The sequence below is a fragment of the Streptomyces zinciresistens K42 genome (assembly GCF_000225525.1).
Classification (GTDB): Bacteria; Actinomycetota; Actinomycetes; order Streptomycetales; family Streptomycetaceae; genus Streptomyces; species Streptomyces zinciresistens.
In genome coordinates, this window is the sequence record NZ_AGBF01000017.1 from 1 (window position 1) to 57,671 (window position 57,671).

At 72.9% G+C, this 57,671-nt stretch carries 51 protein-coding genes (1 of these 51 running past the window's edge); 14 read left to right on the forward strand and 37 right to left on the reverse strand.

All coding sequences use genetic code 11. From position 1 onward, the window contains the following. Positions 1–141 precede the first annotated feature (141 nt). The 3 genes from SZN_RS08385 to SZN_RS08395 all read left to right on the forward strand — a co-directional run bounded on the left by SZN_RS08385 (position 142) and on the right by SZN_RS08395 (position 3,505). Complete coding sequence (locus tag SZN_RS08385) at positions 142–1,203, forward strand: adenosine deaminase (RefSeq protein WP_007493287.1); 1,062 nt, start codon at positions 142–144, stop codon at positions 1,201–1,203. A 44-nt stretch (positions 1,204–1,247) separates the two neighbouring features. Then, entirely contained in the window at positions 1,248–1,937 is a 690-nt protein-coding gene (locus SZN_RS08390; RefSeq protein ID WP_043729303.1) for a glycerophosphodiester phosphodiesterase, read from the forward strand. 209 nt (positions 1,938–2,146) lie between these two features. Continuing rightward, a complete protein-coding gene (locus SZN_RS08395) occupies positions 2,147–3,505 on the forward strand; it encodes a diacylglycerol/lipid kinase family protein (RefSeq protein WP_007493290.1) in 1,359 nt (452 codons plus the stop codon). Between the two features lie 38 nt (positions 3,506–3,543). Here SZN_RS08395 and SZN_RS08400 read toward each other — a convergent pair whose 3' ends face one another. Together SZN_RS08400 and SZN_RS08405 are read right to left on the reverse strand one after the other, a co-directional pair. After that, on the reverse strand, positions 3,544–4,734 hold the full coding sequence (locus tag SZN_RS08400; protein ID WP_007493292.1) for a polyamine ABC transporter substrate-binding protein: 1,191 nt from the start codon (positions 4,732–4,734) through the stop codon (positions 3,544–3,546). A 259-nt stretch (positions 4,735–4,993) separates the two neighbouring features. Next, positions 4,994–6,433 carry a gamma-aminobutyraldehyde dehydrogenase gene (locus SZN_RS08405; protein WP_007493295.1) on the reverse strand — a complete coding sequence of 480 codons (1,440 nt, stop codon included), beginning with the start codon at positions 6,431–6,433 and terminating at the stop codon, positions 4,994–4,996. A 191-nt stretch (positions 6,434–6,624) separates the two neighbouring features. On the opposite strand from SZN_RS08405, the gene SZN_RS08410 reads away from it, so the two are divergent. The 7 genes from SZN_RS08410 (at position 6,625) to SZN_RS08440 (ending at position 13,490) form a co-directional block, all read left to right on the forward strand. Further along, entirely contained in the window at positions 6,625–7,140 is a 516-nt protein-coding gene (locus SZN_RS08410; RefSeq protein ID WP_007493296.1) for an Lrp/AsnC family transcriptional regulator, read from the forward strand. Positions 7,141–7,159: 19 nt separating this feature from the next. Further along, positions 7,160–8,533 carry an aspartate aminotransferase family protein gene (locus SZN_RS08415; RefSeq protein ID WP_043729309.1) on the forward strand — a complete coding sequence of 458 codons (1,374 nt, stop codon included), beginning with the start codon at positions 7,160–7,162 and terminating at the stop codon, positions 8,531–8,533. 181 nt (positions 8,534–8,714) lie between these two features. Further along, positions 8,715–9,455, forward strand: coding sequence for an ABC transporter ATP-binding protein (locus SZN_RS08420; RefSeq protein WP_007493301.1), 741 nt, complete (start codon positions 8,715–8,717; stop codon positions 9,453–9,455). Then, on the forward strand, positions 9,437–10,807 hold the full coding sequence (locus SZN_RS08425) for a hypothetical protein (protein ID WP_007493303.1): 1,371 nt from the start codon (positions 9,437–9,439) through the stop codon (positions 10,805–10,807). The genes SZN_RS08420 and SZN_RS08425 overlap by 19 nt, the downstream gene beginning before the upstream one ends. A gap of 119 nt (positions 10,808–10,926) precedes the next feature. Continuing rightward, entirely contained in the window at positions 10,927–11,346 is a 420-nt protein-coding gene (locus SZN_RS08430) for a VOC family protein (RefSeq protein WP_007493305.1), read from the forward strand. A 158-nt stretch (positions 11,347–11,504) separates the two neighbouring features. Continuing rightward, on the forward strand, positions 11,505–12,626 hold the full coding sequence (locus SZN_RS08435) for an LOG family protein (protein ID WP_043729314.1): 1,122 nt from the start codon (positions 11,505–11,507) through the stop codon (positions 12,624–12,626). Between the two features lie 150 nt (positions 12,627–12,776). Beyond that, entirely contained in the window at positions 12,777–13,490 is a 714-nt protein-coding gene (locus tag SZN_RS08440) for an LAETG motif-containing sortase-dependent surface protein (RefSeq protein WP_043729320.1), read from the forward strand. 145 nt (positions 13,491–13,635) lie between these two features. Here the strand turns inward: SZN_RS08440 and SZN_RS08445 are convergent, their stop codons facing one another. From SZN_RS08445 to rpsB, 9 genes are all read right to left on the reverse strand, one after another. Continuing rightward, complete coding sequence (locus SZN_RS08445) at positions 13,636–14,673, reverse strand: ABC transporter ATP-binding protein (RefSeq protein WP_007493311.1); 1,038 nt, start codon at positions 14,671–14,673, stop codon at positions 13,636–13,638. Then, positions 14,674–16,341, reverse strand: a complete 1,668-nt coding sequence (locus tag SZN_RS08450; RefSeq protein ID WP_007493313.1) for an ABC transporter permease — start codon at positions 16,339–16,341, stop codon at positions 14,674–14,676. Further along, complete coding sequence (locus SZN_RS08455; protein WP_007493315.1) at positions 16,317–17,402, reverse strand: thiamine ABC transporter substrate-binding protein; 1,086 nt, start codon at positions 17,400–17,402, stop codon at positions 16,317–16,319. The genes SZN_RS08450 and SZN_RS08455 overlap by 25 nt, the downstream gene beginning before the upstream one ends. 221 nt (positions 17,403–17,623) lie before the next feature. Next, positions 17,624–18,730 (reverse strand): dual-specificity RNA methyltransferase RlmN, encoded by a 1,107-nt coding sequence (gene rlmN / locus SZN_RS08460; RefSeq protein WP_007493317.1) that lies wholly within the window; start codon positions 18,728–18,730, stop codon positions 17,624–17,626. Between the two features lie 135 nt (positions 18,731–18,865). Further along, the gene (locus SZN_RS08465; protein ID WP_043729325.1) at positions 18,866–20,023 is read right to left on the reverse strand and encodes a phosphatidate cytidylyltransferase; all 1,158 of its coding nucleotides are present in this window, start codon (positions 20,021–20,023) and stop codon (positions 18,866–18,868) included. After that, the gene (frr, locus tag SZN_RS08470) at positions 20,023–20,580 is read right to left on the reverse strand and encodes a ribosome recycling factor (protein WP_043729329.1); all 558 of its coding nucleotides are present in this window, start codon (positions 20,578–20,580) and stop codon (positions 20,023–20,025) included. Before frr ends, SZN_RS08465 begins: the two co-directional genes overlap by 1 nt. A 171-nt stretch (positions 20,581–20,751) precedes the next feature. Continuing rightward, positions 20,752–21,510, reverse strand: coding sequence for a UMP kinase (gene pyrH / locus SZN_RS08475; protein ID WP_007493320.1), 759 nt, complete (start codon positions 21,508–21,510; stop codon positions 20,752–20,754). Positions 21,511–21,704: 194 nt separating this feature from the next. Next, positions 21,705–22,541, reverse strand: coding sequence for a translation elongation factor Ts (tsf, locus tag SZN_RS08480; protein ID WP_007493321.1), 837 nt, complete (start codon positions 22,539–22,541; stop codon positions 21,705–21,707). 144 nt (positions 22,542–22,685) lie between these two features. Then, positions 22,686–23,594, reverse strand: coding sequence for a 30S ribosomal protein S2 (gene rpsB / locus SZN_RS08485; protein ID WP_007493322.1), 909 nt, complete (start codon positions 23,592–23,594; stop codon positions 22,686–22,688). 346 nt (positions 23,595–23,940) lie between these two features. On the opposite strand from rpsB, the gene SZN_RS08490 reads away from it, so the two are divergent. Beyond that, positions 23,941–24,507 (forward strand): murein hydrolase activator EnvC family protein, encoded by a 567-nt coding sequence (locus SZN_RS08490; protein WP_007493323.1) that lies wholly within the window; start codon positions 23,941–23,943, stop codon positions 24,505–24,507. A gap of 56 nt (positions 24,508–24,563) precedes the next feature. Here the strand turns inward: SZN_RS08490 and SZN_RS08495 are convergent, their stop codons facing one another. The 17 genes from SZN_RS08495 to SZN_RS08575 form a co-directional block, all read right to left on the reverse strand. Beyond that, positions 24,564–25,121 (reverse strand): TetR/AcrR family transcriptional regulator, encoded by a 558-nt coding sequence (locus tag SZN_RS08495; RefSeq protein ID WP_007493325.1) that lies wholly within the window; start codon positions 25,119–25,121, stop codon positions 24,564–24,566. Positions 25,122–25,335: 214 nt separating this feature from the next. After that, positions 25,336–26,181, reverse strand: a complete 846-nt coding sequence (whiG, locus tag SZN_RS08500; protein WP_007493326.1) for an RNA polymerase sigma factor WhiG — start codon at positions 26,179–26,181, stop codon at positions 25,336–25,338. A gap of 300 nt (positions 26,182–26,481) precedes the next feature. Further along, complete coding sequence (dprA, locus tag SZN_RS08505) at positions 26,482–27,642, reverse strand: DNA-processing protein DprA (protein ID WP_007493327.1); 1,161 nt, start codon at positions 27,640–27,642, stop codon at positions 26,482–26,484. Then, the gene (locus SZN_RS08510) at positions 27,639–29,264 is read right to left on the reverse strand and encodes a YifB family Mg chelatase-like AAA ATPase (protein ID WP_007493328.1); all 1,626 of its coding nucleotides are present in this window, start codon (positions 29,262–29,264) and stop codon (positions 27,639–27,641) included. The genes dprA and SZN_RS08510 overlap by 4 nt, the downstream gene beginning before the upstream one ends. Then, on the reverse strand, positions 29,265–29,693 hold the full coding sequence (locus tag SZN_RS08515) for a YraN family protein (RefSeq protein WP_007493329.1): 429 nt from the start codon (positions 29,691–29,693) through the stop codon (positions 29,265–29,267). 117 nt (positions 29,694–29,810) lie between these two features. Then, positions 29,811–30,119: a DUF2469 domain-containing protein gene (locus tag SZN_RS08520; RefSeq protein WP_003965949.1), complete on the reverse strand. Its 309-nt coding sequence runs from the start codon at positions 30,117–30,119 to the stop codon at positions 29,811–29,813. A gap of 56 nt (positions 30,120–30,175) precedes the next feature. After that, complete coding sequence (locus SZN_RS08525) at positions 30,176–30,688, reverse strand: NUDIX hydrolase (RefSeq protein WP_043729333.1); 513 nt, start codon at positions 30,686–30,688, stop codon at positions 30,176–30,178. Further along, positions 30,678–31,457 (reverse strand): signal peptidase I, encoded by a 780-nt coding sequence (gene lepB / locus SZN_RS08530; protein ID WP_043729336.1) that lies wholly within the window; start codon positions 31,455–31,457, stop codon positions 30,678–30,680. The genes SZN_RS08525 and lepB (SZN_RS08530) overlap by 11 nt, the downstream gene beginning before the upstream one ends. A gap of 240 nt (positions 31,458–31,697) precedes the next feature. Further along, a complete protein-coding gene (gene lepB, locus SZN_RS08535) occupies positions 31,698–32,666 on the reverse strand; it encodes a signal peptidase I (protein ID WP_078508501.1) in 969 nt (322 codons plus the stop codon). Continuing rightward, a complete protein-coding gene (gene lepB, locus SZN_RS08540; RefSeq protein ID WP_007493335.1) occupies positions 32,554–33,642 on the reverse strand; it encodes a signal peptidase I in 1,089 nt (362 codons plus the stop codon). The genes lepB (SZN_RS08535) and lepB (SZN_RS08540) overlap by 113 nt, the downstream gene beginning before the upstream one ends. Continuing rightward, positions 33,635–34,351 carry a signal peptidase I gene (gene lepB, locus SZN_RS08545; protein ID WP_007493337.1) on the reverse strand — a complete coding sequence of 239 codons (717 nt, stop codon included), beginning with the start codon at positions 34,349–34,351 and terminating at the stop codon, positions 33,635–33,637. Before lepB (SZN_RS08545) ends, lepB (SZN_RS08540) begins: the two co-directional genes overlap by 8 nt. A gap of 69 nt (positions 34,352–34,420) precedes the next feature. Further along, positions 34,421–34,771 carry a 50S ribosomal protein L19 gene (gene rplS, locus SZN_RS08550; protein WP_007493339.1) on the reverse strand — a complete coding sequence of 117 codons (351 nt, stop codon included), beginning with the start codon at positions 34,769–34,771 and terminating at the stop codon, positions 34,421–34,423. A gap of 134 nt (positions 34,772–34,905) precedes the next feature. After that, entirely contained in the window at positions 34,906–35,739 is an 834-nt protein-coding gene (trmD, locus tag SZN_RS08555) for a tRNA (guanosine(37)-N1)-methyltransferase TrmD (RefSeq protein WP_007493341.1), read from the reverse strand. Next, on the reverse strand, positions 35,739–36,290 hold the full coding sequence (gene rimM / locus SZN_RS08560) for a ribosome maturation factor RimM (RefSeq protein ID WP_007493343.1): 552 nt from the start codon (positions 36,288–36,290) through the stop codon (positions 35,739–35,741). Before rimM ends, trmD begins: the two co-directional genes overlap by 1 nt. Before the next feature lie 121 nt (positions 36,291–36,411). Further along, on the reverse strand, positions 36,412–36,651 hold the full coding sequence (locus SZN_RS08565; RefSeq protein ID WP_005479813.1) for an RNA-binding protein: 240 nt from the start codon (positions 36,649–36,651) through the stop codon (positions 36,412–36,414). A 2-nt stretch (positions 36,652–36,653) separates the two neighbouring features. Next, positions 36,654–37,073: a 30S ribosomal protein S16 gene (gene rpsP, locus SZN_RS08570; RefSeq protein WP_007493347.1), complete on the reverse strand. Its 420-nt coding sequence runs from the start codon at positions 37,071–37,073 to the stop codon at positions 36,654–36,656. A 343-nt stretch (positions 37,074–37,416) separates the two neighbouring features. Next, positions 37,417–38,013 (reverse strand): hypothetical protein, encoded by a 597-nt coding sequence (locus SZN_RS08575; protein ID WP_007493349.1) that lies wholly within the window; start codon positions 38,011–38,013, stop codon positions 37,417–37,419. Between the two features lie 728 nt (positions 38,014–38,741). Between SZN_RS08575 and SZN_RS08580 the strand changes: the two genes are divergently transcribed. Then, the gene (locus tag SZN_RS08580) at positions 38,742–39,614 is read left to right on the forward strand and encodes a class I SAM-dependent methyltransferase (RefSeq protein ID WP_063741741.1); all 873 of its coding nucleotides are present in this window, start codon (positions 38,742–38,744) and stop codon (positions 39,612–39,614) included. Between the two features lie 10 nt (positions 39,615–39,624). On the opposite strand, the gene ftsH is transcribed toward SZN_RS08580, so the two are convergent. The 6 genes from ftsH to nsdA form a co-directional block, all read right to left on the reverse strand. Next, positions 39,625–41,559 carry an ATP-dependent zinc metalloprotease FtsH gene (gene ftsH, locus SZN_RS08585; RefSeq protein ID WP_007493354.1) on the reverse strand — a complete coding sequence of 645 codons (1,935 nt, stop codon included), beginning with the start codon at positions 41,557–41,559 and terminating at the stop codon, positions 39,625–39,627. Positions 41,560–41,668: 109 nt separating this feature from the next. Further along, positions 41,669–43,222, reverse strand: coding sequence for a signal recognition particle protein (ffh, locus tag SZN_RS08590; RefSeq protein ID WP_007493357.1), 1,554 nt, complete (start codon positions 43,220–43,222; stop codon positions 41,669–41,671). Positions 43,223–43,307: 85 nt separating this feature from the next. Beyond that, the gene (locus tag SZN_RS08595; protein WP_007493360.1) at positions 43,308–45,755 is read right to left on the reverse strand and encodes a [protein-PII] uridylyltransferase; all 2,448 of its coding nucleotides are present in this window, start codon (positions 45,753–45,755) and stop codon (positions 43,308–43,310) included. 28 nt (positions 45,756–45,783) lie between these two features. Continuing rightward, positions 45,784–46,122, reverse strand: coding sequence for a P-II family nitrogen regulator (locus SZN_RS08600; RefSeq protein WP_007493361.1), 339 nt, complete (start codon positions 46,120–46,122; stop codon positions 45,784–45,786). Continuing rightward, positions 46,119–47,465: an ammonium transporter gene (locus tag SZN_RS08605; RefSeq protein WP_007493363.1), complete on the reverse strand. Its 1,347-nt coding sequence runs from the start codon at positions 47,463–47,465 to the stop codon at positions 46,119–46,121. The genes SZN_RS08600 and SZN_RS08605 overlap by 4 nt, the downstream gene beginning before the upstream one ends. 329 nt (positions 47,466–47,794) lie before the next feature. Further along, positions 47,795–49,288, reverse strand: coding sequence for a transcriptional repressor NsdA (gene nsdA / locus SZN_RS08610; protein ID WP_007493365.1), 1,494 nt, complete (start codon positions 49,286–49,288; stop codon positions 47,795–47,797). A 458-nt stretch (positions 49,289–49,746) separates the two neighbouring features. Between nsdA and SZN_RS08615 the strand changes: the two genes are divergently transcribed. Further along, on the forward strand, positions 49,747–50,403 hold the full coding sequence (locus SZN_RS08615) for a bifunctional DNA primase/polymerase (RefSeq protein ID WP_007493367.1): 657 nt from the start codon (positions 49,747–49,749) through the stop codon (positions 50,401–50,403). 111 nt (positions 50,404–50,514) lie between these two features. Here SZN_RS08615 and ftsY read toward each other — a convergent pair whose 3' ends face one another. After that, complete coding sequence (gene ftsY, locus SZN_RS08620) at positions 50,515–51,717, reverse strand: signal recognition particle-docking protein FtsY (protein WP_007493370.1); 1,203 nt, start codon at positions 51,715–51,717, stop codon at positions 50,515–50,517. A 105-nt stretch (positions 51,718–51,822) separates the two neighbouring features. Here ftsY and SZN_RS08625 point away from each other — a divergent pair, with 105 nt between their 5' ends. Next, entirely contained in the window at positions 51,823–52,794 is a 972-nt protein-coding gene (locus tag SZN_RS08625) for an LLM class flavin-dependent oxidoreductase (protein WP_007493371.1), read from the forward strand. 28 nt (positions 52,795–52,822) lie between these two features. Here SZN_RS08625 and SZN_RS08630 read toward each other — a convergent pair whose 3' ends face one another. Together SZN_RS08630 and smc are read right to left on the reverse strand one after the other, a co-directional pair. After that, positions 52,823–54,238 (reverse strand): sugar porter family MFS transporter, encoded by a 1,416-nt coding sequence (locus SZN_RS08630; RefSeq protein ID WP_007493374.1) that lies wholly within the window; start codon positions 54,236–54,238, stop codon positions 52,823–52,825. Positions 54,239–54,424: 186 nt separating this feature from the next. Further along, positions 54,425–57,671, reverse strand: the 3' portion of a protein-coding gene (smc, locus tag SZN_RS08635) for a chromosome segregation protein SMC (protein WP_007493375.1). 308 nt of this gene lie beyond the right edge of the window; only the last 3,247 of its 3,555 coding nucleotides appear in the window; its start codon lies beyond the right edge, outside the window; its stop codon occupies positions 54,425–54,427.

Genomic DNA, 57,671 nt, shown 5'->3' on the forward strand with positions numbered 1-57,671 from the left:
GTGTCGTACGTCCCGTCATGCTACGGCCCGCGGATCGGCGGCACCGCCCCGGCCTACGATGATCCCGAGCCACCGATCAGCCGATCACCCGCGTCCCGCCGCCGCACACCCGGCCGGGAACGCCGTTCCCGGGGAGGAACCTTGACCGACCGTCTCGTCGACGCCCGCGTCCCGCGCGATCTGCACGCCTTCATCGCGGGCCTGCCCAAGGCCGAACTGCACGTCCACCACGTGGGCTCCGCCTCCCCCCGGATCGTCGCCGAGCTCGCGGCCCGCCACCCCGACTCGCGGGTCCCCACCGACCCCGAGGCGCTGGCGGACTACTTCACGTTCACGGACTTCGCCCACTTCATCGAGGTGTACCTGTCCGTCGTGGACCTGATCCGCACCCCGGAGGACGTCCGGCTGCTGACCTACGAGGTGGCCCGCGACCTGGCCCGCCAGCAGGTGCGCTACGCCGAGCTCACCATCACCCCGTTCTCCTCGACCCGCCGCGGCATCGACGAGCGTGCGTTCATGGACGCGATCGAGGACGCCCGCAAGGCGGCCGAGGCCGAGTTCGGCACGGTGCTGCGCTGGTGCTTCGACATCCCGGGCGAGGCCGGGCCGCAGGCCGCCGAGGAGACCGCGCGGCTCGCCACCGACGACCGGGTGCGCCCGGAGGGCCTGATCTCCTTCGGGCTCGGCGGACCGGAGATCGGGGTGCCGAGGCCGCAGTTCAAGCCGTACTTCGACCGGGCGATCGCGGCCGGTCTGCACTCCGTGCCGCACGCCGGTGAGACGACCGGCCCGGAGACGGTGTGGGACGCGCTCACCCATCTGCGCGCCGAGCGCATCGGCCACGGCACGAGCGCCGCGCGGGACCCGAAGCTGCTGGCGCACCTCGCCGAGCACCGGATCGCGCTGGAGGTCTGCCCGACGTCCAACATCGCCACCCGGGCGGTCCGCGCCATCGAGGAGCACCCGATCAGGGAGTTCGCGAAGGCGGGTGTCCTCGTCACCGTCAACTCCGACGACCCGCCGATGTTCGGCACCGACCTGAACAACGAGTACGCGGTCGCCGCCCGCCTCCTCGACCTCGACGAGCGGGGGCTGGCGGACCTCGCCCGTGCCGCCGTCGCGGCGTCGTTCCTCGACCCGGCGGGCAAGGCCCGCATCACCGCCGAGATCGACGCCCACACCGCCGCCTGGCTCGCGCCCTGAACCCCGGCACCCCTCCCCCCACCAGGAAGCACCAGGAAGTGCGCATGCAGAACGTGACCGTCGTCGGCCACCGCGGCGACCCCTACCGCGTCCGCGAGAACACGCTCGCCTCCCTGCGCTCCGCGCGCGCCCTCGGCGTGGACGCCGTGGAGATCGACGTACGCCTGAGCGCGGACGGCGTTCCCGTGGTGCTGCACGACGCGACGCTGAAGCGGCTGTGGGAGCACGACCGTCCGCTGGCCGCGCTGTCGGCCGCCGAGGTGCGCGGGCTGACGGCGGGCGGGGTCCCGACCCTGGCGGAGGCGCTGGACGCGGGCGAGGGGAGCCGGCTGATGCTCGACCTGCCGGGCGCGCCGGATGTGCGGGCCGCCCGGCGGATCGTGGACGTGGTGCGCGCGTGCGGCGCCGAGGACCGCGTGTACTACTGCGCGGGCGCCTCCGCCATGCTCGCGGTCCGGGCGGCCGATCCGGCCGCCGAGATCGCCCTGACCTGGACGACGCTGGCACCGCCGCGCCCCGGCCTGCTGGCGGCCGTGCGCCCCCGCTGGCTGAACTACCGCTTCCCCCTGGTCGACCGCGCGCTGGCCGAGCGGGTCCACCGGGCGGGGCTGCTGCTGTCCGTCTGGACGCCGGACACCCGCCGCTCCCTGCGCCGCCTGCTGGACGCGGGCGTCGACTCCATCACGACCAACCGCCCGGACGTCCTGCTCTCCCTGAGGTCCGCCCAGGGGTGATCCCCCACGGTCGTCCACTCGGTCGACTCCACCGACGCGAAGGGGGACGGTGCGGCCGTCGTCCGGCGCTTCGCCTTCCCGGCGTTCAACCGCTGACAGTCGTTGAACGCGTTCAGGAGCTCCTCCGCGGGCGGGGTTTGACCCGGGCCGTGGCCGCGCAGCCGTGTACGGAGCGGACCTACGATGTCCACGGGTGAACGGGAGGCAGCATGGCCGTCGACGTGAGCGGGCGCGGCTATCTCAAGCAGCGGTGGGCGGCGCGCGCGGCGCTGCTCGCCGCGGCGCTCGCACTGCTCGTTCCGCTGTTCTACGGCGGTCTCGGCGGTCTGCTGCTGCTCGTCGCCGCGGCCGCGGGCCTCGCCGTCAGCGCCGTCGCCGTGTGGTGGACGCTGACGCTGCGCGGCCCGCTGCGGTGGATCGCGGCCCTGGTGGCCGTGACGGTGCCGGCCGCGCTGGTCGCCCTGTTCGCGGCCACCCTGCTGTGGTCGCTGCTGGCGTCGGTGGCCCTGTGGGCCGTCGCGGTCTGGAGCGGCCGGTACGCCCTGGGCGCCACCGGCAGCTCACGGGTGCGGGTGATGCGCGAGCGCAGGACGCCGCCGCCGCGACGGCCCTACCTGATCATGAACCCGCGCTCCGGTGACGGAAAGGTCGTCCGCTTCGGGCTCAGGGAGAAGGCCGAGCGGCTCGGCGCCCGGGTCGAACTGCTCGACCCCGAGCGGCACCAGGACGTCACCGCGCTCGCCCGCCAGGCCGTGGCGGACGGCGCGGACCTGCTCGGCGTCGCGGGCGGGGACGGCACCCAGGCGCTGGTCGCGGCCGTCGCCGCCGAACACGGACTGCCGTTCCTGGTGATCAGCGCCGGCACCCGCAACCACTTCGCCATGGACCTCGGCCTGGACCGCGAGGACCCCGCCACCTGCCTCGACGCCCTCACCGACGGTGTGGAACTGCGCGTGGACCTCGGGTTCGCGGGCGAGCGCCCCTTCGTGAACAACGCGTCCTTCGGGGCGTACGCCGCCATCGTGCAGAGCCCCGGCTACCGCGAGGCCAAGATCGGCACCAGCCTGGAGCTGCTGCCCGACCTGCTGCTCGGCCAGCAGGGCCCGCAGCTGACCGCACGCGTGGCGGGGACGACGCTGGAGTGCCCCCAGGCAGTGCTGGTCAGCAACAACGTCTACCGCGTGGCCGACCCCTTCGGCCTCGGCTACCGCGAGCGCCTGGACGCCGCCGCCCTGGGCGTCCTCAGCATCCGCGTCGACAACGCGGCCCAGGCCGCGGCCCTGCTGCTCGCCCCGCACCCCCACGGCCTCACGATCCTCACCGCGCCCGAGGTGGTCGTGGAGGCCGACCGCCCGGAGATCGAGGCCGGGATCGACGGCGAGGCGCTCCTCCTGCCCACGCCGGTGCGCTGCCGTATCGCACCGGGCGCGCTGCGGGTGCGCGTCCCGCGCAGGCGTCCCGGCGTCCCCCGGCGCAAGGCCCGTCTGGACTGGCGCAGGCTGCGCAAGCTGGCGGCGACGGTGGGCCGCACCGCGGTGCGCCACCGCCACCGGCACCACGACCGCTGAGGCACCGGGTGCCCGGACCGGGGCGGGGCGGGGGCGCGCTACAGCCCGGCGATCGCGTTCCACCGCCGGGCGAACTCCACCCGCTCGGCGGAGGTGATGTCCCGGGCGATGGCCAGGCGCCGGCGCATCGCCGCGTCCGGGAAGATCAGCGGGTCCTCGGCGAGCGCGGCGGTCTCCTTGTCCCGGGAGCCGGCGAGCACGTCACGGGCGGCGGGTACCGGGCAGACGTAGTTCACCCAGGCGGCCAGCCGGGCGGCGACCTCGGGGTCGTAGTAGTGGTCGACGAGCCGCTCGGCGTTGGCCTTGTGGCGGGCGAGGTTCGGGACCATCAGGGACTCCGACCACAGCTCGGCGCCCTCCTCGGGGACGACGAAGCGGATGTCGGGGTCGTCCGCCTGGAGCTGGATGACGTCGCCGGAGTACGCCTGGCAGGCGAGGACGTCGCCGCTCGACAGGTCCTTGATGTAGTCGTTGCCGGTGAAGCGGCGGATCCGGCCCGCGCGGACCTGGCGCTCCACCTGGTCGCAGACGGTGTGGAAGTCGTCCGCGGTCCAGCGGGTGATGTCGACGCCGTTGCCCTGCATGAGCAGGGCGAACGCCTCGTCCAGCCCGGACAGCAGCGTCACCCGGCCCTTCAGGTCGCTCGCCCACAGATCGGAGACCCGCCGGATCTCCCGGCCCAGCCGGCGGCGGTTGTAGGCGATGCCGGTGATCCCGGACTGCCACGGCACGGTGTACGCGCGACCGGGGTCGAAGGCCGGTGATCGCAGCAGCGGGTCCAGGTACCTGGTGACGTTCGGCTGGCGCGAGCGGTCCATCCGCTGCACCCAGCCCAGGCGGACGAAGCGGGCGCACATCCAGTCGCTGATGACGATGAGATCGCGGCCCGTGCGCCGGCGGTTCATCAGGGCGGGGCTGATCTTGCCGAAGAACTCGTCGTTGTCGTTGATCTCCTCGATGTACTCGACGGAGATCCCGGTGCGCTTCTCGAACGCCTCCAGCGTCGGCCGCCGGGTGGTGTCCGCGTCGTCGGTGTCGATGTAGAGCGGCCAGTTCGCCCAGGTCAGGCGGCGCTCGGTGGCGGAGGCGTCGGGCGCGGCCCGGTCGGCGGGCGCCACGTAGGCCGGCCGTACCCCGCAGCCGGCGAGCCCGCCGAGCGCGGCGCCCGCATCGAGCGCGCGCAGCAGGGTCCGACGGGACGGCGGGGAGTTGAGCGGGGAGGGGGCCATGGCCGCAGCATGCCGCCGCGTCCGGCGCCGCGGCAATCGACGCCCTGTCGAGTGGAGCGCCATCGGCCGGACACGTTGTCGATCGGGAACGGCGCGGCCCCGGCGGGTACTTCACCCGACCGGGGCCGCGGCACGCCGCCGGGGCTGCTGCCCCGGCAGGCAGGGCCGCCCGTCAGGGAGCGGCGTCCGGTGCGTGCTCCCGGTGCGGCGAGAGGACGTGCCGGGCGTCGCGACGGGGCGAACGCCGCCTGCTGCGGCGCTACGCGTCCAGGGACGTCATGACGTGCTTGATGCGCGTGTAGTCGTCGAAGCCGTAGGCCGAGAGGTCCTTGCCGTAGCCGGACTTCTTGAAGCCGCCGTGCGGCATCTCCGCGACCAGCGGGATGTGCGTGTTGATCCAGACGCAGCCGAAGTCCAGGACCTTGGACATCCGCATCGCGCGGCTGTGGTCCTTGGTCCACACCGACGAGGCGAGGGCGTACTCGACGCCGTTGGCCCACTCGACGGCCTGCGCCTCGTCCGCGAAGGACTGCACGGTGATGACCGGGCCGAAGACCTCGTTCTGGATGATCTCGTCGTCCTGCTTCAGACCGGAGACCACGGTCGGGGCGTAGAAGTAGCCCCGGTCGCCGACCTGGTGGCCGCCGGCCTCGACCTTGGCGTGGGCGGGCAGCCGCTCGATGAACCCGGCGACCTGCTTGAGCTGGTTGGGGTTGTTGAGCGGGCCGAAGAGGACGTCCTCGTCGTCGGGCAGGCCGGTCTTGGTGTCGGCGGCGGCCTTCGCCAGCGCCCGGACGAACTCGTCGTGGATGGAGGCGTGGACGAGGACGCGCGTGGCGGCCGTGCAGTCCTGCCCGGCGTTGAAGAAGCCCGCGACGGAGATGTCCTCGACTGCCTTGGCGATGTCGGTGTCCTCGAAGACGACGACCGGCGCCTTGCCGCCCAGCTCCAGGTGGACCCGCTTGAGGTCCTTGGACGCGGACTCGGCGACGGACATGCCCGCGCGCACGGAACCGGTGATGGAGGCCATCGCAGGGACGGGGTGCTCGACCATGAGGCGGCCGGTGTCCCGGTCGCCGGTGATGACGTTGAAGACGCCCTGCGGCAGGATCGAGCCGACGATCTCGGCGATCAGCACGGTCGAGGCGGGGGTGGTGTCGGACGGCTTGAGGACGACCGTGTTGCCCGCGGCGAGGGCCGGCGCGAACTTCCACACGGCCATCATCATCGGGTAGTTCCACGGCGCGACCTGGGCGCAGACACCGATCGGCTCGCGGCGGACGATGGAGGTCAGGCCCTCCATGTACTCGCCGGCCGAGCGGCCCTCCAGCATGCGCGCCGCGCCCGCGAAGAAGCGGATCTGGTCGACCATCGGCGGGATCTCCTCGGACCGCGTCAGGCCGATCGGCTTGCCGGTGTTCTCCACCTCGGCGGCGATCAGCTCCTCGGCGCGCTCCTCGAAGGCGTCCGCGATCTTCAGCAGGGCCTTCTGGCGCTCGGAGGGGGTCGCGTCGCGCCAGGCGGGGAAGGCCCGTGCGGCGGCCTCCATCGCGGCGTCCACGTCCGCCTGTCCGGACAGCGGCGCGGTCGCGTACGCCTCGCCCGTCGCGGGGTTGACCACCTCGGTGGTCCGTCCGTCGGCGGCGTCCCGGAACCCACCGTCGATGTAGTTGCGCAGACGACGCAGCTCGGTGCTCACTGCCGGCCTCCTGTCAGGTGTCACTGCTGTTGGCTGTCAGTCCTGGTTGTCCAGTTGCTGAGACATCCACCCTAGTCGGCACCCCCACGTTTTCAACACCCCTGATCCCGCCAAGGCTGCGAAATCCGCAAGCATCGGTCACGTAAACAACGAATTTCATCGCTTCGACCTTGCGGAACTGTCGAGACGTCGTGCACAGTGACGTCGTGGCCAGTCGAAGCGCAGAGCACAGGGACTCCCGCGAGTCCAGGAACGGCGGTTCCCCGCCGGACGCCGTCTCCCTCGCGATCATCGAACAGCTCCAGGAGGACGGCCGCCGGCCGTACGCCGCGATCGGCAAGGCCGTCGGCCTGTCCGAGGCGGCCGTGCGCCAGCGCGTGCAGAAGCTGCTCGACCAGGGCGTCATGCAGATCGTCGCCGTCACGGACCCGCTCACCGTGGGCTTCCGCCGGCAGGCGATGGTCGGCGTGCACGTCGAGGGCGACGTGGAGTCCGTGGCCGACGCCCTCACCGCCATGTCCGAGTGCGAGTACGTGGTGATGACGGCCGGGTCCTTCGACCTGATGGTGGAGATCGTCTGCGAGGACGACGACCACCTCCTGGACGTCATCAACCGGCGCATCCGGGCCGTGCCCGGCGTGCGTTCGACGGAGAGCTTCGTCTACCTCAAGCTCAAGAAGCAGACCTACATGTGGGGCACCCGATAACCGTGAGGACCCGATAACCGTGAGCACCGAGAGCCCTCAGGACCTCAGCAGGACCGCGTACGACCACTTGTGGATGCACTTCACGCGGATGTCCTCCTACGAGAAGGCGCCCGTCCCGACCATCGTCCGGGGCGAGGGCACCTACATCTGGGACGACCAGGGCAAGCGCTACCTCGACGGCCTCGCCGGGCTGTTCGTGGTCCAGGCGGGCCACGGCCGCGTCGAGCTGGCCGAGACCGCCTTCAAGCAGGCCCAGGAGCTGGCGTTCTTCCCGATCTGGTCCTACGCGCACCCGAAGGCCGTGGAGCTGGCCGACCGCCTCGCCGCGCACGCGCCGGGCGACATCAACAAGGTCTTCTTCACCACCGGCGGCGGTGAGGCGGTGGAGACCGCCTGGAAGCTCGCCAAGCAGTACTTCAAGCTGGTCGGCAAGCCCACCAAGCACAAGGTGATCTCCCGCGCGGTGGCCTACCACGGCACCCCGCAGGGCGCCCTGTCCATCACCGGCCTCCCGGCCCTCAAGGCCCCGTTCGAGCCGCTGGTGCCCGGCGCCCACAAGGTCCCCAACACCAACATCTACCGCGCCCCGATCCACGGCGACGACCCCGTGGCCTTCGGCCGCTGGGCCGCCGACCAGATCGAGCAGCAGATCCTCTTCGAGGGCCCCGACACGGTCGCCGCGGTCTTCCTGGAGCCCGTGCAGAACGCGGGCGGCTGCTTCCCGCCCCCGCCCGGCTACTTCCAGCGGGTGCGCGAGATCTGCGACCAGTACGACGTGCTGCTCGTCTCGGACGAGGTCATCTGCGCCTTCGGGCGGCTGGGCACGATGTTCGCCTGCGACAAGTTCGGCTACGTCCCGGACATGATCACCTGCGCCAAGGGCATGACCTCGGGCTACTCCCCCATCGGCGCCTGCCTGGTCTCCGACCGCATCGCCGAGCCGTTCTACAAGGGCGACAACACCTTCCTGCACGGCTACACCTTCGGCGGCCACCCGGTGTCGGCCGCGGTCGGCCTCGCCAACCTCGACCTGTTCGAGCGCGAGAACCTCAACCAGCACGTCCTCGACAACGAGGCCGCCTTCCGCGGCACGCTCGACAAGCTCCACGACCTGCCGATCGTCGGCGACGTCCGCGGCAACGGCTTCTTCTACGGCATCGAGCTGGTCAAGGACAAGGCCACCAAGGAGTCCTTCAACGACGAGGAGACCGAGCGCGTCCTGTACGGCTTCCTCTCCAAGAAGCTCTTCGAGAACGGCCTGTACTGCCGTGCCGACGACCGCGGCGACCCGGTCATCCAGCTCGCCCCGCCGCTGATCTCCAACCAGGAGACCTTCGACGAGATCGAGCAGATCCTGCGCGGGACGCTGTCGGAGGCGTGGACCAAGCTCTGACCCGACGCGGTCCGGCGGCGGGGGTGCGCCCGTAGGAGTGAGAAGGGCGCACCCCCGCCGCGTGCTGTCCGGCGTCCGGCGGCTCGATCCTTAGCGTGCCTGGTAACCGATCGGCCCTGTCCTCGTTCCCCCGCACGGGGGAACGGCACGGGAACTACGGATCTGAACCGAGGTGTACGCCATGGTGGCTCCGCCGGACAACGACGTGCTCTGGGCACGTGCCCTGCACTTCTCGTACCGCGACGGCTCGCCCGCGCTCAGCGGGGTCTCGCTCGGTGTGCAGCAGGGCGAGATCCTCGCCGTCACCGGCCCGCGCGGCAGCGGCAAGACGGCCCTCCTGCGCTGTCTGTCGGGCCAGGCCCCGGCGCGGCAGGGCGAGATCTGGTTCAACAGCGTCCCGGTGCACACCATGGGCGCGCAGGCCCGCGAACGGCTGCGCCGCGACCGCTTCGCCTGGATCGACCCCACCCCCTCGCTCGTGCCCGAGCTGAACGTCTGGGAGAACGCCGCGCTGCCCCTGATGCTGCGCGGCACGGGCCGGCGCCGCGCCAAGACGGCCGCGACGGAGTGGCTGGAGCGCCTGGACATCGGCGCGCTGGCCCGCAAGCGCCCGCACCAGCTGGTCCGGGCCGAACGCCAGCGCGTCAGCATCGCCCGCGCGCTGGCCCCGGCGCCGACCGTGCTGTTCGCCGACGAGCCGACGGCTCCCCTGCACCGCGCCGACCGCACCCAGGTGCTGCGCACCCTGACCAACGCCGCCCGCTCGCACGGCGTCACCGTCGTCCTGGCCGGCCAGGACGCGGAGAGCGCGGCCTTCGCCGACCGCACCCTCACCCTCCTGGACGGACGCCGGGTGAACACGGTGCACCTGCCGCCCGTCACCGAGCCGGAAGGCCGCGCCGCGTGCTCGCTCTCCGTCTGAGCCGCGGCGCCCGGCCCGCCGTACAGCTGCGCCGGCTGCTGGTCGCGGCCGCGTCGGCGGGCACCGGCTTCCTGCTGCTGTGCGCCCTCGGCTACGCCATGTCCCACCCGGAGTCCCCCGCCGAGGCGAGCCTGCGGCTGGTCTGGTGCCTGCCCCCGCTGGCCTCGACGATCCACTTCGCGGCGGCGGTGGCCCGCACCGACCCCGGCACCCGGCCCCGGCCCGGTCTCGACGCCGTCGGCCTCGGCCCGCTGCGCCTCACGCTGCTCTCGGCCGCCACGACGGCCCTGGCCTGCGCCCTCGGCTCGATGCTGGCGCTGCTGGTCTTCCTGCACCTGCGGGGCGACCTGACGGGCATGCCCTTCGACGGGGCCGCCGCCGCGTCCCTGGCGGCGGACAGCCCGCTGCCCCTGCCCGCGGCGCTCACCCTGCTCGCCCTGGTCCCGGTGACCGCGTCGGCGGCGGTGGCCGTGGTGCTGCGCCCCGGGGAGCCCGTCGCGGCCCGCACCGGGGCGGCGGGACCGCTCCCCCGCGTCGGCGGACACGACAGGCCCGGACGCCGGGAGACGTTCGGCGCGTACGGCCGGTTCGGCGCGCGCCGGCGGCGCGGCGAACCCGCCGCCGCCGAGGTGAACGGGGCCGCGCCCGCCGGGGAGGCGCCCGCAGACGCGCTCACCGCAGACGGGCGCTCTCCGGACCGGCCCGAGGAGGAGTCGGCGCGGCTGCCGGGGCCGGTCCCGCCGCGCCCGGCCCCCAGGGGCCTGCCGTGGGGTGTCGCGGTCCTCGCGGCGGGACTCGCCGTGGAGAGCTACGCCGCCCGCGCGGGCGACGGCGGCCCGGTCCTGCCCGCCGCACTGCCCACCGGGCCGACCGGCGTCCTGGCCGGCTGGCTGCTCACCGCCCTGGGGCTCGCCCTGGCCGCGCCCGGCCTCACCCACCTGTGCGGCCGCCTCGTGCAGGCCGTGCGCCCGGGGCCGCTGCGTCTCCTGGCGGGCCGCGGGCTGATGGCGGAGGCCACCCGGATCGGCCGCCCGCTCGGCGTGGTGTGCGCGGTGGCCTCCGCCGCGTACGCGAGCGCCCTGGTCTCCGGTGACGCGGCCTCCGCCGCCTTCGGCCCGCTCAGCACGCTCGGCGCCGTCGTCGTCATCGGCTGCGCGGTGGCGACCCTGCTCACGGCAGCCGTCGAGGCCAGGCAGGACCGCGCCGACACCACGGCCGCCCTGCTGCGCCTCGGCGCCCCGACCGCGACGCTCCGCAACGCCGCCGTGCTGCGCGCCTGCGCCCTGCTCCTGCTGTTCGTCCCGCTGACTCTGGCCGTGGCCCACCTGGCGGCCCTGCCCCTGGCACGCTGACGCCCGCGCGGAACGCACGCCGGGCCCGTGGGAAAAAGGCCGCCGGGCCGCGATGAGTTCCGGCGCCGGGCCCGGTCTACCCCTGCGTACAGCGACCACCCCGATGGGAGAGACCTACGATGAGCGCCCCCGCCTACCAGCAGATGATCTTCGTGAACCTGCCCGTGAACGACCTCGACGCCTCGAAGAAGTTCTTCACCGGGCTGGGCTTCTCGATCAACGCGCAGTTCAGCGACGACAAAGCGGCGTCCGTGGTGATCAGCGACACCATCGTGGCGATGCTGCTGACCAAGCCGTTCTACGCGACCTTCACCAAGAAGGACATCGCCGACGCCGCGACCACCAGCGAGGTGCTGCTCTGCCTGAGCGCCGAGAGCCGCGAGAAGGTGGACGAGCTGGTCGAGAAGGCCGCCGCGGCCGGCGGCACGGTCTCGGACCAGGTGCAGGACCCGGGCTTCATGTACGGCCGCGCCTTCGACGACCTCGACGGCCACACCTGGGAGGTCGTCTGGATGGACCCGGCGGCCGTCGAGGGCTGAGGACGGCAACGGCACGCGGCACCCGGCGCCCGGTGCCGAGCCGGGCGCCGGGCGGGCCTCGCGGCCGCGGCCCTGGGGCGTGTCCCGGAAGCAGCGTCGTCTGCAGGGCAGACGGGACTGGCAGAAGGGACTTCCGAAACACGCCCTAGCATGGGCGGGTGCAGACGATGCCCGCCCACGCGGCCCACCACGACGACCGCGAGATAGAGACGCTGGAGGAGTTCGACGCGACCGTCTCGGCGCGCGGCACCCTGGCCGGATTCCGGGTCCAGGCAGTCGACCTGACGGACCGTACGCGCGAACTGCTCACGACGGACACCACGGGAGCCGTCTTCCTCGGCTGCCCGATGCGCGAGGAGGCCGCGGCCAAGGTCCGCTCCGGCGGCGCCCTGGTCTTCCCGCCCGTCCCGGACCTGCCCTTCGATCCGTACCGCGGCCTGCTGTACTCCCCCGACGACCTCTTCGCCTCCCTTGCCGACGGCTACGAGAGCACTCCCGACGCCCGCGCCCACGCCTGGTTCCAGCGGACCAGGGGCGACCGCGACGTGTACGCGTCGATGCTGCGCGCGGTACACGACGACTCCGTCTCGGACGCCCTGGACGAACTCCTGTCGGGCGCCCGGGTGGTGGGGGTGATGGGCGGCCACGCGATGCTGCGCGGCACGCCCGAGTACGAGGGCGCCGCGCGGCTCGGCCGGGAGCTGGCCCGCTCGGGTCTGACGGTCGCCACCGGCGGCGGGCCGGGCGCGATGGAGGCGGCCAACCTCGGCGCGTGGGCGGCCCCGTTCGACGACGGGACCCTCGGCGAGGCGCTGCGCATCCTGGCGAAGGCGCCCCGGTTCGCCCCCTCGGTGACCGAGTGGGCGGCGGCCGCGTTCGAGGTCCGCGCGCGCTGGCCGCGGGGCGGGCGCTCCGTCGGCATCCCGACCTGGTTCTACGGCCACGAGCCGCCGAACCCGTTCGCGTCCCACATCGCCAAGTACTTCGCCAACGCCACCCGCGAGGACGGGCTGCTCGCGCGGTCGAACGCGGGTGTCGTCTTCCTCCCGGGAGCCGCCGGAACACTCCAGGAGATCTTCGACAACGCGACGCCGAACTACTACGAGTCGCGCGGCGAACCCACGCCCATGGTCCTGGTCGGCCGGGCGCACTGGACCGAGACCCTGCCCGCCTGGCCGCTGCTGCGATCCCTCGCGCGCGGGCGCTCGATGGAGGCCCGGATCGCCCTCGTCGACCGGATCGACGAGGCTCCGGACGCCTTGAAACGTCTGGGCGGTTAATAAGACGGCAAAGCCAACGCCCTTAGGCTGCCTACGCGTTGACATTGCTTATGCGACGCTTATAGACCTGTGAGTCTCCCGGGGCCGGCGGTGTCGCGTCACCGGCCTCGCCGAACCCCCCTCAGTGGTGCACCTCCCGTAAGGACAAACGTGTCCATAGACCGCCGTACCGTCGCGCGTTCCGTGCGCGCGCTGGGCGTGGCCTCCGCCGCGGCCGCGCTCACCCTCTCCGTCGCGGGCAGCGCGCTCGCCTGCGACATCAGGGACTTCTCCGCCGAAGCCAAGTGCGACGGCGCGAAAGGCGTCATCACCGTGACCGACGTGGACGCCAGCGGAGTCCAGGCCACCGTGACCGTCTTCCTGCAGAACAACGGCGCCGACCTGAAGAAGGTCGGCGTGCAGAAGGTCAAGGGCTCGCGCGAAGGCAAGACGATCACCTTCGCCGAGGACTGGGAGCCGAACGCCGAGTACCGGGTGCGCGTCGAGGCAGCCGGCTACGTCAACGCGGACATCAAGCCGAACCTGACGACGCCGTCGACGGCGTGCACCAAGGACGGGGAGAAGCCGCCCGCCTCGTCCGCCTCCCCGACCCCGTCGGACTCCGCGTCCGCCTCGGCCCCGGCCTCCGCCTCGGCCCCGGCCGAGGAGAGCGAGTCGCCGGCGCCCTCGCAGAGCGGGAGCACCGCGCCCGCGGAGAGCGCGAGCAACGCCCCGTCCCCGGCGGTCGGCGACTCCAACCTCGCGGAGACCGGGGCGGGTTCCAACACCGGGCTGATCGCCGGTATCGCGGTCGCGCTCGTCGCGGTCGGCGGTGGCGCGGTCTTCTTCGGGCTGCGCCGCCGCGGAGCGAACAGCGACCGCTGACACGCGCCCGCCCGGCAGCGTCGTGGCCCGTCCCCGCACCGGGGGCGGGCCTCGGCCGTCTCGCGGACGGCCGTCGCCGCCGCGGGCCTGGTGGGCGATCTCGTCACGGTAGCGATCGTGTGCGAGCAGCGTCGCGGGCCGCACCCTACGCGGGCGCCGCTCCCCCGAGCACGACGGTTTCCGCCGCCTCGAACCGCACGCCGACAACGTCCCCGACCGCGGGCGCGTCCCGCAGCGCGCACGCCGCCTCCAGGCGGGGGGCGTCCGGCGGCTGGAGGGCGACGGCGACGTGCGTACCGCGGAACGTGCGCGCCGCGACCGTGCAGCGCAGCCCCTCGTCCGGGGCCACGAGCCGTACGCCGGCCGGCCGGACCAGCAGCGAGCGGGTGCCCTGCGCGGCGTCCTCACCGACCGGCAGCTTGCCCCACGGGGTGTCGGCGGCCACCCCGGCGACGGTGCCCTCGACCACGTTGTCGAAGCCGAGGAAGCGGGCCACGAACGCGTCCGCCGGACGCTGCCACACCTCCAGCGGCGTACCGCTCTGCGCGACACGGCCGTCCCGCATCACCACCACCCGGTCGGCGAGCGCGAACGCCTCGCCCTGGTCGTGGGTCACCGCGAGCACGGTGGTGCCCAACCGCCCGAAGAGCTCGCGCAGTTCGACCACGAGCCGCTCCCGCAGCGAGCGGTCGAGCTGGCCCAGCGGCTCGTCCAGCATCAGCAGCCGCGGCCGGGGCGCGAGCGCGCGGGCGAGCGCCACCCGCTGCTGCTCCCCGCCCGAGAGCGAGGCGACGGCCCGGCCGGCCGCCCCGGGCAGCCCGACCAGATCGAGCAACTCCGCGACGCGCCGGGCCTGTTCGGCCTTGCCCGCACCGCGCATCCGCACCCCGAAGGCCACGTTGCCGCCGACGTCCCGCTGCGGGAAGAGCTGATGGTCCTGGAACATCAGCCCCACCCCGCGCCGGTGGGCCGGCACGCCCGCCTGGTCCCGGCCGTCCAGCGCCACCCGTCCGGCGTCCAGGGGCTGGAGACCGGCGACGGCCCGCAGCATCGTCGACTTGCCGCTGCCGCTCGGCCCGAGCACGCACACGATCTCGTGCTCGGCGACCTCCAGGCCGACCGCGTCCAGCACCGCCCGCCCGCCGAAGCGCACGGTCGCGCCGTCGAGGCTCAGCAGACTCATCTAGAACTCCCCCGTCCGGTCCGTGCGCAGCCGCTCCAGCACCAGCAGGGCCACCGCGCACACCACCATCAGCACCGTCGAAAGGGCCATCGCCTGGCCGTAGTTGAGGTCTCCGGCCCGCCCGAGCAGCCGGGCGACCGCGACCGGCAGCGTCGGGTTGTCGGGCCGGGCGATGAACACGGTCGCGCCGAACTCCCCGAGGGACACGGCGAAGGCGAACCCGGCGGCGATCAGCAGGGCCCGGCGCACCATCGGCAGATCGACCTCGCGCCACACCCGCCACGGGGAGGCGCCCAGCACGGACGCCGCCTCGCGCAGCCGCTCGTCCACGGCGCGCAGCACCGGCAGCATGGTGCGCACGACGAAGGGCACGCCGACCAGCGCCTGCGCCAGCGGCACCAGGATCCAGCTGGCGCGCAGGTCGAGCGGGGGCTCGTCCAGGGCGATCAGGAAGCCGAAGCCGACGGTCACCGCGGAGACGCCGAGCGGCAGCATCAGCAGCGCGTCGAAGCCCCGGACGAACCGGCCGGCGTCGCGCCGGGTCAGCGCGGCGGCCGCGAGCGCGCCGATCAGCACGGCGATGAGGGTGGCGACGACCGCGTACCGCAGCGAGGTGCCGATCGCCTCGATGGGCGCGACGAGGAAGACACCGCCGTCGGTACGGGTCAGGGCCCGGTAGTAGCCGAGGTCCGGGGCGCTCAGCGAGCGTCGCACCAGCACCGCGAGCGGCAGCAGGATCAGGACCGCGATCACGGCCAGGACCCCGGCGAGCAGCGCCCACTGCCCCGCTCCGCGCGGCCGTCGCGCGGTGCCGGAGGCGTCGACCAGGCGCAGGGTGCTCTCCCGGTGCCGTACCGTCCAGGCGTGCAGGGCGAGGATCGCGCCCACCGCCAGGAACTGGACGATGGTCAGGACGGCGGCCGTGGACAGGTCGAAGATCGCGGAGGTCTGCCGGTAGATCTCCACCTCCAGGGTGGAGAAGGCCGGCCCGCCGAGGATCTGCACCACACCGAAGGAGGTGAAGGTGAACAGGAAGACCATCAGCGCGGCGGCGGCCACGGCGGGCCCGAGGGCGGGCAGGGTGACGGTCCGCCAGGCGGCGAGGCGGGACGCGCCGAGCATCCGCGCCGCCTCCTCCTGCCGAGGGTCGAGCTGCGCCCACAGACCGCCGACGGTCCGCACGACGACGGCGTAGTTGAAGAAGACGTGCGCGAGCAGGATGGCCCACACGGTGGTGTCCAGCCGTACGCCCCACAGCTCGTCGAGCAGCCCGCCGCGTCCGACGAGCGCGAGGAACGCCGTGCCCACGACGACCGTCGGCAGCACGAAGGGCACGGTCACCACCGCGCGCAGGGCCTGTCTGCCGGGGAAGTCGAGGCGCGCGAAGACATAGGCGCCCGGCAGCGCGATCAGCAGGGTCAGCGCGGTGGAGGCGAGGGCCTGCCAGGTCGTGAACCACAGGACGTGCCGGATGTCGGGCGCCCCGAGCACGTCCCACAGCCGGCCGAACCGCCAGACGCCGTCCGCCTTCAGCCCCCGGGTCACGATCGCGGCGACCGGGTAGGCGAAGAAGGCGGCGAAGAACGCGACGGGTACGGCCATGAGCGCGAGCCGCACCGCCGCGCCCCCGCGGCGGGGTGCCGTCACCTCAGGACGAGCGAGGTCCATGACGTGACCCAGTCGTCCCGGTTGTCGGCGATCCTGGCCGGGGCCATGGTCGCGGGGTTCTCGGCCTGCGGGCCGTAGCGCGCGAACTCCGGAGGCACCCGGGCGCCCTCGACCACGGGGTAGACGAACATGTTCAGCGGCATGTCCTCCTGGAAGGGCTTGCCGAGCAGGAAGTCGAGGAACGCCTTGCCGCCCGCGGTGTTCTTCGCGTTGCTGAGCAGGCCCGCGTACTCGACCTGGCGGAAGCAGGTGCCGCTCGCCACGCCCGTCGGCGCCGTCTCGGGCCGGGGGTCGGCGTAGATCACCTCGGCGGGCGGCGAGGAGGCGTAGGAGACGACGAGCGGCCGGTCGGCCTTGGCCTTCTTCCCGCCCGCGGAGCCGGAGAACTCCTCGTTGTACGCCTGCTCCCAGCCGTCGACGACCTTCACGCCGTTGGCCTTGAGCTTCTTCCAGTAGTCCTGCCAGCCGTCGTCGCCGTAGCGGGCGGCGGTGCCGAGCAGGAAGCCGAGGCCGGGCGAGGAGGTGGCGGCGTTCTCGGTGACGAGGAGGTTCTTGTACGCGGGCTTGACCAGGTCGTCCAGGGAGGCGGGCGGGGTCAGCCCGCGCCGGCTGAAGTACGCCTTGTCGTAGTTGACGCAGATGTCGCCGGTGTCGACGGGGGTGACCCGGTTCCGGTCCCCGTCAACCCGGTACGCGGGCCGGACCGTGTCGTAGCCCTTGGGCCGGTAGGACTGGAACAGGCCGTTGTCGAGCGCCCGCGAGAGCAGGGTGTTGTCGACGCCGAAGAAGACGTCGCCCTGGGGGTTGTCCTTGGTGAGGATGGCCTTGTTGACGGCCTGCCCGGCGTCGCCGTCCTCCAGGACCCTGACCCGGTAGCCGGACCGCTTCTCGAACGCGGCGAGGACGCCCTTGGAGACGGCCCACGAGTTGTGGCTGACGAGGGTCACGGTCCTGCTCCCGGCCGCGGAGCCGCCGCCGCCCGAGCCGGACGATCCGCACGCGCTCAGCGTGACGAGACCCAGTCCCACGGCGAGGACCGTGGCCTTCCTGGTGATGCTCACTGGATTCCTCCTGGGGTTGACCAGGAAGAGACGCGGCCCTGCCCGGGAGGCCCTTCGGCTCCCGGGCAGGGCGCAACAGCTTGAGTGATGACCGAACTTCCTACCCAGAATGACCTGGGCGAGGTTCAGAGGGTCTGCGGCCCGATTGCCGCACTCTCAGCGCTGTGGCGCTCCCCTGTCGGAATATGAAGATGTGAAACGTACGGGTGTACGGGCTCAGGCTACCGCTCGGTGGCCGCGAGCTGACCGCAGGCCCCGTCGATCTCCTGACCCCGGGTGTCCCGAACCGTCACCGGTACACCATGCGCGGCGATCGCCTCGACGAACGCCTTCTCGTCCTCGGGCCGGGAGGCCGTCCACTTGGACCCCGGTGTCGGGTTCAGCGGGATGAGGTTGACATGCACGGGCTTGCCCTTGAGCAGCCGCCCGAGCCGGTCGCCCCGCCACGCCTGGTCGTTGATGTCCCTGATCAGCGCGTACTCGATGGAGAGCCGGCGCCCGGACTTCGCGGCGTACCCGAACCCGGCGTCGAGGACCTCGCGCACCTTCCACCGCGTGTTCACGGGGACGAGGGTGTCGCGCAGCTCGTCGTCGGGGGCGTGCAGCGAGATCGCGAGACGGCACTTGAAGCCCTCGTCGGCGAACCGGTGGATGGCGGGCACGAGCCCGACGGTGGAGACGGTGATGCCGCGCTGCGACAGCCCGAGCCCGTCGGGTTCGGGGTCGGTGAGCCGGCGGACGGAGCCGACGACCCGGTTGTAGTTGGCGAGCGGCTCCCCCATCCCCATGAAGACGATGTTGGACAGCCGCGCCGGGCCGCCGGGCACCTCGCCGTCGCGCAGGGCCCGCATCCCGTCGACGATCTGGTGCACGATCTCGGCGGTGGACAGGTTCCGGTCGAGTCCCGCCTGCCCGGTCGCGCAGAACGGGCAGTTCATCCCGCAGCCGGCCTGCGAGCTGATGCACATGGTGACCCGGTCCGGGTACCGCATCAGCACCGACTCGACGAGCGTCCCGTCGAAGAGCCGCCACAGCGTCTTGCGCGTGGTGCCCTCGTCGGTCGACAGATGCCGTACGACGGTCATGAGCTGGGGAAACAGCTCGTCGCGCAGCTTCTCGCGCGCCCCGGCGGGGATGTCGGTCCACTGCTCGGGGTCGTGCGTGTACCGCGCGAAGTAGTGCTGCGAGAGCTGCTTGGCGCGAAACGGCTTCTCGCCGATCGCGGCGACGGCGTCCTTGCGCTCACCGGGCGTGAGGTCGGCGAGATGCCGCGGCGGCTTCTTGGCTCCGCGGGGGGCGACGAAAGTGAGTTCTCCGGGTGCAGGCATAACCCCCCCAGTGTCGCAGATCCACGGGAGTGGCCCGGCGCGCCCGCCGGCGGGCCGGGCGGACCGGTGTGCGCGTGACGCGCGGGAGCCCCCGTTCCGTGGAACGGGGGCTCCCCACACGGTCGTGCCGGACGGTCAGCCCTGCCCCACGAACAGCACCAGCAGCAGCCACACCACGGGCGCCGTCGGCAGCAGGGAGTCGAGCCGGTCCATGATCCCGCCGTGGCCCGGCAGGAGCGTCCCCATGTCCTTGATGCCGAGGTCCCGCTTGATCATCGACTCGCCCAGGTCACCCAGCGTGGCACTGACCGCGACCGCCAGGCCCAGGATCAGGCCCTGCCACCAGGTGCCGTGGTCGATCAGGAACTGCATGCACAGCGCGCCGCAGGCCATCGCGAAGCCGATCCCGCCCAGCATCCCCTCGCGGGTCTTGCCGGGGCTGATGCGCGGCGCCAGCTTGGTGCGCCCGAAGCGCCAGCCGACGGCGTACGCGCCGGTGTCGCTGACGACGGTCAGGACCAGGAACGTCAGGACGCGCCACGCCCCGTCCTCGGCCGCCAGCATCATCGCGACGAAGGTCGCCAGGAACGGCACGTAGAACGCGGCGAAGATGCCCGCGGTCACGTCCTTGAGATAGCCCTCGGGCGGCTCGGTCATCCGCCAGCCCAGCACCGCCAGCGCGGTGAGCGCCATCGCCACCCAGGCGCCCTCGGCGCCCCGGACGTACCCGGCGACGACCATCGCCGCGCCGCCGACGGCGAGCGGGACGACCGGCACGTTGATGCCCTTGCGTTCCCTCAGTCGGCGGGCGAGCTCCCACACCCCGACCACGACCGCGACCGCGACGACCCCGACGAACACGGCCTTGACGACGAACAGCGACGCGATGATGACCACACCGAGCCCGAAAGCGACCCCTATGGCGGCGCTCAGGTCCCGCCCCGCGCTCTTCTTCTGCGGCTGGGGCGCCGGCTGCGGCGCGTCGGGCATGGGCTCCGGATTCTGCGGCGCCGCCCGGTGGGGCCGCGCCTGCGGCGTGTCGTACGGCCGCGCCTGCGGCGGCTGTTCGCGGAACAAGGGGCCGCTCAGCCGAGCGGCCCCCCGGTGGTCATCCTGGTCTCCGCCGTACGCGGGTCCGTCGGGCACGATGGGCATGGGGCGAGTGTGCTGCGCCTCAGGCGCATCGTACGTGGGACCCGCCGGGGCAGCCCCCTGGACAGGTCCATGCTCGGCGCGCCCCCAGTACCCGGTCTGCCCGGTCCCTGACGGCGCCCCCCAGGAAGAGTCGTTCATCAGACCTCGAGCAGCTCCGCTTCCTTGTGCTTCAGGAGCTCGTCCACCTGTGCGACGTACTTGTGCGTGGTGTCGTCGAGTTCCTTCTCCGCACGGCGGCCCTCGTCCTCACCGATCTCGCCGTCCTTGATCAGCTTGTCGATGGTGTCCTTGGCCTTGCGGCGGACGGACCGGATGGACACGCGCGCGTCCTCGGCCTTGCCCTTGGCGACCTTGATGTAGTCGCGGCGGCGCTCCTCGGTCAGCTCGGGGAACACCACCCGGATGATATTGCCGTCGTTGCTCGGGTTGACGCCGAGGTCGGAGTCGCGGATCGCCTGCTCGATGTTGCGCAGCGCGCTCTTGTCGAACGGCGTCACGACCGCCATGCGCGGCTCCGGCACGGAGAACGAGGCCAGTTGGTTGATCGGCGTCGGCGCGCCGTAGTAGTCGGCCACGATCTTGTTGAACATCGCCGGGTGCGCACGGCCGGTGCGGATCGCGGCGAAGTCCTCCTTGGCGACCACGACGGCCTTCTCCATCTTCTCCTCGGCTTCGAGGAGGGTCTCTTCGATCACCACTTGCTCCTGCGTGTCTTGAGTGAGGCCCGGCTGCGGTTCCTGGGTGGGGGGCGGCGGCCGGCTGCGTCGCGTCTTCTTCCTGCACGGTTCCCGACCGGCAGGACATTGTCCATCCCCCGGTCAGGGGCCGCCCCGTCCGCACCCCGGACGGGTTTCGCCGTCGGAGCGTCAGCCCCGACCGCCCTGGTCACCCACAAGCGAGCCGATCTTCTCACCCTTGACGGCACGGGCGATATTGCCCTCCGCCAGCAGTTCGAAGACCAGGATCGGGAGCTTGTTGTCGCGGCACAGGGTGATCGCCGTGGCGTCGGCGACCTTGAGGTCGCGCGTGATGACCTCGCCGTAGCCGAGGGAGTCGAACTTGACGGCGTCCGGGTTGGTCTTGGGGTCGGAGTCGTAGACCCCGTCGACGCCGTTCTTGCCCATCAGCAGCGCCTGGGCGTCGATCTCCAGGGCGCGCTGCGCGGCGGTGGTGTCGGTGGAGAAGTACGGCATGCCCATGCCGGCGCCGAAGATGACCACGCGGCCCTTCTCCAGGTGGCGCACGGCGCGCAGCGGGATGTACGGCTCGGCGACCTGGCCCATGGTGATGGCGGTCTGCACCCGGCTGTCGATGCCCTCCTTCTCCAGGAAGTCCTGGAGGGCGAGGCAGTTCATCACGGTGCCGAGCATGCCCATGTAGTCGGAGCGCGCCCGGTCCATGCCGCGCTGCTGGAGTTCGGCGCCGCGGAAGAAGTTGCCGCCGCCGATGACGACCGCGATCTCGGCGCCGTCGCGCACGACGGCCGCGATCTCACGGGCGATCTTGTGCACCACGTCCGGGTCGACGCCGAGGCCGCCGCCACCGGAGAACGCCTCTCCGGACAGCTTCAGCAGAAACCGGCCGCGTACTGTGCCGTCGTCGCTCTTCTGGGCCTTGGTGGTCATCGCGATCCCGCCTCTGTTACGTGGTGCACATACGAAGAAGGCCACTGCCGGCCGGGCGTGTTTCGCATCCCATGCGCGGCAATGGCCTCCTTGTCAGATCTGCTGTCGTCCGTCGCCCGCGCGTGCGGGGAGACGGCGTACGCCAACGACTGCGTTCGACCTTATCGGGGTCGCGCGCCGCTCGCGGTACGGACTCAGATGCCGACCTTGATGCGCGTGAAGCGCTTCAGGGTGACACCGGCCTCGTCCAGGACCTTCTGGACGGACTTCTTGTTGTCGAGCGCGTACGGCTGACCGAGCAGCGTGGCGTCCTTGAAGAAGCCGTTGAGGCGACCCTCGACGATCTTCGGCAGGGCGGCCTCGGGCTTGCCCTCGGCGCGGGTGGTCTCCTCGGCGACGCGGCGCTCGGACTCGACGACCTCGGCCGGCACGTCCTCCTTGGAGAGGTACTTCGGCGCGAAGGCGGCGATGTGCTGGGCGACGCCCTTGGCGATCTCGGCGTTCGGCTTGTCCAGCTCGACGAGGACACCGATCTGCGGGGGCAGGTCGGGCATCGTGCGGTGCATGTACGCGGCCACGAAGCCGTCGGTGTACTGCGCGAAGCGGTCGAGGACGATCTTCTCGCCGAGGTTGGCGTTGGCCTCGTCCACGAACGCCTGGACGGTCTTGCCGGCCTCGATCTCGGAGGCGAGCAGGGCCTCCAGGTCGGCCGGGGAGGTCGCGGCGACGTGCTCGGCGATGGCGTTGGCCACGGCCTGGAACTTCTCGCCCTTGGCGACGAAGTCCGTCTCGCACTTCAGCTCGACCAGGACACCCGAGGCGTTGTCGTCGGCGATGATCGAGACCACGGCGCCGTTCTCGGCGGAGCGGCCCTCGCGCTTGGCGACGCCCTTCTGGCCCTTGATACGGAGCGCCTCGACGGCCTTGTCGACGTTGCCGTCGGCCTCGTCCAGCGCCTTCTTGCAGTCCATCATGCCGGCGCCGGTGAGCTCGCGGAGCTTCTTGACGTCAGCGGCGGTGTAGTTCGCCATGAGTCTGTGAATCTTTCTCGAAGTCTGGAAGATCGAAGATCTGCGGGGTCAGCGGCCCCCGTGGAGGCGGGAGCCGCCGGGCGTCCGTCGACCTACGGGTGGACGGCGGGAGCGCTGCCGCTCCCGCCGTCAGCACCGACGGTGTCAGGCCTGCTCGCCCTCGGCGGCCGGGGCCTCCGTGGCGGGCGCCTCCGTGGCCTCGGCCTCGGCGGCCTCGGCGGGGGCCTCCGTGGCGGGGGCCTCGGTGACCTCGGCGGCGGCCGGGGTCTCGTCGGCCTTCTTCTCACCCTCGAGCAGGTCGCGCTCCCACTCGGCGAGCGGCTCGCCGGCGGCCTTCTCGCCCTTGCCCTCCGTCGCCACGCCGGAACGGGAGATGAGGCCCTCGGCGACGGCGTCGGCGATCACGCGGGTGAGCAGGGTGACGGAGCGGATCGCGTCGTCGTTGCCCGGGATCTTGTAGTCGACCTCGTCGGGGTCGCAGTTGGTGTCGAGGATCGCGACGACCGGGATGTTGAGCTTCCGGGCCTCACCGACCGCGATGTGCTCCTTCTTGGTGTCCACGATCCAGACGGCGCTGGGCACCTTGGACATCTCGCGGATACCGCCGAGCGTCTTCTCCAGCTTGGCCTTCTCGCGCGAGAGCACGAGAAGCTCCTTCTTGGTCAGACCCGACGCGGCGACGTCCTCGAAGTCGATCTGCTCAAGCTCCTTGAGGCGCTGCAGACGCTTGTAGACGGTGGAGAAGTTGGTGAGCATGCCGCCCAGCCAGCGCTGGTTGACGTAGGGCATGCCGACGCGGGTGGCCTGCTCGGCGATGGCCTCCTGCGCCTGCTTCTTCGTGCCGACGAACATGACCGTGCCGCCGTGGGCGACGGTCTCCTTGACGAACTCGTAGGCGCGGTCGATGTACGACAGCGACTGGAGCAGGTCGATGATGTAGATGCCGTTGCGCTCGGTGAAGATGAAGCGCTTCATCTTCGGGTTCCAGCGACGGGTCTGGTGACCGAAGTGGACGCCGCTCTCCAGCAGCTCCCGCATCGTGACGACGGCCATGGCCGTTCTCCTTGATTTTCTCGGTTGTGCCGCGGGAACCGGACGGCACCCGCGCCTGACGCCCGCGTGCGCCGTGCCGCGAAGGACCGAGGGGCGCTGACACGGACCGTCTCCGGTGGACGTGTCGGGGCGTGCGAAGTCGACCCGGTGACCCGGATCGCCAGAAGAAGTGTACGGGACCCGGGAGGCGGAGGGTGACGCCGCTGTCCACAACCGGGAGGTTGTCCACAGGCTCGGGCCGCCGTCGGCGCCGGTGCGGGACGGTTCTCGCATGCGAGTGAACCGATGGACGTGTACGGCACGGACCGCGAGGGCGGGGAGTGCGGCGAGGGCCGTCGTACGGCTGGTGGTGCTGCTGCTCCTGACGGCGGCGGTGCTCCTGGCGCCGCCCCCGCCGCTGGGGCCGGCGGCCTGGGGCGCCCCGTCCGCTCCGGCGCCGGACCCCCTGGTGCCGGCGGTCGGCCGGACATGGCCGGTGGAGCCGCGCCCGGCGGTGCTGCGCGGCTGGCAGCCCCCGGCGACCGCCTACGGCCGCGGCCACCGCGGCGCGGACCTGGCCGCACCGGCCGGGACGGCGGTGCGGGCGGTGGCACCGGGCCGGGTGTCCTTCGCGGGCCGGGTGGCGGGCCGGGGGGTGGTGTCGGTCGAGCTCGCGGGCACGGGCTCGCCCCCGCTGCGCACGACGTACGAACCGGTACGGGCGTCCGTCGCACGGGGCGACCGGGTCCGGGCGGGCGAGGTGATCGGCGCCGTCGAGAGCGGCGGTTCCCACTGCGCGGGCGGGTGCCTGCACTGGGGTCTGCGCGACGGCGAGACCTACCGGGACCCGCTGTCGCTCCTGCCGCCCTGGCTGCTGCGCCGGGGCCCGTCAAGACTGCTCCCGGTCCTGGATGTCCCGCTGCCGCCCGGATGACTCCGGCCGCCGCCGGGGCCGGGCGCCGCCCACCTCGGCGGCACGCCCCGCTCCCGTCAGCCCGTGACGCCCCTGAGCGCCATCGCGACGGCGGCGTCCGTGATCGACTCCGGTTCCTCCGCCGCTCCCAGTTCGATCCGGCGGACGGCGGCGTCCACCACGCCCTGGAGCAGCATCGCGGCGAGGCGGGGCTCCGCGTGGCCCATCTCCCGCAGCGCCTCGACGATCATCGCGACCAGCCCGCCGTGGGCGGCCCGGATCTTCTCGCGCGCCCCCGCGTCCAGCTCGCTCGCGGAGATGGCGACCACGGCCCGGTGCCTGCGGTCCCCGACCAGCGCGAGCTGGCGGCGCACGTACGCCTCGACCTGGCCCTCGGGGCTGCTCTCGCGGCGCATCGCCTCGGAGACCTCGGCCGCCCAGACCGGGAAGTCGGCCTCGCACAGCTCCTCGACGACGGCGGCACGCGACCGGAAGTACTCGTACACGGACGACCGGGCCAGCCCCGTGCGCTCGGCGAGCGCCGGGAAGGTCAGCGCCTCCGTCCCGCCCTCGGACAACAGGGACCGCGCCGCGTCCAGCAGGGCGGCTCGCTGCATCGACCGGTGCTCGGCCACGGAGGCCGCTCGAATCCTTGGCACGTCGACCACTCTACGGACGCGCCACCCCCGGCGGGAGTGCCCCGGCGCACTCGCCGGCGATCGCGCAGATGCCGCGGCGGGCGGTGTCCGTCCGCCGGGGAGCGGCGTCCGGTGCGCGCTCCCGGCGTGCCGGCGAGGGGGCGTGCCGGGCGTCGCGACGGGCCGGATGCGGCCGGCCCACGGCAGCGGGTCAGCGCCCGAACCCGGCCAGTTTCGCCCGGAGCTGGAGCACCGACTTGGTGTGGATCTGGCTCACCCGGCTCTCGGTGACGCCCAGTACGTTGCCGATCTCGGCCAGTGTGAGGCCCTCGTAGTAGTACAGCGTCACCACGGTCTTCTCCCGCTCGGGGAGGGTGTTGATCGCCCGCGCCAGGAACCGGCGCAGCTCCCGGCCCTCGGCGACCTCCACGGGGTCGTCCGCGGCGGTGTCCTCCAGCGTGTCCATGACGCTGAGCCCGTCGCCGCCCTCACTGCCGACGTGCAGCAACTCCTCCAGGGCCACCACGTTGGCCAGCGACAACTGGCTGAAAACCGCATGGAGTTCGTCCACCGCGATCCCCATTTCGGCGGCCACCTCGGCCTCCGTCGGGGTGCGCCGCAGCCGGGCCTCCAGGGTGGCGTAGGCGCGCTCCACGTTGCGTGCCTTCTGCCGCACGGACCGCGGGATCCAGTCCAGCGCCCTGAGTTCGTCGATCATCGCGCCCCGGATCCGGGTGATCGCGTACGTCTCGAACTTGATCTCCCGGTCGACGTCGAACTTCTCGATCGCGTCGATCAGCCCGAACACCCCGGAGGAGACGAAGTCCGCCTGCTCCACGTTGGCCGGCAGGCCGACGCTCACCCGGCCCGCCACGTACTTGACGAGCGGCGAGTAGTGCAGGATCAGCTGCTCGCGCAGCCGCTCGTCCCCCGTCGCCTTGTACGACCGCCACAGCTCGTCGAGTGTCGAGGGAGCGGGCGGCCGCACGCCGCCACCGTCACGTGCGGCCGGGGGGATCGCCGCCGCCCGGTCGGACCCGGAGGTGTGCTGGGGCATTCGTCGCCTTGTGCCGTTCTGCCGTGAAGCGGGTGCCTGGAGAGCTGTCGGTCTGGTGCCGTTCCGCTGCCGTCTGATGCTTTTCCTGTGCCGAGGTGCCGGTCTGCGCCGGAATCCACGTGAGCGTAGCGTGACTGAAGTGTCGCGGTGCGCGAAGAGTGGGCCGCAGGGCGTACGCAGATACGTTCCGCTGGACGCTCCGCCGGGTCATGGCGATCGCTCTACGTGATCACCCGAACACCCCAACTGGGGGAATTCACAAGGACATCCGTGTTCCCCCGTACGGCCGAACCCCCTCGGTCAACCGGGGCTCGGCGAGGCCCGGGCGGAGATCATCGCCTGGCGTGTCAACTTCCAGCCGTCGCCGTGTCGTTCGACCCAGCCGAGTGAGCGGAGTTCGTACAGTCTCGCGATCGCGTCGTCCTCGGTGGTCCGCGCCGCGCGGGCGATCTCGGCCGGCGGGGCCGCCCGCGTCCCGGGCAGCGCGGCCAGTACGTCGCGCGCCATCGGCCGGAGCAGGTCGCGGGGCAGGACGGGGCCGCGGCGCTCGGGCGCGAGCTCTCCCATGGCGCCGACGAGTTCGACGACCTCGGCGGCGTCGGTGACGAGTTCGGCCTCGCCGCGCAGCAGTTCGTGGACGCCTGCCGACAGGGCGCTGGTGGCCGGGCCGGGGACGCCCATGGTGTGGCGCCCGAGCCGCCGCGCGGCCCGTGCGGTGACCAGGGAGCCGCTGCGATGGGCGGCCTCGACGACCACGGTGCCGCGGGTGAGCGCCGCGATGACGCGGTTGCGGACGACGAATCTGCTGGGGGTGGGGTGCTCGCCCGGCGGCAGCTCTCCGATCACCAGTCCCTGCTCGGCGATCCTGTTGATCAGCTGGGTGTGCCCGCGCGGGTAGGGCCGGTCGACCCCGCAGGCGAGCACGGCGACGGTGGCCCCGCCGGCGCCGAGCGCTCCTCGGTGGGCGGCGCCGTCGACTCCGTAGGCGCCGCCGGAGACGACGACCCAGCCCCGCTCGGCGAGCCCGCAGGCCACCGTGGCGGCCATGTGGGCGCCGTACTCGGTGCAGGCCCGCGCGCCGACCAGGGCGACGGACCGCAGGGCCCACATCCGCAGATCGGCCGGCCCGCGCACCCACAGCCCCACGGGGCGCGCGTCCCCCAGGTCGTCGAGCTGGCCCGGCCACTCGCCGTCCCCCGGGCACAGGAAGCGCACCCCGGCCGCGCGGGCCGTCGCGAGGTCCCGGGCCGGATCGGCGAGCGCGGCCCGGGACCGCAGCCCCTCCCACCGCTTGGCACCCACCCCGGGCAGGGTCTCGGTGCCCCGCCGCAGCCGCCGCACGACGGTGTCGATCCCGAACTCCCGCAGCCACCGCCCGACCACCGCGTCCCCGGGCTCGGCGACCCGGCTGAGGAGGACCCGCCCGAGCAGGTCGTCCCCGGGCTCCGGGTCCGGCGTCATGCCGGCGCCCCGAGGACCAGGGGGACGCCGCGCGGGACCCCGGTGCGCAGTTGCAGGGCCAGCGCGACGTCCGTCGCGTCGGGCCGGTCGTGTCCGGCGAGGTCGGCGACGGTCCAGGCGACCCGCAGCACCCGGTCCAGGCCCCGGGCGGTGAGGACGCCGCGTTCGAGGTTGCGCTCGGCCTCGTCCATGGCGCCGGGCACGGCGTACCAGCGGCTGCGCAGCTCACGGCCGGGGATCTCGCTGTTGGTCCGCCACGGGGTGCCGTCGAGGCGGGCCCCGGCCCGCTCGCGGGCCGCGCACACCCGGTCGGCGACGGTGGCCGTCGACTCGCCCCGCGCTCCGCGCTCGGTCAGCTGGGCACGTGTGACGCGCTCGACCTGGACGCGGAGGTCGACCCGGTCGAGCAGGGGCCCCGAGAGCCGGGCCTGATAGCGGCGGACGGCCGAGGGCGGGCACTCGCACAGGTCGTCGGTCCGCGAGAAGCGGCCGCAGGGGCAGGGGTTCGCCGCGAGGACCATGAGGAACTTGGCGGGGAAGCGGACGACGCCCGCGCTGCGCGCGATGACGACGTGCCCGGCCTCCAGCGGCTGCCGCAGGGCGTCGAGGGCCCGGCCGCTGAACTCGGGCGTCTCGTCCAGGAACAGCACGCCCCGGTGGGACAGCGACACCGCTCCGGGGCGCGCGACACCGGGCCCGCCGCCGACGAGCGCCTGCATCGTGGCCGAGTGGTGCGGCGCGCAGTAGGGGGCGACGTCGATCAGGGGCCTGCCCGGGGGCAGCAGACCGGCAACCGAGTGCACGGCCGTGACCTCCAGCGACTCCAGTCTGCCGAGCCGGGGGAGGACGGCCGGCATCCGCTCGGCCAGCATCGTCTTGCCGGCGCCGGGCGGGCCCTCCAGGAACAGGTGGTGGCCGCCCGCGGCGGCGACCTCCACCGCGGTGCGCGCGGGCCGCTGGCCCACCACGTCGGCGAGGTCGTGGCCGTGGTCGGGCTCGACGGCGCCCATGCCGTGCATGCCCGTGGCCGCTCCCGTGCCGGGCACCCGCAGGCCGGCGAGCAGGGGATCGGGGCGGCCCTGGTCGTCGGGTTCCTCCTCGGGCACCGGTTCGTCCGCGAGGACGGCGATGAGCTGGCGCAGGCTGCGCACACCGAGCACGGACACCCCGGGCACCAGGGACGCCTCGGCGGCCGCGCTCTCCGGGACGACCACCTGTTCGTAGCCCGCGTCGGCGGCGGCCAGGACCGCGGGCAGGATGCCGCGGACCGGGCGCACCCGTCCGTCGAGGCCGAGCTCGCCGATCATCACGATGTCGGCGAGCACCCGGGGGTCGATGCGCTCGGCGGCACCGAGGACGGCGCAGGCGACGGCCAGGTCGAAACCGCTTCCCGCCTTGGGCACCGACGCCGGGCTGAGGCCCACGGTCAGCTTCTTCTGCGGCCACTCGTCGCCCGAGTTCACCACCGCGGCCCGGACCCGGTCCCGGCTCTCCGTCAGGCTCTTGTCCGGCAGCCCCACCAGTGTGAAGGCCGCCACTCCGGGCTCCAGGTCGGCCTGGACCTCGACGACGACTCCCTCGACGCCCACGAGGGCCACCGAGCAGGTGCGTGCGAAACCCATTCAGGCCACCCCCCGCACATGCTCGACGACCGGTGCGCCGCGCCGGGGCAGGACCACGCCGACGAGGTCGATGCGGACGCCTCCGGGCGGTGCGCCGCCGTGCGCGTGGAGCCAGCTCTCGGCGAGGCCCCGCAGCCGGGCCGCCTTCACCGCGGTCAGCGCGGCCATCGGATGCTCGTAGGGGCCCGCGCGGCGGGTCTTGACCTCGCAGACGACCAGCACGTCGCCGTCGCGCGCCACGATGTCGATCTCGCCGGTCCTGCCGCAGCGCCAGTTGCGCTCCAGGACGGCCAGGCCGGCCTCGGCGAGCCGCCGGGCGGCCAGTGTCTCGCCGTACCGGCCGAGGGCGCCGCGGGCGCTCCCCCGGCCCGGTCCCCCGGTCCCGCCCGCCGCCCCGACCCGGTTGTTCGTGCCCTTGGTGGTCTTCATGTCGGCACCTCCTCGGTGCCGACACTGCGGGCTTCGCCGCAAGCTGTTGGATCTTGGTGGACAACTCCGCGACTGTGGAAAACTTCCTCACCCTCACGGGTGATCCCGCTCCGGCGGTCATCCGCCGGGCAGCTCCAGATCGCTCTTGTTCAGCTCCTCGATGTTCACGTCCTTGAACGTGAGCACGCGCACCTGCTTCACGAAGCGCGCCGGCCGGTACATGTCCCACACCCAGGCATCCGCCATGGAAACCTCGAAGAAAACCTCGCCCTGGACCGAGTGCACCTGCATCTCGTAGTCGTTGGTGAGATAGAAGCGGCGCTCGGTCTCGATCACGTACTTGAACAGACCGACGACGTCGCGGTACTCCCGATAGAGCTTGAGCTCCATCTCGGTCTCGTACTTCTCGAGGTCCTCGGCGCTCATGGCATGTTCCCCTTCAGCCGTGCGATCCCACCATTGTGCGCCAGTCCCGTCCGCACCTAGACGATTTCGGTGTCGAGGGTCACGGGCCGGCCGGGGGGACCGTCGTCGAGCAGCCTGCGCAGCAGCTCGGCGAGTCTGGTCGGATACACCGTCTCATGTGCTCGGGCGAGTTCCCGACACGTCCACCAGCGCGCTCCCGCGACACTGCGCCGCTCCAGTTCGGTGAGGGCCGCGGGCCTGGTCGCCGTCTGCGTCGTACGGGCCAGGAAGTACCACTCGTCCTGGTCCCAGCGGCGTCCCGCGAACGGGAAGGAGCATCTGCGCCGCCACAGCACCGGGCCGAGTTCGACCTCCGTGATGCCGGTCTCCTCCGCGAGTTCCCGCAGGGCGGCCTCTTCTCGCGTCTCGTCGCCCTCCAGTCCTCCGCCGGGCGTGAACCACCAGTCGTCGGCCGGGTCCTCCGGCTCGTGGCCGTGCAGGAGCAGGATGCGGTCGTCGGGGTCGAGCAGGACGACCCGGGCCACCTTGCGCACCTCGTGACCAGGAGCGCCCACGGTGTCAGCGGGCACCCGCGGACTCCGCGCCCGCGCCGCGGGAGCGGCCGGAGAGCCGCTTGGCGACCGGGCCCCAGGCGCCGCCGCCCAGGACCAGCACGGCACCCACGACGATCATCGCGAACACCGTCCGCAGGGGTCCCGGCGACGAGAGCGGGCCCAGCTTCTCGAAGCCCGAGGGGCGCTCCAGCATGCCGTTCATGGGCCAGACCACGGCGTCCACCCGCGCCGAGACCGCGCTCGCGGCCACCGTGCCGCCGGCGGCGTCGGTGAGATGGGCGGTGGAGTCCAGGGAGCCGCTGCGCTCGTCGCCCAGCAGGAAGAGCCGGCCCTTGGGCACGGTCACCGTGGGGAAGTTCCTGATCCCGGACAGGCTGTCCTCGGCCAGGTACGGCTCGTCGATCCGCTTGCCGTCGACGGTCAGCCTGCCGTCCGTGCAGCAGGCGACGGTGTCGCCCCCGACGGCGACCACGCGCTTGACCACGGGCGCGTTGCTCACCCAGGTCTTGTCGGTGAAGACGACGACGTCCCCGCGGCGGATCTCCTCGCCGCCGACGCGCTGCGCCAGCACCCGGTCCCCCACGCCGATCGTCGGCGCCATCGAACTGGTGGGCACGGTGTACGGCCGGTAGAGCACGGCCGCCCAGGCGAACCCGCCCAGGAACAGCACCAGGCCCAGCGCCATGACCAGCCCGGACACCCGCTGCCCGGTCCGGCCGCCCGCCGCTCCGCCGCTCGCGCCACCCGCGCGCGGCGCCGTACGTGTCGTGCTCTCGCCACCCATGGGTCCGCACCCTACCCGGCGGTACCGACGGCGGGCAGCCCCTCACCAGCCACGGGGGCCGGCCTCCGGGCAAAGCTTTCCCCAGCCGTTTCCCGCCCTTCACGGCCGGCCGCGGCCACCCGGCGTCGCACGGCGGTAGGCGCCGCTTCGCCGAAACGCCGGACGCCTCGCCGCTCCGGAGGGGAGCGGCGAGGCGTCCGGCCCGTGCCGCGGGGCACGAGCAGTGTGGCGGCGGACCGGTCAGCGCGTCGTGGCCGCCTCGATCCGGCGGCGCCGCCACAGCACCAGCGGCACGGCGCCCGCCAGGGCAAGCCCCTGCGGCGCCCCGGTCAGCGCGGCGGACCGGGTGCTCAGGTCCTGGTCGAAGGTGTCCGGAACCGGCAGGGTGCTCCAGCGGTTCAGCGGCCAGGCGATCACGATGGCGCGGCCGACGACCTTGTCCACGGGGACCATGCCGCGGTTCACGTCGGCCTGGTTGTACCGGGAGTCCCGGGAGTTCTGCCGGTGGTCGCCCATGACCCAGATGAAGCCCTTGGGCACCTTCACCTTGAACTGGCCGCCCTGGTCGTCCTGGCTGCACGGGGTGTTGCCGGGGTAGACGTACGGCTCGTTGAGCGCCTTGCCGTTGACCTTGAGCGGGCCGGTGCCCTTGCACTCGATCGTGTCGCCGCCCACGCCGACGGCCCGCTTGATCAGGTCCTTCTCCTCGGCGGACGGCATGAGGCCGATCCAGCTGAGGAAGGTCTGCAAGGCGTTCGGGTCCGGGGTCGGCTCACCGGCCAGCCAGTTGGCGGGGTCGTTGAAGACGACGACCTCGCCGCGCTCGGGCTCGGAGCCGAACCACGGGGTGAGCTTGTCGACCAGGACCCGGTCGCCCTGCTGCAGGGTGTTCTGCATCGAGTCCGAGGGGATCGAGAACGCCTGCACCAGGAAGGTCTTGATCAGCAGCGCCAGCACGAGCGCGATGCCGATCAGGATCGGCAGCTCCTTCCAGAAGGAGCGCTGCTTCTTCGGCTGGGGGACGGTCCCGCCGGCCTCTGGGCCGTCGGTCGGGGGCCGGCCTCCCGACCGTCCGTCGTCCCCGCCGGTTCCGGGCTCATTCCCGGAGGTCACGGCGCCGTCCGAGGCAGGGTCGGCCGCGCCCACGGGACGTCCGCGGTGCTCCTCGCCGTCGTGCCCGGACCGTGCGCCAACCGCCACATCCCCCACGCCAACTCCTTACTCTCTGCCGCCGCCTGCCCCATGCGCGGTGCAGGCCCACCACTCCCATAACGAGCGGGAGTTCCGCAGGGCTCGGGAGTCTGATCGTTGCGTTCGAATCGTCCGGGGCAACCCTATGCGACGGCCGGACGGACGCCGTCGACCCCCGTGCCGCGTCGGACACGGAGGCGTAGGTGCTCGGCTCGTCGAGACTGTTCCAGCGTCCCACGGGCCAGGCGATGACGCGGGCGCGTCCCACCACCTGGTCCTCGGAGACCGTGCCGCCGTACTGGTTCTGGTGGGCGCGGGAGTCCGCCGAGTTGGCGCGGTGGTCGCCCATCACCCACAGCCGCCCCCGGGGGACGGTGACGTCGAACTCGGACTCGGACGGGGCGTTGCCCGGATACAGGTAGTCCTCGATCAGGGGAACGCCGTTGACGGTGACCCTCCCCTGGGTGTCGCAGCACCTGACCCGGTCGCCGCCGACGCCGACGACGCGCTTGATCAGATCCTTCTCGTTGTCGGACGGCAGCAGGCCGATGAAGGTGAGCGCCTGCTTGACCTGCTTGATGACGACGGGGTCGTCCTTCTTCGCCGTCGTCTGCTCGCCCTGGAGCCAGCCGCCGGGGTCCTTGAAGACGACGACGTCGCCGCGCTGCGGCCGGGAGCCGAACCAGGGCGTCAGCTTGTCGACCAGGACGCGGTCGCCGATCTGGATCGTCCGCTCCATGGAACCGGAGGGGATCACGAACGCCTGGACGAGGAAGGTCTTCAGGACCAGCGCGATGAGGACCGCGACGCCGACGAGGAGAGGTATCTCCTTGATCGCGGAGCGTCTGCGGCGCCGCTTGACCTTCTGCTGGAGCTTGCGGCGCTCCGCGCGGGACCTGCCGCCCGCCGGTCCGGCGGTCCGCCGCACGCCGGTGGGGAGCAGATTGTCGGCGGCGCTGCTGCCGACCCCGCGGGGCCTGCCACGGTTACCCACGGGCGCCGCCGGGTGCGGGGACGCGCGCGTAGGCTCCGGGACGCTCCAGCCGGGTCCAGCGGTCGCGCGGCCAGATGATCCAGTCGGCGCGGCCGATGACGTCCTCGACGGGGACCATGCCCCCGCCGGGCGAGCCCAGGCGGTCGCGGGAGTCGCTGGAGGCGCTGCGGTGGTCGCCGAGGACGAACAGGGTGCCGGCGGGCACGGCGACGTCGAAGCGGACCGTGGACGGGCGGTCACCGGGGTACAGGAACGCCGACTCGTCGACCGACCGTCCGTTCACCCGGATCCTCCCCTCCTTGTCGCAGCAGACCACGCGGTCGCCCCCCACGCCCACCACGCGCTTGATGTAGTCGGCGGCGCCGAAGTACCCGGTTCCGTCGAACACCACCACGTCGCCGCGGCGCGGTCCGGCACCGAAACGGTACGCCAACTTGTTTACGAGAACGCGGTCTCCGATCCTCAACGCGGACTGCATCGATCCGCTCGGGATCTCGAACGGCCGCACCACGAGCGTGTTGAGTATCAGCAGAAACACCAGGAAGACCAGCAGGGTGAGACTGATCCGGCCGCCCGGAAGCCATCCGGCGATCCGCGCCACCGACGACGAACGCGACCGCTCCTCCCGGCCCTCGGGTTCCGGGGTGTCCGCGGAGCCGGAGGGGAGGGAGGAGCGGTCGCGCTCGGTCTGCTGTGCTTCGGTGTCCATCGGGGCCAGATGCTATCCGGCCCCGCTGTGGACTCCGTGGGGGACGTCGGGGGACGCCCCCGGAGGCGCTCAGTTGTCGCGCTTCTCCTTGATCTTCGCCGCCTTGCCGCGCAGCTCGCGCAGGTAGTACAGCTTGGCGCGGCGGACGTCGCCCCGGGTGACGAGCTCGATCTTCTCGACGATCGGGGTGTGCACCGGGAAGGTGCGCTCGACGCCGACGGAGAAGGAGACCTTGCGGACCGTGAAGGTCTCGCGCACCCCGGCGCCCTGGCGGCGGATCACGACGCCCTTGAACTGCTGCACACGGGAGCGGTTGCCCTCGATGACGCGGACGTGGACGTTGACCGTGTCACCGGGGCGGAACGCCGGGACGTCGGTGCGCAGCGACGCGGAGTCGACGGTGTCGAGCAGGTGGGACATTTCGTCTGCTTTCTTCGCTGATGCCACAGGTCATCAACGGACCTAGAGATCTGGGTGAGAGTGCCGTGCCCGTCGGGGCGGACGTCGTGTCCCCCTGTGGCAGGGGCGCACGCCGGACGGCGCACAACAGCCGCCTATTCTTCCACGGCCTCGGTCCTGCGCCAAAATCGGCCGAGGCGCTCCCCCTCCGGGTCGGGCGTCCAGCCCAGGATGGAGAGCATCTCGCGGTCCTTCTTGTCGAAGGCAGCGGGGGCGCAGCGCTCGATCAGGTCGGGCCGGTGGGCCGTCGTGCGCCGCAGTGCCTCGTCGCGGCGCCAGCGGGCGATCTTGCCGTGGTGGCCGCTGAGCAGCACGTCGGGGATGTCCCGGCCGCGCCACTCGGGCGGCTTGGTGTAGACGGGGCCCTCCAGGAGGCTCGCCATGGCGCCGGGCGCGAAGGAGTCGTCCCGGTGCGACTCGGCGTTGCCGAGGACGCCTGGTAGGAGCCGGGCCACCGCCTCCGTGACGACCAGGACGGCCGCCTCCCCGCCGGCGAGGACGTAGTCCCCGATGGAGACCTCGTGGACCGGCATCCGGGTCGCGTACTCGTCGACGACGCGGCGGTCGATGCCCTCGTAGCGGGCCGGGGTGAAGATCAGCCAGGGCCGCTCGGACAGCGCGACGGCGAGTTCCTGGGTGAAGGGGCGGCCGCTCGGGGTGGGAACGATCAGGCAGGGCTGCCGCGCGCCCGCCTCGTAGCCGTCCGCCAGCACCCCGTCCAGGGCGTCGCCCCAGGGCTCGGTCTTCATGACCATGCCGGGGCCGCCGCCGTACGGGGTGTCGTCGACGGTGTGGTGCCGGTCGCGGGTCCAGCCGCGCAGGTCGTGCACCTGGACGTCGAGCTGCCCGCGCGCGCGTGCCTTGCCGACGAGGGAGACGTTCAGCGGCTCCAGGTACTCGGGGAAGATCGTGACGACGTCGAGCCGCATCAGCTCTCGTCCTCCGCGTCGCGCGACGAGGCGGTCTCCGCCCGGTCGTCGATCAGGCCGGGCGGCGGCGTGATGACGGCGCGCTGCTCTGCCAGGTCGATCTCGGCGACGATCTCCTCGACGAAGGGGATCATCACCTCCGAGCCGTCGGGGCGCTCGACGATGAACAGGTCCTGCGAGGGCAGGTGGGAGATCTCGGTGATCCGGCCGACCTCCGTGCCGTCCGCGGTCACCACGTCGAGGTCGACGAGCTGGTGGTCGTAGTACTCGTCCTCGCCCTCGGGCAGTTCCTCCGGGTCGACGTCGGCGATCAGGACGGTGTTGCGCAGGGCCTCGGCGCCGGTGCGGTCGTGGACGCCCTCGAAGCGCAGCAGGAGCCGGCCGCTGTGGACCCGGCCGGTCGCGACGGTGAGCGGCCCCGTGGCGGCGGGGTCGGTGGTGAGGACCGCGCCGGGACCGAGCCTGAGTTCGGGCTCGTCGGTGCGCACCTCGACGGTGACCTCGCCCTTGATGCCGTGGGCGCGGCCGATCCGCGCGACTACCAGCTGCACTGTGCTTGCTCTCCTGTCGGACTGTGCTGTCGGAGGACTGCGCGCCCCCGGGCTCCGTACGACTGCGGGCCGGGGACGGCCCAGTGGCCCTCCCCGGCCCGAGCCGGTGCTGCGTTCGGCGTCAGCGGACGTGGTCCACGTCGACGAGGTCGACACGGACGCCCCGGCCGCCGATGGCGCCCACGACGGTGCGCAGAGCGCGCGCGGTGCGGCCGTTGCGGCCGATCACCTTGCCGAGGTCGTCGGGGTGCACCCGGACCTCCAGCACGCGCCCGCGACGCAGGTCGCGCGAGGCGACCTGCACATCGTCAGGGTTGTCGACGATGCCCTTCACGAGGTGCTCGAGAGCCTCCTCGAGCATGCTCAGGCCTCGGCCGACTCGGACGCGGCGGCAGCCTCGTCCTTCTTCTCCGCCTTCTTCTTCTGGGTGATCGCCTCACCCTTGCCCTCGTCGTCGCCGCCGAGCGCCTCGAACGACGGGCGCGCCTTCTTCGGCTCGGCGACGAGCAGCGGAGCCGGGGCGGGCTCGCCCTTGAACTTCTGCCAGTCGCCGGTCTTCTTGAGGATGGCGAGGACGGGCTCGGTCGGCTGCGCGCCGACACCGAGCCAGTACGCGACGCGCTCGCCGTCCACCTCGATGACCGACGGGTTGTACGTCGGGTGGTACTTGCCGATCTCCTCGATCGCACGGCCGTCACGGCGGGTGCGGGAGTCGGCGACGACGATGCGGTAGTGAGGCGAACGGATCTTGCCCAGACGCTTCAGCTTGATCTTGACTGCCACGGGAGTGGGTTCTCCTGGTTTTGACGTGGTGGGGCACGGCGGAATGCCGCGTGGGGTTGCGGTACCCGAGTGCCCGACGGACGCGTCAGCCGGAGGAGAGAGGGGTCCTGTGCGGCTGTCGAGTACAGCTAGCCATTGTGCCACACCCCGCGGGCCCGCCGTCCGCCGAGGGGGCGGCGCCCGCTCGGCGGGCACGACTGAGCGGCACCCGGCGGACCGGGTGCCGTCCCAGCGGGCCGTACGGCCGCCTCGCGCGTGGGTGCCGCCTGCACGACGTACCCGCTGCGCCGACGCCGCGTGTGAGACCGGCAGCCACGAGATGCCGGTGTGCCACGCGGCGGCGTCAGGCGGCCCCGACCACCTCGGGGATGCGGAACGGCTTCCCGCAGCCGCCGCACACGATCGGCGCCTGGGCCAGTACCGACGGCACGACCCGGACGTTGCGGCCGCAGTCGCAGACCGCCTTGACGCGGACGCCGCCCCCGGAGGAGCCGTGCCGCGCGGCCGGACCCCGGAAGGTACGGCTGGTGTCGGCGGAGGTCGCCGCGGTGTGGGCCTTCAGCGCGCGCTGGAGGCGTTCGATGGTCGGGCGGTAGCGGCGCTTGGCCTCGGGGTTGAGCGTGACCAGGGAGAAGCCGCTGCTCGGGTGCGGCTCCTCGGGGTGATCCAGGCCGAGTTCCTCGGCGATGGCCAGGAATCGGCGGTTGTGGTACCGGCCGGCCCGGGAGGTGTCGCGGACGCCGCGCGAGGCGGCGATCCCGTGGACTGCTTCGTGAAGCAGCCGCTCGAAGGAGAGCTCGTGCCCGCACGCGGACGACGACTCCCCGATCAGGGACTCTGGCGCGGCGAGATCCGGCAGCTCGGGGTGGTACCGCTGAATGTCGGCCCACGCCTGCGCCAGTTCTGCGGCGAGAACAGGTGGTGTCTGTGTCGTGCTCACGTAATGACAACGAGCCGGAGTGCCGCTGTGTTCCGATTCCAGGGCATCCCAAATAATTTGCACGTACCCGTCAGTTGTGAATGATGCACACCGACGAGGGCGGGTGCGCAGATCTGCGGAGAAGCCTCGCAGCTCGCCACAAGCTGGTGCGTAGCCCCACGTACGCCCCCGCGCGCAGGCCGGGCGCGGACGGCCGGGCCGATGGGATTCGCAGATGCGCAAGAGCCGTTTCGGCCGCTCCCGGCTCTCCCCCCGCCGTCCCCTCGGGTTAACGCGCGCCACGGCCGCGACGTTACCGGTCGTGTCCCCAGCGTCCGGCACCGCCCCGTCCCTCCCCGCTCCGCGCCGTCCCTCCCCCGTCCTCCCCCGTCCTCCCCGCTCCGCTCCTGCCCTCCCCGCACATCCCCGTCCCTCCCCGCCGCGTCCCGGCCCGTCCCCTGCCGGACCGGACGCGTGCGGGACTCCCGGCGCCCGCGGGCCCGGCGCGGGAGGTTCCCGGCGCACGCCTGCGGGACGGATGCCTCCGCCGTGGCGCGAGGGTACGGGCCCGGATTACCGGAATGTGAATTCTGGCCATGAACGCGGCCGGGCCGCAAGCAGGTCCTCACGACCCCTGGACGCGGGGACGGGCGCGGAGTTACCTGGCATACGGGGGGAGCGCGAGCGCATGCCACGGGGGCGACGGAATCGGGCATGGCGACAACTCTCTGCGGATTGGGGCGCTTTACATGACACCAACGCTCGTGCGTCAGCACCGGCCGCCCGCGGAAACGGTTCTCCGCGTGGACCGGGGTGCACGCGCGCGTGACTGGTCCGAGATCCAGGAGCGGATGCTGGTCCCGCTCTACGAGGCCGTCTACGAGCGACTGGAGGTGGGCCCCGGCACCAGACTGCTGGGCCTGGGCTGCGGCAGCGGACTCGCCCTGCTGATGGCGGCGTCCCGGGGCGCGGCCGTCACCGGTGTCGAGTCCTCCTCCCCGGAGCGGCTGGCCCTGGCACGGCGGCGGCTGCTTCCCGAGGAGCCCGGCAGAACCCGCGACGGGGACACGCGCACGCGTGCCGACGCCCGGCTGCTCGACGCCCGCCCGCGGGCCGCCGCCCCGGAGGACCCGGCGTACACCCTGGTGACCTCGTTCGAGCCCGTCGGCTGCCCGGCGGACGGCTCGGAAGAGCTGGGGGGGACGCTCGCGGCGGCGGTGCCGCTCGCCCGGCGGGGCTCGCCGGTGGTGCTCGCCGGCTGGGGTCCCCCGGAGCGCTGCGCCACGTCGTCGGTGCTGCGGGTGGCCACGAGACTGGCCGATCCCCTGCGCGGTACGGGCAGCTGGCGTCCCGCGCGGCGCGACGACCTGGAGGAGGCGGCGCGGCGCGCGGGCCTGCGGCCGGACGGTTCGGGCCGGGTGGCCTGCCCGTTCGGCTACGCGGACACCGGCAGCGCGGTGCGCGGACTGCTGTCGACGGGCCTGTTCGACGCGGCGGTCGCCGCGACCGACCGGGCGCAGGTGGACAAGGAGGTGGCGGAGGCGCTGCATCCGCATCAGCGGCGGGACGGCACGGTGTGGATGCCGAACGTGTTCCGCTATCTGATCGCCCGGGTGCCGTGAGGCCGGCGTCCTACGGGGCGTCGTCCTTCTTCAGCCGGGTGATCCCGGCGACCCGGTAGGCGTCGGCCTCCTCCAGGGTCTCGCTCTCCAGCAGCGCGAGCGCGAGTGCGTCCAGCTTCCCGCGGTGGTCGCGGAGTTTGCGGCACGCCTCCTCGTAGCAGCCGTCGACGATGCGGCGCATCTCGTCGTCGATGACGTCGAGGGTCTGCGGCGCCGCGGAGAGGCCGTACGCCTGCTGGGCGTCGCTCGGCAGGGCGGAGAGCCTGCCGACGCGCTCGCTCATGCCCCAGCGGGCGACCATGCCGCGCGCAATGTGGGTGACCTGTTCGAGGTCGTTCTCGGCGCCCGTGGTGACGACGCCGTAGACCACGTCCTCGGCCGCCATGCCGCCGAGGGCGCCGATGATGCGGCCGCGCAGATACTCCTCGGAGTGCGCGTAGCGCTCGACCTCGGGGGTCGACATCGTCACCCCGAGCGCCCGCCCGCGGGGCACGATGGTGACCTTGCGGACCGGGTCGGCGCCCGGCTGGAGCATGCCGAGGAGGGCGTGCCCGCTCTCGTGGTACGCGGTGCGCCGACGGTCCTCCTCGGGCATCACGAGCGTGCGTTCGGCGCCGAGCTGCACCTTCTCCAGCGCCTCGGACAGATGGGCGGCGCTCACCCGGGACTGCTTGCGCCTGACGGCGAGCAGCGCGCCCTCGTTGGCGAGGTTGGCGAGGTCGGCGCCCGTCATGCCGGGGGTCTTGCGGGCCAGCTGGACGAGGTCGACGTCGTCGTCGAGGGGGATCTCGCGGGTGTGGATCCGCAGGATCGCCTCGCGTCCGCGGCGGTCGGGCGGGGAGACGTTGACGACGCGGTCGAAGCGGCCGGGCCGGGTGAGGGCGGGGTCGAGGATGTCGGCGCGGTTGGTCGCCGCGATGACGATCACGCCCTCCGCGCCGGAGAAGCCGTCCATCTCGGTGAGGATCTGGTTCAGCGTCTGCTCGCGCTCGTCGTGGCCGCTCACCGAGGCACCGGCGCCCCTGACCCGTCCGATGGTGTCGATCTCGTCGATGAAGATGATCGACGGGGCCACCTTGCGGGCCTCGGCGAACAGTTCGCGCACCCGGGAGGCGCCCACGCCGACGATCATCTCGATGAACTCGGAGGCGGAGGCGGAGAAGAACGGCACGCCCGCCTCCCCGGCCACCGCCCGCGCCAGCAGGGTCTTGCCGGTGCCGGGCGAGCCCGCGAGCAGCACGCCGCGCGGCATCTTCGCGCCCATGCTGCGATACGCCTCGGGATGCTCCAGGAAGTCGACGACGTCGTCCAGTTCGCCCTTGACCTCGTCGATCCCGGCCACGTCGGCGAAGGTCGTACGGTCCTTGCCGGGCAGGAGCTCGACCGGCTTGGGCGGCGGCTTGCGCCCGAACATGCCGCCCGCGCCGCCGCGTCCCGGGGTGAAGCGCCGGGCGACGAAGATCCACAGGGCGACGATGACGGCGAGGGGCGCCAGCGAGATCAGCAGGTTGGTGAGGAGGCTGCGCTCCTTCACCACCGGCTCGGCGGTCACGGTGACGTCGTTGGCGCTCAGCCGGCGCCAGAGCCCGTCGTCCGCGAAGGCCGGGCGCTGGGTGCGGAACGTGGTGTACCGGCCGCCGCCGGGGTTGTCCCGGGCGCTCTTGAGTTCGCCCTGGATGGCGTCGCCCTTGGAGTAGATCTTGGCGACGTTGCCGGCGCCGACCTGTCGGCTGAACTCGGTGTAGGAGATCGTCGGCTCGTCGCCCCTGCCGAAATAGCTCAGCCCGGCCCACGCCAGCAGGAAGACGATCACCGCGGTCAGGGCGAGGCTCCACCAGCGGCCGCGCATCCGTCGGCCGCCGGGCCGTCCGGGCGGTTCCTCGGGCGTGCCCTCGGTGCGCCACGGCCGGTCGGGAGCCTTGCGTGGTGGCGCCGCGTTGCTCATATCTGGACGTTACGGCAGACGGCGGTCCACGGCACGCGCAAAAAGGGCGCCCCCGTCGGCGGGGGCGCCCTCTGCGGCGCAGGGACGGACCGGGCCCGCGCGGGCCCGGTCAGCCCATGAACTTCTTGAACTCGTCCGGCAGCTCGAAGTCCTGTCCGGCCTGCTGGCCCGGCACCCCGAAGGCGCCGCCGCCCTGAGCGGCCGCGGCCCGGCGGGCGGCCTCCTCCTGCTCCTGCTGCTTGCGCTTCATCGGGTTGCCGGAGCGCTGCTTGCCCTTGGCCTTCTTGGGCTGCTTCTTGGCGCGGCCGGGGCCGCCGCCCATGCCGGGGATCCCCGGCATGCCGGGCATACCGCCGCCCTGGGCCATGCGGGACATCATCTTGCGGGCCTCGAAGAACCGCTCGACGAGGTTCTTCACGGCGCTGACCTCGACACCGGAGCCCTTGGCGATCCGCGCGCGGCGGGAGCCGTTGATGATCGTCGGCTCCTGGCGCTCGGCCGGGGTCATCGACTTGATGATCGCGGCCGTGCGGTCGACGTCGCGCTCGTCGAGGTTGTTGATCTGGTCCTTCATCTGGCCCATGCCGGGCAGCATGCCGAGCAGTTTGGAGAGGGAGCCCATCTTCCTGACCTGCTCCATCTGGGCCAGGAAGTCGTCCAGGGTGAAGTCCTGGCCCTTCTTCGACGCCAGCTTGGAGGCCATTTTCTCGGCCTCTTCCTGACTGAACGTCTTCTCCGCCTGCTCGATCAGGGTGAGCAGGTCACCCATGTCGAGGATGCGGGAGGCCATCCGGTCCGGGTGGAAGGCGTCGAAGTCGCCGAGCTTCTCACCGTTGGACGCGAACATGATCGGCTTGCCGGTGACCTGGCGGATCGACAGGGCGGCGCCACCGCGGGCGTCGCCGTCGAGCTTGGAGAGCACCACGCCGTCGAAGCCGACGCCGTCGCGGAACGCCTCGGCGGTGTTGACCGCGTCCTGGCCGATCATCGCGTCGACGACGAAGAGGATCTCGTCCGGGGAGACCGCGTCGCGGATGTCGGCGGCCTGCCGCATCATCTCCTGGTCGATGCCCAGGCGGCCGGCGGTGTCCACGATCACGATGTCGTGGACCTTGGCCCTGGCGTGCTCGATGGAGTCCTCGGCGACCTTGACGGGGTCCCCCACGCCGTTGCCCGGCTCGGGCGCGTAGACCGCGACACCGGCGCGCTCGGCGACGACGCTCAGCTGGTTCACCGCGTTGGGGCGCTGGAGGTCGCAGGCGACGAGCAGCGGCGAGTGGCCCTGCTCCTTCAGCCAGTGGCCGAGCTTGCCCGCCAGGGTGGTCTTGCCTGCGCCCTGGAGACCCGCCAGCATGATCACGGTGGGCGCGGTCTTGGCGAAGCGCAGCCGCCGCGTCTCGCCGCCGAGGATCGTCACGAGCTCCTCGTTGACGATCTTCAGGACCTGCTGGGCGGGGTTCAGCGCCCGGGAGACGTCGGCGCCGAGGGCGCGCTCCTTGATGTTCTTGATGAACGAGCGGACGACGGGCAGGGCCACGTCCGCTTCGAGGAGCGCGATGCGGATCTCGCGCGCGGTGGCGTCGATGTCCGCCTCGGAGAGCCGTCCCTTGCCGCGCAGGTTCTTGAAAGTCGCTGAGAGGCGATCGGAGAGAGTATCGAACACGGCGCTCGCGGTCCTCGGGGTCGGTGGCAGCTGGGAATCGCCCTCCAGGGTATCCCGGCCGCGCGGGTCGCCGGGATCCCCCGGTTCACCCCCGCAGGGTCTCCTCCAGCTTGCGGGCCACGGACACCGCCTCCTCGCCGGGCAGCGGCGCCCCCTCGGGACCGGTGACGTAGAACGCGTCGACGGCGTTGGCGCCCAGGGTGCCGGCGTGCGCGCTGCGCACCCGCACGCCCGCGTCCTCCAGCGCGCGGCCGATCCGGAACAGCAGCCCCGGCGCGTCCTGCGCCCGCACCTCGATCACCGTGGCCTGCCGGGAGGCGGCCGGGTGGACCGAGACCCGCGGCGGCGGCGCCACCACGCCCCGCCGCCGCGGATGGGCGGCGTCCCGCTCCGCGAGCCGGCCCGCGATGTCCAGCGAACCGTCCAGGGCCCGTACGAGGTCGGCGCGCAGCCGGGCGGCCTGCGGCAGGGAGCCGTACTGGGCGGCGACCCGCCAGTTCAGCAGCAGGACGGTGCCCTCGACGCCGTCGGGCAGCTCGATGGCGCGCAGCTCGGCGGTGCGCACGGTCAGCCGGTGCGTCGCGAGGACGCCGGACACGGCGGGCAGCACGCCCGGCTGGTCCGGTACGGCGATCAGCAGTTCGACCCCGAGCGGCTCCGGATCTCCGGAGGGCGGCTCCCCGGCCGGCGGCTCGGTCTGCGCGCGCAGGGCCAGTACGGGGCTGCCGGTGGCGACCGCCTCCAGGGCGAGCCGCTCCTGCTCGGCGGTGGGCGCGGCGTCCGCGGGCTCCTCGGGGGCGTCCCCGGCGAGCACGGCGGCGACCCGGGCGACGAGGTCGGTGACGAGGGAGGCGCGCCAGGAGGACCAGGCCGCCGGACCGGTCGCGAGGGCGTCCGCCTCGGTCAGGGCGTGCAGCAGCTCCAGGGTGCCCTGCGAGCCGACCGCGTCGGCGACCGCGCGCACGGTGGCGGGGTCCTCCAGGTCGCGGCGGGTCGCCGTCTCGACGAGCAGCAGATGGTGGCGTACGAGGGTGGCGAGCACCGCCACGTCGGCGCGGTCGAAGCCGATGCGCGCGGCCACGTCCCTGACGATGATCTCGCCGGCCGCCGAGTGGTCGCCGGGCCAGCCCTTGCCGATGTCGTGCAGCAGCGCGGCGACCAGCAGCAGGTCGGGGCGGTGGACGCGGCGGGTGAACCCGGAGGCCCGTACGGCCGTCTCGATCAGGTGCCGGTCGACGGTCCACACGTGCACGGCGTTGCGCTGGGGGCGGCAGCGCACCCGCTCCCAGTCGGGCAGCAGCCGGGTGATCAGCCCCTCGGCCTCCAGCGCCTCCCACACCTCCACGGTGGGCCGGCCGGAGCCCAGCAGGGTGACCAGCTGCTCGCGGGCCTCGGCGGGCCAGGGCGCCGGCAGCGGGCGCACCCCGGCAGCCATCCGCCGTACGGCGTGCAGGGAGAGCGGGAGTCCGGCCTGCGCGGCGGCGGCCGCGGCCCGCAGGGGCAGGACGGGGTCGCGGTCGGGGCGCGCGGCACGGGCGAGCACCACCTCGCCGTCCTGCTCGACCACCCCCTCGGCCAGCGGGGAGCGCTCGACGGCGGGCCTGCCCCCGCCCATGAGGGCGCGCAGCCTGGGCCGCACGGCGCGCGCCCGCAGGACGCGCCCCACTTCGCGCCAGGTGACATCGCCGGCGTAGGCGATCACCCGGGCCGCCTCGTACACCTGCCGCAGCAGGGTGTCGGCGTCGAGCAGTCCGAGTTCGGCGGCGACCTGGTCCTGCTCCTGGAGGGCGAGCCGGTCGGTGGCCCGCCCGGTGGCCAGGTGCAGGGCGTCCCGTGCGTCGAGGAGCCGGCGCCGGGCGTCGTCGAGGCCCTCGCGCGGGGCGTCTGCCAGCCAGGACGCGGCGACGGCGCGCAGGATGGTGGCGTCCCGCAGTCCGCCGCGCGCCTCCTTCAGATCGGGCTCCAGCAGGTACTGCAGCTCGCCCTGGCGCTCGGCGCGCTCGGCGGCCAGCTCCTGGAGTTCGGGCAGCCGCCTGGACGCCTGGTTGCGCCAGTCGGCGAGGACGGCGGTGCGCAGCCCGGCGGTCAGGGAGGCGTCGCCCGCGACGTGGCGGGCGTCGAGCAGGCCGAGCTGGACCTTGAGGTCGTCGGCGGCCGTCCTGCGGGCCTCGGCGGGTGTGCGCACCGAGTGGTCGAGGGCGAGGCCCAGGTCCCACACCGGGTACCAGACGCGGTCGGCGAGCGCGGCCACCGCGCCGCTGTCGCCGCCGTCGTGCAGCAGGAGCAGGTCGAGGTCGCTGCGCGGGGAGAGCTCACCGCGGCCGTAGCCGCCGACGGCCACCAGGGAGACCCCGCGCGCGCCCTCGGCACCGGCCGCGAACAGGCCGCTCAGCCATGCGTCGGTCAGCCGCGCGAGGGCGGCACGGCGCGGCGGCCCGGACCGCGTCCCCTCGGTGAGGAGACGCAGCCGGGCCGCCGCGTAGCCGCTGGGTCCCGAGTCCTCTGCATCCGTGGAAACGTCCGTGCTCGTCACCCAGCGACTCCTGTTCTGTTCGCCCGTCTCAGAGCGCGTCGGGCCCGCGCTCGCCGGTCCGGACCCGTACGGCCGTCTCGACCGGGAGCGACCAGACCTTCCCGTCGCCGATCTTGCCGGTGCGGGCTGCCTTGACGACGACGTCGATCAGCTGCTCGGCGTCGTCGTCCTCGACCAGGACCTCGATACGGATCTTCGGGACCAGGTCGACGGTGTACTCGGCGCCGCGGTAGACCTCGGTGTGGCCACGCTGCCGACCGTAGCCGCTGGCCTCGGTGACCGTCAGTCCGTGCACGCCGAAGGCCTGGAGGGCCTCCTTGATCTCGTCGAGCCGGTGCGGCTTGACGACGGCGGTGATGAGCTTCATGCGTCCACCTTCTTGCTCTCGGCCGCGGGCACCGGGGCGGGGGCCGCGGCTGCGGTCCGGGCGGCACCGCCGCCGGCGCCGCTGAAGTCGTACGCGGTCTCGGCGTGCTCGGCCTGGTCGATGCCGGCGATCTCGTCGTCCTCGGAGACCCGCATGCCGATCGTCCGGTCGAGGAGGAAGGCGAGGACCGCGGAGACGATCAGAGAGTAGGCCAGGACGGCGAAGACGCCCGCGCACTGCTTCCAGAACTGGGTCAGGCCGCCGCCGTAGAAGAGGCCCGCGACGTCGGACTGGCCCTTGCCGCTGGCGAAGAAGCCGATCAGCAGGGAGCCGACGACACCGCCGACCAGGTGGACCCCGACGACGTCGAGCGAGTCGTCGTAGCCGAGCTTGTACTTCAGGCCCACGGCCATGGCGCACAGCAGACCGGCGATGGCTCCGACGGCGATCGCGCCGAGCGGGGTGACCGCGCCGCCCGCCGGGGTGATGGCGACCAGACCGGCGACCGCGCCGGAGGCGGCGCCCAGCGTGGTGAACGCGCCGTGGCGGATCTTCTCGTAGAGGAGCCAGGCGAGCATGGCGGCGGCGGTGGCGACCTGCGTGTTGACGAACATCAGCGCGCCCACGCCGTCGTCGTTGCCGAGCCAGGAACCGGCGTTGAAGCCGAACCAGCCGAACCACAGGAGCGCCGCGCCCAGCATGACCAGCGGCAGGCTGTGCGGGCGCATCGGGTCGCGCTTGAAGCCGACCCGCTTGCCGATGACGAGGATCACGCCGAGCGCCGCGGCACCGGCGTTGATGTGGACCGCGGTGCCGCCGGCGAAGTCGATCACACCGAGTTCGTAGGCCCAGCCGCCGGCGCCCCAGACCCAGTGCGCGACGGGGAAGTAGACGATCGTGGCCCACAGGGCGACGAACAGCGCCCAGGCGGTGAACTTGACGCGGTCCGCCAGGGCGCCGCTGATCAGCGCCGGTGTGATGACCGCGAACATCAGCTGGAAGACCAGGAAGACGAAGACCGGGATGGTGTAGCCGTCCCACAGCTCCGTCAGCCCGATGTTGCTCAGGCCCACCCAGTCGGAGTTCCAGCCGATGAGGCTGCCGGAGTCGGTGCCGAACGCCATCGAGAAGCCGTACAGCACCCACAGGATGGTGACGATCCCCAGGCTGATGAAGCTCATCATCAGCATGTTCAGGGTGCTCTTGACGCGGACCATGCCTCCGTAGAAGAAGGCAAGGCCCGGGGTCATGAGCATCACCAGGGCGGAACAGATGAGCATGAAACCCGTGTTGGCGGCGGACAGCCCGGGGGCGTCTGCCGCGAGCGTGATGGCTGGAGCCATCGGCGTCTCCTCGTCGTAGGTACGGCCCCGTGCGGGCGAAGCCTGGGCGGAGTGAGGGGTGGGCCGGTTATGCGCCATGAGATTGGCGCAGCGCCGTTTCGGTGGAGGCCCCTCGCTGTTTCGCCGCCGTGACGAAGGCGCCGGGCGTGTTACGCGTGGGTGAACGGGCGGATCGGCCGCGCGGTCGTCGCCGCGGCACGGCCGTCGCCGCGGGAAAAGGGCCGGCCGCGGCCGGCCTTCCGATGACCTGGCACGGGGGAGCCGAGTCGGGCGGTTCGGGAGGGCCGGCCGCGGCCGGGGTTCTGCGGGTTCCCGGGGTCTGCCGGGCGTCAGACCGCCTCGGCGGCCTCGGGGAGTTCCACCGCGAGCTTGTCGGTGAGGTCGACGACCTCGGCGAGATCGCCGAAGTCGCGCGCCGCGGTGTCGATGGTCTTTCGGATACGAGTGTTCACGCGCTCGGAGCGCACCTTCTTGGCGGTCCGCATGGCCTGTTCGGCGTACACGGTGCTCTGCTCGGGCTCGCGCCGCAGCAGGTGGACCGTGGCCATGCCGATGAGGTTCAGCGCGTACGACCGCTGGTGCTCGTCGTCCTTGGCGAACAGGTCCACGGCCCGCTGCATCACGGGCTCGGCCAGCGAGGCGTACGTCGGGCTGCGGCCCGCGACATAGGCCAGATCGCGGAAGGAGTGGGAGTTCTCGCCGTACAGCTCGGCCTCGGAGAAGAAGCGGATCCAGTCGGGATCGGGCTCGTCCCAGTCCTCGGCGTCGGCGAAGGTGTCCTCGGCCATCCGGACGGCGCGCTTGCACTTGCCGGGCTGGCCCATGTTGGCGTAGGCGCGGGCCTCCATCGCATACAGCATCGACTGGGTGCGTGGGCTCGCGCAGTCCCGGCTGCCGTACTGGGCGAGGTGGATCAGCTCCAGGGCGTCGTCGGGCCGGCCGAGGTGGATCATCTGCCGGCTCATGCTGGACAGCACGTACGAGCCGAGGGGCCGGTCACCGGCCTCCTTCGCGGCGTGCAGCGCGAGGACGAAGTACTTCTGGGCGGTGGGCTGGAGACCGACGTCGTACGACATCCACCCCGCCAGCTCGGCCAGTTCCGCCGCGACCTTGAACAACTTCCGCGCGGTGCAGTCCGGCTGGGGCTCCTGGAGCAGGTCGGTCACCTCGTGCAGCTGGCCGACGACCGCCTTGCGGCGCAGCCCGCCGCCGCACTGGGCGTCCCACTGCCGGAACATCACGGTGGTGGACTCCAGCAGGTCCAGCTCGGGCCGGGACAGCCGGCCGCGCGCCCGGGAGGACGGCACGGGCCGGTCCTCCCGGTACAGGGCGGGCGGCGCGGGGACCAGCCAGCGCTGCATGGGCTCGATCAGCGCCGGGCCCGCGGACAGGGCGAGCGAGCTCCCGAGGAAGCCGCGCCGGGCCAGCATCAGGTCGCTGCGCGAGAACTCGCCGAGCAGGGCCACCGTCTGCGGGGCCGTCCAGGGCAGGTCCACCCCGGACACGGACGGTGACTGGCGGGCGGCGCGCAGGCCGAGGTCCTCGACGGAGACCACACAGCCGAACCGCTCCGAGAACAGCTCCGACAGGATGCGCGGGATCGGCTCGCGGGGGTTCTCGCCGTCCAGCCAGCGGCGTACGCGCGAGGTGTCCGTGGAGATGTGGCTGGCGCCCAACTGGCGTGCACGGCGGTTCACTTGGCGGGCGAGCTCGCCCTTCGACCAGCCGCTGCGCACGAACCAGGACGCGAGCAGCTCGTTCGGGCGCTTGTCGGTGTGCGCTGCGCCACCGCCAGTCGTGCCGCTCTCCCCGTTGCCGCTCACTGGAACGCCCCCATCCCTTGGACCACTTGTCACTGAGTGCGCCAAGCCTTATCAGAATGCCGGTAAATACCGTCGCCCGTCCGGCAGTTCTCACCCTTCGAACGGAAAGCCGACTTGCCTGCGGCATACCCGAGCGTGCATGCGCCCCGAGGCTCCGAGCACACACAGTAATCCTACGATCACGGCCCCAGCCATGGCGGTCCCGGAAACGCCACCATTCGCCACCCCATCGAATGAACTCTCGCCCGGCGCAACACGATTCACTTGACAGAGGACGGCCGGAAGCAGGCGGAACGAAGCACTCAGGGGCGCGTGTCGCCGCATCCACCACCCCGGGCACCCCGATGCGCCGCGTGAACCGGGGGCCGCGCCGGGTACGGGCCCTTCCGGAGAACACAGAGGGTCACCACCCGCATCCGCGTCGTAACCACCGGCGTACTGGACCCGTTGGAGAGGGCATGGGCTTCACGATCGGCGCCATCCGCGAGATCCGGTCCGGCACGCGTCGGCGCGGCCGCTCCTCGGAGTGCACGGCCGTCGCCGAGTTCACCGGACTCTGGGGCTGGGACGTGGTCCCGGGCGCCCGGACCGCGGGGGGCGCCTGCTCCTGCGGCCGCCGCGACTGCGCCGCGCCCGGCGCGCACCCGCTGGACTTCGCGCCCCCGGTCCCCGCGGGCGCCACGCTCGGCGAGGCGACGCGGGCCTGGTCGGAGTTCCCCGGCGCGGCGGTGATGCTCCCCGTGGGGCGGGCGTTCGACGTGATCGAGGTGGCCGAGGCGGCCGGGCGCCGGGCCCTGACCCGGCTGGAGCGCATGGGCCTGCCCGTCGGCCCCGTGACCGCCACCCCCGACGGGCGGGCCCACTTCTTCGTCGCCCCCGGCGCCGCCGCGGACCTCGCGCAGACCCTCTACCGCATGGGCTGGGACGACCGCACCCGGCTCGACCTGCGCGGCCTCGGCCCCGGCGCCTGTGTCACGGCGCCCCCGTCCGACCGCGGCGGCCTGGGCCCCGTGCGCTGGCTGCGCCCGCCGTCGCTGGACACGGCGAGGAAGCCGCCCGCGGCCCGGCTGCTGCTGGGGACGCTGGCCTACGTGTCGCATCGGTCGCGCGCCTGACGGCACCCGCGGGCGGACACAGCGAAGCGCCCGTTCCCCGACTGCACCTCGGGGAGCGGGCGCTTCTTCGGCGGCCGTCGCGGATCCGAGGCCGTGCGGACAGGAGGTGGGTCACTCGCCGATCAGGGCGTCCACGAAGGCTTCCGGCTCGAACGGCGCCAGGTCGTCAGCGCCCTCGCCCAGGCCGATGAGCTTCACCGGCACACCCAGCTCCCGCTGGACGGCCACGACGATGCCGCCCTTGGCGGTGCCGTCCAGCTTGGTGAGCACGATGCCCGTGATGTCGACGACCTCGGCGAAGACGCGCGCCTGCACGAGGCCGTTCTGCCCGGTGGTGGCGTCCAGGACGAGCAGCACCTCGTCGAGCGGGGCGTGCTTCTCCACGACGCGCTTGACCTTGCCGAGCTCGTCCATGAGCCCGGTCTTGGTGTGCAGGCGCCCGGCGGTGTCGATGAGCACGACGTCGCAGCCCATCTCCTTGCCCTCCTTCACCGCGTCGAAGGCGACGGAGGCGGGGTCGCCGCCCTCCGGCCCGCGCACGGTGTAGGCGCCGACGCGCTCGCCCCAGGTCTGGAGCTGGTCGGCGGCGGCGGCACGGAAGGTGTCGGCGGCGCCCAGGACCACGCTGCTGCCGTCGGCCACCAGGACGCGGGCGAGCTTGCCGGTGGTGGTGGTCTTGCCGGTGCCGTTGACGCCGACGACCATGACGATGCCGGGCCCGCTCGCCTCCGGCTCGGTGCGGACCGTGCGGTCCAGGTCGGGGCCGACCAGCTTGAGCAGTTCCTCGCGCAGCAGGCCGCGCAGCTCCTCGGGGGTGCGGGTGCCGAGCACCTTGACGCGCGCGCGCAGCCCGTCGACGAGCTCCTGGGTGGGCTGCACGCCGACGTCGGCGGTGAGGAGGATGTCCTCGATCTCCTCCCAGGTGTCCTCGTCGAGGTGCTCGCGCGACAGGAGCGTGAGCAGCCCCTTGCCCAGGGCGTTCTGCGAGCGGGACAGGCGGGTGCGCAGCCGGATCAGCCGGCCGGCGGTGGGCTCCGGGACCTCCAGCTCGGTCGGCGCGAGCTCCTCGGCGACCGGGGGTTCCCCGACGGCGGTCGTGCCGCCGGGGAGGTCCACCTCCTCGATCGTCCGGCGCGGCTCGTCGCGCGGTGTCTCGGCCTCGTCGCCGACGTGCGGCTCGGCCGGGGGGGCGGTGATGTCGGGGGCGGCGGGCGGCGGGGGCGGCTGCTTCTTGCGGCGGGTGCCGACGACGAGCCCGCCGATCGTGCCGAGGACCACCACGGCGATGACTACAGCAAGGATGACGATGTCCATAACGCGTCCAGTATCGGCCATGGAGTCCCGGGACGGCCCTATGGATGTCTGACACACCGTCAGCTAAGGTCCGCCTTCACAGCCGCCCGGTGAAGGGGGACCCCGATGCCCGTCACGGTCGTACGCTTCAACCTCGTCGAGCCCGGCGCGCGCCCCGCCTCCCTCCGGGACCGCTACCGGGCGGCCCTGGAGATGGCCGCGTACGCCGACGAGCACGGGATCTCCACCGTGCAGACCGAGGAGCACCACGGCGCCGACGACAACTGGATGCCCTCGCCGTTCGCGTTCGCCGCGGCGGTCTTCGGGGCGACACGGCGGCTGGCGGTCACGGTCTCGGCGATCATCGGCCCGCTGCACGACCCGCTGCGGCTCGCCGAGGAGATCGCCGTACTGGACCTGCTGAGCGGCGGCCGGCTGGTGACGGTGGCCGGAATCGGGTACCGGCCCGAGGAGTACGCCCTGTTCGACGTGGAGTGGAAGCGGCGCGGCCGGCTCCAGGACGAGCTGCTGGAGACCCTGCTGGCGGCGTGGACCGGCGAGGAGTTCCACTACCGCGGCCGTACGGTGCGGATCACGCCCCGGCCGTTCACCGAGCCGCATCCGCCGCTGCTGGTGGGGGGCTCCTCCGAGGCCGCCGCGCGCCGGGCCGCCCGCCTCGGCCTGCCGTTCTTCCCCAGCGCGCACCTGCCGGAACTGGAGGCGTACTACAAGGAGCGGCTGGTGGAGTACGGCACCGAGGGCTGGACGATGATGCCCGCCGCCGAGACGCCGCTGCTGCACGTCGCGGAGGACCCCGACCGGACCTGGGCGCGGTACGGCGCCCACTTCCTGCACGAGGCGCGCACCTACGCCTCCTGGCAGTCCGGCGGAATCCGCTCGGCGGTGCGCTCGGGGGCGCGGACGGTGCGGGAGCTGCGGGCCGAGGGCGTCTACCGGATCGTGACGCCCGAGGAGTGCGCGGCGCTGGGCGCCGACACCTACGTCCTGCACCCGCTGGCGGGCGGGATGCCGGTGGAGGAGGGGTGGCGCGGGCTGCGGCTGTTCTGCGAGCGGGTGCTGCCCCGGCTCGGCGCCTGACGTCCGCGGGCCCGCGCCGCCCCCGCGCTCAGCCCATCTCCTCCAGCTTCTTGCCCTTGGTCTCGGGCACGAACCTGAGGATGAACGGGATGGAGAGGAAGGCGAACACCGCGTACATGACGTAGGTGAGCGACAGGTTCCACTCCGCGAGGTCCGGGAAGGTGATCGTGACGACCCAGTTGGCGATCCACTGGGCCGAGGCGGCCACGCCCAGGGCGGCGGCGCGGATCCTGTTCGGGAAGACCTCGCCCAGCATGACCCAGACGACCACGCCCCAGGAGAGGGCGAAGAAGAGCACGAAGGCGTTGGCGGCGATCAGCGCCACGTAGCCCTGCGCGGCCGGCAGCGGGTCGCTGCCGTTCTGGAACGAGAAGGACCAGGCCGCCGCCGCGAGCGAGATGCCCATGCCGACGGAGCCGATGAGCGCGAGCGGCCTGCGGCCGATGCGGTCCACGAAGATCATCGCGATCACGGTGCCGATGATGTTGACGATCGAGGTCTCGAACGAGTAGAAGAACGAGCTCGACGGGTCGACGCCGACGGACTGCCACAGCAGGTTCGAGTAGTAGAAGATGACGTTGATGCCGACCAGCTGCTGGAAGACGGAGAGGCCGATGCCGATCCACACGATGGGCAGCAGGCCGAACCGGCCGCCGAGCAGGTCCTTGAACGTCGACTTGTGGTCGCCGCGCATGGCCCGCTCGATCTCGGCGACACGGGCGTCCAGGTCGACGCCGCCCTCGACGTCGGCGAGGACCTTCCTGGCGTCGCCGATGCGGCCGGCGCCGATCAGGAAGCGCGGGGACTCGGGGATGGCGAACGACAGCAGGCCGTAGACGAGGGCCGGCAGGAGCATCACGCCGAGCATCCACTGCCAGGCTTCCAGGCCCGCGACCGTGCCGCGCTCCCTGCCGTCGGCCAGGTTGAGGATCGCCCAGTTCACGAGCTGGGAGACCGCGATGCCGATGACGATGGCCGCCTGCTGGAAGGAGGCGAGCCGGCCCCGGTAGGCGGGCGGGGCGACCTCGGCGATGTAGGCCGGGCCGATCACGGAGGCCATGCCGATGGCGATGCCGCCGAGGACGCGCCAGGCGGCGAGGTCCCAGGCGGCGAAGGGCAGGGCGGAGCCGACGGCGCTCACGGCGAACAGCACCGCCGCGATCTGCATGACGCGGATCCGGCCGATGCGGTCGGCTATGCGGCCGGCGATCGCGGCGCCCAGGGCGCTGCCGAGCAGGGCACTGGCGGCGACGGTGCCGGTGACCCCGGAGCTGAGGTCGAACCGGGCCTGGATGCCGCCGTTGGCCCCGTTGATGACGGAGCTGTCGTAGCCGAAGAGGAAGCCGCCCATGGCGGCCGCCGCGGTGATGAAGACGACGTGCCCCAGATGTTCGGGGTGCGCCGTCCTGCCCGCCGGCGTGGGGGCCTTCGCTGTGCTGGTCACGTGTACTCCTCGGGCCACCGGCAACACTGCCGGGTGGGGGTCAGCCGCTTCAGATGGCGATATCTGAAGACAAGAACAACGTTGCAGACCCTATTCCTTCAGGTTCCGAAGTCGTTACCGGTACGACTGTGAGATTCGAGACGTGACGAAGCGACACGTGTTCATTCCTTGAAGAAACGGAGGAGGTCAGCGGAGCCGCTGGCTGATGACCTTCGAGACGCCGTCGCCCTGCATGGAGACGCCGTACAGCGCGTCGGCGACCTCCATCGTGCGCTTCTGGTGCGTGATCACGATGAGCTGCGAGGCCTCCTGCAGCTCCTGCATGATGCGGATCAGCCGCTGGAGGTTGGTGTCGTCGAGAGCGGCCTCGACCTCGTCCATGACGTAGAACGGGCTGGGCCGGGCCTTGAAGATCGACACCAGCATGGCGACGGCCGTCAGCGACCGCTCGCCGCCGGAGAGCAGGCTGAGCCGCTTGACCTTCTTGCCCGGCGGGCGGGCCTCGACGTCGATGCCGGTGGTGAGCATGTTGTCGGGGTCGGTGAGGACCAGCCGCCCCTCGCCGCCGGGGAACAGCCGGCTGAAGACGCCCTCGAACTCACGGGCGGTGTCCCGGTACGCCTCGGTGAAGACCTGCTCGACGCGCTCGTCGACCTCCTTGACGACCTGGAGCAGATCCGCGCGCGTCTTCCTCAGGTCCTCCAACTGCTCACTGAGGAAATTGTGCCGCTCCTCCAGCGCCGCGAACTCCTCCAGCGCCAGCGGGTTGACCTTGCCGAGCTGCTGGTAGGCGCGCTCGGCCGCCTTGAGCCGCTTCTCCTGCTCGGCGCGCGCGAACCGCCGGGGCTGGTTGCGCGGGTGCCCGGGGTCCTCGGGCAGTTCCTCACCATCGGCGGGCGGCGACGGCGGCACCGGCTGGTGCGGGCCGTACTCGGAGACGAGGCCCGCCGGCTCCACGCCCAGCTCCTCCAGCGCCCTGGTCTCCAGCTGCTCGATCCGCATCCGCTTCTCGGCGCCCAGAACCTCGCCGCGGTGCACGGAGTCGGTCAGCTTGTCGAGTTCGGCCTTGACGTCGCGGCCCGCGGTACGGGCGGCGGCGAGCTCCTGCTCACGGCGGGCCTTCGCCGCCTCCGCCGCGGCGCGCTCCCGCTCGGCGCGGGCCAGGGACACCTCGACGTGCGCGAGCAGCTGCCGGGCGCCGGAGGCCACGGCCTGCGCGACGGCCGCCTCGTGCCGCAGCCGGGCCGTGCGCTGCTCGGCACGCGCGCGTGCCTCACGCTCCGCGCGGGCGGCCCGGTCCAGCGAGTCGGCGCGTCCGGCCAGCCCCTTGACGCGTTCCTCGTGGGTACGGACCTGGAGGCGGGCCTCCATCTCGGTCTGGCGCGCGTTGGCGCCGTCGGCCGCGAGCCGGTCCCGCGCCGAGGTGTCGGGCTCCTCGTCGACCGGCATCTCCTCGGCGACGGCCAGCCGTTCGGCCAGCTCCTCGGCGTCCCCGAGTGCCTTGTCGAGCGCCTCCTGGGCGCGCGCGGCGGCGGCGACCGAGCGCTCGGCCTCGCCCGCGGCACCGCGCGCCTGCCCGGCGAGCCCGCCGAGCTGCTGCGCGACGGCCGACTTCTCCCGGTCCGCGGTCCTGCGCCGCTCCCCCAGCTCCTCCACCAGCGCAGCGCACTCGGCACGCCGCCCGGCCGCCGCGTGCTGCGCCCCGGTCAGCTCCTCGCACCGCACGGCGAGCCGCTCCAGTTCGTCGGCGGCCTCGTCCACGGAGGCCCGCACCTCGATCAGGCTCGGCGCCCCGGCGGAACCGCCGTGCGCGAAGTGCGCGCCCAGCAGGTCGCCCTCGGCGGTCACCGCGGTGAGCGCGGGGTGCGCGTGGACCAGGTCCTCCGCGTCCTCCAGGGTGCCGACGACGACGATGCCGCGCAGCAGCCGGCGTACGGCGGGCAGCAGCTCCCCGGGGCCCGCGACCAGGTCCGCGGCATACGTCAGCCCGTCCCCGCGCGGCTCGTCGGGTACGCCGCCCGGGGCGCCGGCCGGCAGGAGCGCGGCCCGTCCGCCGTCCTGTTTGCGCAGCAGCCGGATCGCCTCCGCGGCGGCGGCCGGTGAGCTGACGGCGACCGCGTCCGCCGCCGCGCCGAACGCGGCCGTCAGCGCGGTCTCGTGGCCGGGGGTGACGGTCAGCAGTTCCGCCGCCGGGCCGAGGAGGCCGGTCAGCCGGTCGCGGGCGCCGAGCAGGCTCCCGGTGCCGTCCTTGCGGCGCAGGCCCAGCGCCAGCGCCTCGTGGCGGGCCTGGGTCGCGGCACGCCGCCGCTCGGTCGCGGTGACCGCCTCGCGTGCCTCGGTGAGGGCGGCCTCGGCCTCCGCGAGCCGGGCCCTCGCGCTCTCGTGCCGCCCGGCGAGTTCGGCGTCCCCCGCGTCGAGTCCGTCGACCTCCGCCCGCAGCACCTCGTACTCCTGCTGGGCGGCGGCGGCGCGCTCCTGGGCCGCGTCGCGCGCGGCGGCGAGCCGGTCGATCTCGGACTGGGCCGCGGCGGCGCGTGAACGGGCCGCGTTGACCTGCCCGTTCAGCCGGGCGAGCCCTTCGCGGCGGTCGGCGATGGCACGGGCGGCGTCCTTCAGCCGGCGCTCCTCCAGGGCGAGTTCACGCTCCAGGTCGGCGCGGTGGGCGACGGTGTCCTCCAGGGCACGTTCGGCCGCCTCCAGCGCCGCTTCCAGCTCGGCCTCCTGCTCACGGACGCGGGCGGCCTCGCGCTCCATGTCCTCGGGGTCGCGGCCGCGGCGCTCCTCCGGCGGCGCGGACGTCGCGCTCTTCACGCGCGCGTCGGCCAGTGAGACCGTGCCGCGCACCCGCTCGGCGAGCTGCGAGAGCTCGTACCAGGTCTGCTGGGCGCGGTGCAGCCGGGGGGCCAGCTGCCGCACCTCGTCCTCCAGCGCGCCCTCGCGCTGGAGGGCCCGGCGCAGCTCCTGCTCGGCGCTCTCCTTGCGCTCCTTCAGGGCGGCCTCGTCGGCGACCTCGGCCCGCAGCGCCTGGCGCAGCCGTACGAGGTCGTCGGCGAGCAGGCGCAGCCGGGCGTCGCGCAGGTCGGCCTGGATGACGGCGGCCCTGCGGGCGACGGCGGCCTGGCGGCCCAGGGGCTTGAGCTGGCGGCGCAGTTCGTCGGTGAGGTCCTGCACGCGCGCGAGGTTGGCCTGCATCGCGTCCAGCTTGCGCAGCGCCTTCTCCTTGCGCTTGCGGTGCTTGAGGACGCCGGCGGCCTCCTCGATGAAGGCGCGCCGCCCCATGGGGTCCGCGTGCAGGACGGAATCGAGCTGGCCCTGGCCGACGATGACGTGCATCTCACGGCCGATGCCGGAGTCGGAGAGCAGCTCCTGGATGTCCAGCAGACGACAGGTGTCGCCGTTGATCTGGTACTCGCTGCCGCCGTTGCGGAACATG

Excerpts from the sequence above, each read along its gene's own strand:
- SZN_RS08390 (WP_043729303.1), top strand. The coding sequence starts at position 1,248 with ATGCAGAACGTGACCGTCGTCGGCCACCGCGGCGACCCCTACCGCGTC.
- SZN_RS08395 (WP_007493290.1), top strand. The coding sequence starts at position 2,147 with ATGGCCGTCGACGTGAGCGGGCGCGGCTATCTCAAGCAGCGGTGGGCG.
- SZN_RS08400 (WP_007493292.1), bottom strand. The coding sequence starts at position 4,734 with ATGGCCCCCTCCCCGCTCAACTCCCCGCCGTCCCGTCGGACCCTGCTG.
- SZN_RS08420 (WP_007493301.1), top strand. The coding sequence starts at position 8,715 with ATGGTGGCTCCGCCGGACAACGACGTGCTCTGGGCACGTGCCCTGCAC.
- SZN_RS08430 (WP_007493305.1), top strand. The coding sequence starts at position 10,927 with ATGAGCGCCCCCGCCTACCAGCAGATGATCTTCGTGAACCTGCCCGTG.
- SZN_RS08445 (WP_007493311.1), bottom strand. The coding sequence starts at position 14,673 with ATGAGTCTGCTGAGCCTCGACGGCGCGACCGTGCGCTTCGGCGGGCGG.
- SZN_RS08450 (WP_007493313.1), bottom strand. The coding sequence starts at position 16,341 with ATGGACCTCGCTCGTCCTGAGGTGACGGCACCCCGCCGCGGGGGCGCG.
- rlmN (WP_007493317.1), bottom strand. The coding sequence starts at position 18,730 with ATGCCTGCACCCGGAGAACTCACTTTCGTCGCCCCCCGCGGAGCCAAG.
- SZN_RS08465 (WP_043729325.1), bottom strand. The coding sequence starts at position 20,023 with ATGAACGACTCTTCCTGGGGGGCGCCGTCAGGGACCGGGCAGACCGGG.
- pyrH (WP_007493320.1), bottom strand. The coding sequence starts at position 21,510 with ATGACCACCAAGGCCCAGAAGAGCGACGACGGCACAGTACGCGGCCGG.
- tsf (WP_007493321.1), bottom strand. The coding sequence starts at position 22,541 with ATGGCGAACTACACCGCCGCTGACGTCAAGAAGCTCCGCGAGCTCACC.
- rpsB (WP_007493322.1), bottom strand. The coding sequence starts at position 23,594 with ATGGCCGTCGTCACGATGCGGGAGCTGCTGGAGAGCGGCGTCCACTTC.
- whiG (WP_007493326.1), bottom strand. The coding sequence starts at position 26,181 with ATGCCCCAGCACACCTCCGGGTCCGACCGGGCGGCGGCGATCCCCCCG.
- dprA (WP_007493327.1), bottom strand. The coding sequence starts at position 27,642 with ATGACGCCGGACCCGGAGCCCGGGGACGACCTGCTCGGGCGGGTCCTC.
- SZN_RS08510 (WP_007493328.1), bottom strand. The coding sequence starts at position 29,264 with ATGGGTTTCGCACGCACCTGCTCGGTGGCCCTCGTGGGCGTCGAGGGA.
- SZN_RS08515 (WP_007493329.1), bottom strand. The coding sequence starts at position 29,693 with ATGAAGACCACCAAGGGCACGAACAACCGGGTCGGGGCGGCGGGCGGG.
- SZN_RS08520 (WP_003965949.1), bottom strand. The coding sequence starts at position 30,119 with ATGAGCGCCGAGGACCTCGAGAAGTACGAGACCGAGATGGAGCTCAAG.
- lepB (WP_043729336.1), bottom strand. The coding sequence starts at position 31,457 with ATGGGTGGCGAGAGCACGACACGTACGGCGCCGCGCGCGGGTGGCGCG.
- lepB (WP_007493337.1), bottom strand. The coding sequence starts at position 34,351 with ATGGACACCGAAGCACAGCAGACCGAGCGCGACCGCTCCTCCCTCCCC.
- rplS (WP_007493339.1), bottom strand. The coding sequence starts at position 34,771 with ATGTCCCACCTGCTCGACACCGTCGACTCCGCGTCGCTGCGCACCGAC.
- trmD (WP_007493341.1), bottom strand. The coding sequence starts at position 35,739 with ATGCGGCTCGACGTCGTCACGATCTTCCCCGAGTACCTGGAGCCGCTG.
- SZN_RS08565 (WP_005479813.1), bottom strand. The coding sequence starts at position 36,651 with ATGCTCGAGGAGGCTCTCGAGCACCTCGTGAAGGGCATCGTCGACAAC.
- SZN_RS08580 (WP_063741741.1), top strand. The coding sequence starts at position 38,742 with ATGACACCAACGCTCGTGCGTCAGCACCGGCCGCCCGCGGAAACGGTT.
- ftsH (WP_007493354.1), bottom strand. The coding sequence starts at position 41,559 with ATGAGCAACGCGGCGCCACCACGCAAGGCTCCCGACCGGCCGTGGCGC.
- SZN_RS08600 (WP_007493361.1), bottom strand. The coding sequence starts at position 46,122 with ATGAAGCTCATCACCGCCGTCGTCAAGCCGCACCGGCTCGACGAGATC.
- SZN_RS08605 (WP_007493363.1), bottom strand. The coding sequence starts at position 47,465 with ATGGCTCCAGCCATCACGCTCGCGGCAGACGCCCCCGGGCTGTCCGCC.
- SZN_RS08615 (WP_007493367.1), top strand. The coding sequence starts at position 49,747 with ATGGGCTTCACGATCGGCGCCATCCGCGAGATCCGGTCCGGCACGCGT.
- ftsY (WP_007493370.1), bottom strand. The coding sequence starts at position 51,717 with ATGGACATCGTCATCCTTGCTGTAGTCATCGCCGTGGTGGTCCTCGGC.
- SZN_RS08625 (WP_007493371.1), top strand. The coding sequence starts at position 51,823 with ATGCCCGTCACGGTCGTACGCTTCAACCTCGTCGAGCCCGGCGCGCGC.